This is a genomic window from Pseudomonas sp. Irchel 3A7 (genome assembly GCF_900187565.1).
Lineage (GTDB): Bacteria > Pseudomonadota > Gammaproteobacteria > Pseudomonadales > Pseudomonadaceae > Aquipseudomonas.
The window spans coordinates 112936-170243 of sequence record NZ_FYED01000019.1 but is presented as its reverse complement, the minus strand read 5'-3'; the positions used below and the strand labels follow the sequence as shown (position 1 = coordinate 170243).

At 56.2% G+C, this 57308-nt stretch carries 50 protein-coding genes and 1 pseudogene (1 of these 51 running past the window's edge); 25 read left to right on the top strand and 26 right to left on the bottom strand.

From position 1 onward, the window contains the following. Position 1: 1 nt before the first annotated feature. A pseudogene (locus tag CKW21_RS27550) lies at positions 2 to 885 on the top strand (Fic family protein). Positions 886 to 957: 72 nt separating this feature from the next. Here the strand turns inward: CKW21_RS27550 and CKW21_RS27545 are convergent. Continuing rightward, positions 958 to 2886: a transglycosylase SLT domain-containing protein gene (locus tag CKW21_RS27545; protein ID WP_095197011.1), complete on the bottom strand. Its 1929-nt coding sequence runs from the start codon at positions 2884 to 2886 to the stop codon at positions 958 to 960. A 214-nt stretch (positions 2887 to 3100) separates the two neighbouring features. Between CKW21_RS27545 and CKW21_RS27540 the strand changes: the two genes are divergently transcribed. After that, entirely contained in the window at positions 3101 to 5020 is a 1920-nt protein-coding gene (locus CKW21_RS27540; RefSeq protein ID WP_095197010.1) for an ATP-binding cassette domain-containing protein, read from the top strand. A gap of 185 nt (positions 5021 to 5205) precedes the next feature. Here CKW21_RS27540 and CKW21_RS27535 read toward each other — a convergent pair whose 3' ends face one another. After that, positions 5206 to 5646, bottom strand: a complete 441-nt coding sequence (locus CKW21_RS27535; protein WP_095197009.1) for a universal stress protein — start codon at positions 5644 to 5646, stop codon at positions 5206 to 5208. Between the two features lie 104 nt (positions 5647 to 5750). On the opposite strand from CKW21_RS27535, the gene CKW21_RS27530 reads away from it, so the two are divergent. From CKW21_RS27530 to CKW21_RS27500, 7 genes are all read left to right on the top strand, one after another. Then, a complete protein-coding gene (locus CKW21_RS27530; protein ID WP_095197008.1) occupies positions 5751 to 6188 on the top strand; it encodes a hypothetical protein in 438 nt (145 codons plus the stop codon). Positions 6189 to 6724: 536 nt separating this feature from the next. Continuing rightward, positions 6725 to 8872 (top strand): fatty acid oxidation complex subunit alpha FadB, encoded by a 2148-nt coding sequence (gene fadB, locus CKW21_RS27525; protein WP_095197007.1) that lies wholly within the window; start codon positions 6725 to 6727, stop codon positions 8870 to 8872. A 29-nt stretch (positions 8873 to 8901) separates the two neighbouring features. Continuing rightward, positions 8902 to 10077, top strand: coding sequence for an acetyl-CoA C-acyltransferase FadA (gene fadA / locus CKW21_RS27520; RefSeq protein ID WP_095197006.1), 1176 nt, complete (start codon positions 8902 to 8904; stop codon positions 10075 to 10077). Between the two features lie 100 nt (positions 10078 to 10177). After that, positions 10178 to 10414, top strand: coding sequence for a DUF1653 domain-containing protein (locus tag CKW21_RS27515; protein ID WP_007986363.1), 237 nt, complete (start codon positions 10178 to 10180; stop codon positions 10412 to 10414). A 114-nt stretch (positions 10415 to 10528) separates the two neighbouring features. Continuing rightward, complete coding sequence (topA, locus tag CKW21_RS27510) at positions 10529 to 13156, top strand: type I DNA topoisomerase (protein WP_095197005.1); 2628 nt, start codon at positions 10529 to 10531, stop codon at positions 13154 to 13156. A 189-nt stretch (positions 13157 to 13345) separates the two neighbouring features. After that, positions 13346 to 13870, top strand: coding sequence for a DUF6586 family protein (locus tag CKW21_RS27505; protein WP_095197004.1), 525 nt, complete (start codon positions 13346 to 13348; stop codon positions 13868 to 13870). Positions 13871 to 14024: 154 nt separating this feature from the next. Continuing rightward, positions 14025 to 14258: a hypothetical protein gene (locus tag CKW21_RS27500; protein ID WP_095197020.1), complete on the top strand. Its 234-nt coding sequence runs from the start codon at positions 14025 to 14027 to the stop codon at positions 14256 to 14258. A 94-nt stretch (positions 14259 to 14352) separates the two neighbouring features. Here the strand turns inward: CKW21_RS27500 and sulA are convergent, their stop codons facing one another. After that, positions 14353 to 14829: an SOS-induced cell division inhibitor SulA gene (sulA, locus tag CKW21_RS27495; RefSeq protein ID WP_095197003.1), complete on the bottom strand. Its 477-nt coding sequence runs from the start codon at positions 14827 to 14829 to the stop codon at positions 14353 to 14355. Positions 14830 to 14839: 10 nt separating this feature from the next. After that, complete coding sequence (gene lexA, locus CKW21_RS27490) at positions 14840 to 15448, bottom strand: transcriptional repressor LexA (RefSeq protein ID WP_047531364.1); 609 nt, start codon at positions 15446 to 15448, stop codon at positions 14840 to 14842. 229 nt (positions 15449 to 15677) lie between these two features. Between lexA and CKW21_RS27485 the strand changes: the two genes are divergently transcribed. The 3 genes from CKW21_RS27485 (at position 15678) to CKW21_RS27475 (ending at position 18304) form a co-directional block, all read left to right on the top strand. Beyond that, positions 15678 to 16385 (top strand): TetR/AcrR family transcriptional regulator, encoded by a 708-nt coding sequence (locus CKW21_RS27485; RefSeq protein ID WP_095197002.1) that lies wholly within the window; start codon positions 15678 to 15680, stop codon positions 16383 to 16385. Positions 16386 to 16543: 158 nt separating this feature from the next. Then, on the top strand, positions 16544 to 17554 hold the full coding sequence (gene nagZ / locus CKW21_RS27480; RefSeq protein WP_095197001.1) for a beta-N-acetylhexosaminidase: 1011 nt from the start codon (positions 16544 to 16546) through the stop codon (positions 17552 to 17554). A 12-nt stretch (positions 17555 to 17566) separates the two neighbouring features. After that, a complete protein-coding gene (locus tag CKW21_RS27475) occupies positions 17567 to 18304 on the top strand; it encodes an S-methyl-5'-thioinosine phosphorylase (protein WP_095197000.1) in 738 nt (245 codons plus the stop codon). A 114-nt stretch (positions 18305 to 18418) separates the two neighbouring features. Here the strand turns inward: CKW21_RS27475 and CKW21_RS27470 are convergent, their stop codons facing one another. The 3 genes from CKW21_RS27470 to mfd are packed head-to-tail and all read right to left on the bottom strand — an operon-like array spanning position 18419 to position 25149. After that, positions 18419 to 21112, bottom strand: a complete 2694-nt coding sequence (locus CKW21_RS27470) for a DEAD/DEAH box helicase (protein ID WP_095196999.1) — start codon at positions 21110 to 21112, stop codon at positions 18419 to 18421. 10 nt (positions 21113 to 21122) lie between these two features. Further along, positions 21123 to 21689 (bottom strand): CsiV family protein, encoded by a 567-nt coding sequence (locus tag CKW21_RS27465; RefSeq protein ID WP_095196998.1) that lies wholly within the window; start codon positions 21687 to 21689, stop codon positions 21123 to 21125. Between the two features lie 10 nt (positions 21690 to 21699). Next, positions 21700 to 25149: a transcription-repair coupling factor gene (gene mfd, locus CKW21_RS27460; protein ID WP_095196997.1), complete on the bottom strand. Its 3450-nt coding sequence runs from the start codon at positions 25147 to 25149 to the stop codon at positions 21700 to 21702. A 362-nt stretch (positions 25150 to 25511) separates the two neighbouring features. Between mfd and CKW21_RS27455 the strand changes: the two genes are divergently transcribed. The 3 genes from CKW21_RS27455 (at position 25512) to sthA (ending at position 29877) form a co-directional block, all read left to right on the top strand. Then, positions 25512 to 26975, top strand: a complete 1464-nt coding sequence (locus CKW21_RS27455; protein WP_095196996.1) for a glyceraldehyde-3-phosphate dehydrogenase — start codon at positions 25512 to 25514, stop codon at positions 26973 to 26975. Positions 26976 to 27247: 272 nt separating this feature from the next. After that, a complete protein-coding gene (locus CKW21_RS27450; RefSeq protein ID WP_095196995.1) occupies positions 27248 to 28276 on the top strand; it encodes an FAD:protein FMN transferase in 1029 nt (342 codons plus the stop codon). A gap of 206 nt (positions 28277 to 28482) precedes the next feature. After that, positions 28483 to 29877 carry a Si-specific NAD(P)(+) transhydrogenase gene (sthA, locus tag CKW21_RS27445; protein WP_095196994.1) on the top strand — a complete coding sequence of 465 codons (1395 nt, stop codon included), beginning with the start codon at positions 28483 to 28485 and terminating at the stop codon, positions 29875 to 29877. A gap of 42 nt (positions 29878 to 29919) precedes the next feature. Here sthA and CKW21_RS27440 read toward each other — a convergent pair whose 3' ends face one another. Further along, a complete protein-coding gene (locus CKW21_RS27440) occupies positions 29920 to 30642 on the bottom strand; it encodes a glycerophosphodiester phosphodiesterase (protein WP_095196993.1) in 723 nt (240 codons plus the stop codon). Between the two features lie 14 nt (positions 30643 to 30656). After that, positions 30657 to 31238: a PilZ domain-containing protein gene (locus tag CKW21_RS27435; protein WP_095196992.1), complete on the bottom strand. Its 582-nt coding sequence runs from the start codon at positions 31236 to 31238 to the stop codon at positions 30657 to 30659. A 94-nt stretch (positions 31239 to 31332) separates the two neighbouring features. Between CKW21_RS27435 and CKW21_RS27430 the strand changes: the two genes are divergently transcribed. The 3 genes from CKW21_RS27430 to CKW21_RS27420 all read left to right on the top strand — a co-directional run bounded on the left by CKW21_RS27430 (position 31333) and on the right by CKW21_RS27420 (position 34582). Continuing rightward, a complete protein-coding gene (locus CKW21_RS27430) occupies positions 31333 to 32583 on the top strand; it encodes a lipoprotein-releasing ABC transporter permease subunit (RefSeq protein ID WP_095196991.1) in 1251 nt (416 codons plus the stop codon). A gap of 7 nt (positions 32584 to 32590) precedes the next feature. Next, a complete protein-coding gene (gene lolD / locus CKW21_RS27425) occupies positions 32591 to 33274 on the top strand; it encodes a lipoprotein-releasing ABC transporter ATP-binding protein LolD (protein WP_170948751.1) in 684 nt (227 codons plus the stop codon). Positions 33275 to 33337: 63 nt separating this feature from the next. After that, a complete protein-coding gene (locus CKW21_RS27420; RefSeq protein WP_095196989.1) occupies positions 33338 to 34582 on the top strand; it encodes a lipoprotein-releasing ABC transporter permease subunit in 1245 nt (414 codons plus the stop codon). A gap of 97 nt (positions 34583 to 34679) precedes the next feature. Here the strand turns inward: CKW21_RS27420 and CKW21_RS27415 are convergent, their stop codons facing one another. Then, on the bottom strand, positions 34680 to 36029 hold the full coding sequence (locus tag CKW21_RS27415; protein ID WP_095196988.1) for a heavy metal sensor histidine kinase: 1350 nt from the start codon (positions 36027 to 36029) through the stop codon (positions 34680 to 34682). After that, a complete protein-coding gene (locus CKW21_RS27410; protein ID WP_095196987.1) occupies positions 36029 to 36709 on the bottom strand; it encodes a heavy metal response regulator transcription factor in 681 nt (226 codons plus the stop codon). The genes CKW21_RS27415 and CKW21_RS27410 overlap by 1 nt, the downstream gene beginning before the upstream one ends. 158 nt (positions 36710 to 36867) lie before the next feature. On the opposite strand from CKW21_RS27410, the gene CKW21_RS27405 reads away from it, so the two are divergent. Together CKW21_RS27405 and queF are read left to right on the top strand one after the other, a co-directional pair. Next, complete coding sequence (locus tag CKW21_RS27405; RefSeq protein ID WP_095196986.1) at positions 36868 to 37380, top strand: plastocyanin/azurin family copper-binding protein; 513 nt, start codon at positions 36868 to 36870, stop codon at positions 37378 to 37380. 61 nt (positions 37381 to 37441) lie between these two features. Next, positions 37442 to 38272 (top strand): NADPH-dependent 7-cyano-7-deazaguanine reductase QueF, encoded by an 831-nt coding sequence (gene queF, locus CKW21_RS27400; protein ID WP_095196985.1) that lies wholly within the window; start codon positions 37442 to 37444, stop codon positions 38270 to 38272. A 106-nt stretch (positions 38273 to 38378) separates the two neighbouring features. On the opposite strand, the gene CKW21_RS27395 is transcribed toward queF, so the two are convergent. Further along, positions 38379 to 38642 (bottom strand): DUF4404 family protein, encoded by a 264-nt coding sequence (locus CKW21_RS27395; protein ID WP_095196984.1) that lies wholly within the window; start codon positions 38640 to 38642, stop codon positions 38379 to 38381. Positions 38643 to 38766: 124 nt separating this feature from the next. Beyond that, positions 38767 to 39396 carry a phosphatase gene (locus CKW21_RS27390; RefSeq protein WP_095196983.1) on the bottom strand — a complete coding sequence of 210 codons (630 nt, stop codon included), beginning with the start codon at positions 39394 to 39396 and terminating at the stop codon, positions 38767 to 38769. 200 nt (positions 39397 to 39596) lie between these two features. Here CKW21_RS27390 and CKW21_RS27385 point away from each other — a divergent pair, with 200 nt between their 5' ends. Beyond that, positions 39597 to 40286, top strand: a complete 690-nt coding sequence (locus tag CKW21_RS27385) for a VacJ family lipoprotein (protein WP_095196982.1) — start codon at positions 39597 to 39599, stop codon at positions 40284 to 40286. Between the two features lie 59 nt (positions 40287 to 40345). Here CKW21_RS27385 and CKW21_RS27380 read toward each other — a convergent pair whose 3' ends face one another. After that, the gene (locus CKW21_RS27380) at positions 40346 to 40645 is read right to left on the bottom strand and encodes a PilZ domain-containing protein (RefSeq protein ID WP_095196981.1); all 300 of its coding nucleotides are present in this window, start codon (positions 40643 to 40645) and stop codon (positions 40346 to 40348) included. Between the two features lie 275 nt (positions 40646 to 40920). On the opposite strand from CKW21_RS27380, the gene rssB reads away from it, so the two are divergent. After that, positions 40921 to 42102 (top strand): two-component system response regulator RssB, encoded by a 1182-nt coding sequence (gene rssB / locus CKW21_RS27375; protein WP_095196980.1) that lies wholly within the window; start codon positions 40921 to 40923, stop codon positions 42100 to 42102. Further along, positions 42102 to 42584 carry an anti-sigma factor antagonist RssC gene (gene rssC / locus CKW21_RS27370; protein ID WP_095196979.1) on the top strand — a complete coding sequence of 161 codons (483 nt, stop codon included), beginning with the start codon at positions 42102 to 42104 and terminating at the stop codon, positions 42582 to 42584. Before rssB ends, rssC begins: the two co-directional genes overlap by 1 nt. A 246-nt stretch (positions 42585 to 42830) precedes the next feature. Here rssC and tal read toward each other — a convergent pair whose 3' ends face one another. Continuing rightward, entirely contained in the window at positions 42831 to 43757 is a 927-nt protein-coding gene (gene tal, locus CKW21_RS27365) for a transaldolase (protein WP_095196978.1), read from the bottom strand. 446 nt (positions 43758 to 44203) lie between these two features. Here tal and CKW21_RS27360 point away from each other — a divergent pair, with 446 nt between their 5' ends. Both CKW21_RS27360 and CKW21_RS27355 read left to right on the top strand, forming a co-directional pair. Continuing rightward, on the top strand, positions 44204 to 44569 hold the full coding sequence (locus CKW21_RS27360) for a hypothetical protein (RefSeq protein WP_095196977.1): 366 nt from the start codon (positions 44204 to 44206) through the stop codon (positions 44567 to 44569). A gap of 63 nt (positions 44570 to 44632) precedes the next feature. Then, positions 44633 to 45262 carry a hypothetical protein gene (locus tag CKW21_RS27355; RefSeq protein WP_256590338.1) on the top strand — a complete coding sequence of 210 codons (630 nt, stop codon included), beginning with the start codon at positions 44633 to 44635 and terminating at the stop codon, positions 45260 to 45262. Between the two features lie 34 nt (positions 45263 to 45296). On the opposite strand, the gene CKW21_RS27350 is transcribed toward CKW21_RS27355, so the two are convergent. The 11 genes from CKW21_RS27350 to CKW21_RS27300 form a co-directional block, all read right to left on the bottom strand. Further along, on the bottom strand, positions 45297 to 45764 hold the full coding sequence (locus CKW21_RS27350) for a mannose-1-phosphate guanylyltransferase (RefSeq protein WP_256590337.1): 468 nt from the start codon (positions 45762 to 45764) through the stop codon (positions 45297 to 45299). Between the two features lie 67 nt (positions 45765 to 45831). Beyond that, positions 45832 to 46665 (bottom strand): UTP--glucose-1-phosphate uridylyltransferase GalU, encoded by an 834-nt coding sequence (gene galU, locus CKW21_RS27345; RefSeq protein WP_095196976.1) that lies wholly within the window; start codon positions 46663 to 46665, stop codon positions 45832 to 45834. 232 nt (positions 46666 to 46897) lie between these two features. Next, entirely contained in the window at positions 46898 to 48148 is a 1251-nt protein-coding gene (locus tag CKW21_RS27340) for a DUF1501 domain-containing protein (protein WP_095196975.1), read from the bottom strand. 20 nt (positions 48149 to 48168) lie between these two features. Continuing rightward, positions 48169 to 49656 carry a DUF1800 family protein gene (locus CKW21_RS27335; RefSeq protein ID WP_095196974.1) on the bottom strand — a complete coding sequence of 496 codons (1488 nt, stop codon included), beginning with the start codon at positions 49654 to 49656 and terminating at the stop codon, positions 48169 to 48171. A 157-nt stretch (positions 49657 to 49813) separates the two neighbouring features. Continuing rightward, on the bottom strand, positions 49814 to 50950 hold the full coding sequence (locus CKW21_RS27330) for a glycosyltransferase family 4 protein (protein WP_095196973.1): 1137 nt from the start codon (positions 50948 to 50950) through the stop codon (positions 49814 to 49816). 38 nt (positions 50951 to 50988) lie between these two features. Continuing rightward, entirely contained in the window at positions 50989 to 52170 is a 1182-nt protein-coding gene (locus tag CKW21_RS27325; protein ID WP_095196972.1) for a glycosyltransferase, read from the bottom strand. Beyond that, positions 52167 to 53375, bottom strand: coding sequence for a polysaccharide pyruvyl transferase family protein (locus CKW21_RS27320; RefSeq protein WP_095196971.1), 1209 nt, complete (start codon positions 53373 to 53375; stop codon positions 52167 to 52169). The genes CKW21_RS27325 and CKW21_RS27320 overlap by 4 nt, the downstream gene beginning before the upstream one ends. Positions 53376 to 53496: 121 nt before the next feature. Next, entirely contained in the window at positions 53497 to 54897 is a 1401-nt protein-coding gene (locus CKW21_RS27315; RefSeq protein WP_141233038.1) for a hypothetical protein, read from the bottom strand. Positions 54898 to 54992: 95 nt separating this feature from the next. Next, complete coding sequence (locus tag CKW21_RS27310) at positions 54993 to 56249, bottom strand: lipopolysaccharide biosynthesis protein (RefSeq protein WP_095196969.1); 1257 nt, start codon at positions 56247 to 56249, stop codon at positions 54993 to 54995. 42 nt (positions 56250 to 56291) lie between these two features. Further along, complete coding sequence (locus tag CKW21_RS27305; RefSeq protein WP_095196968.1) at positions 56292 to 56753, bottom strand: serine O-acetyltransferase; 462 nt, start codon at positions 56751 to 56753, stop codon at positions 56292 to 56294. Beyond that, positions 56743 to 57308, bottom strand: partial view of an NAD-dependent epimerase gene (locus tag CKW21_RS27300; RefSeq protein ID WP_170948750.1) — the 3' portion only. It continues 469 nt past the right edge of the window; 566 of the gene's 1035 nt are visible here — the last part of the coding sequence; its start codon lies beyond the right edge, outside the window — the gene reads right to left on this strand; it ends in the stop codon at positions 56743 to 56745. The genes CKW21_RS27305 and CKW21_RS27300 overlap by 11 nt, the downstream gene beginning before the upstream one ends.

Here is a 57308-nt window from a genome sequence, read left to right as displayed (position 1 = left end):
TATGAGTCGCTATCAACCGCCGTTGACCCTGACCACGAAAATACTGGCGTTGATTGCCGAGATCAGCGAACAGATTGGTCAGCTTTCGGCTGGGGAAGACAGTCGGCAGACACCGCAATTGCGACGTGGCAATCGTAGTGGCGGCCGAACAGTCGAGCTGACCTGCTGCAGGCTCATAGGCTGCTGATGCACGGTTTGATTGATGACTTCGGGCAGTATCGTCAATCCGGCGTTGGTATCTACCGCGGTGAGCAACTGGTCCATATGGCGCCTCCCCCGAGTCGCGTTGGGCATCTGATGGATGATTTGTTGGCGTGGGTTGGCACTTCTGATTGGCACCCGCTGATTATCAGTTGTGTCTTCCATTACGAGTTCGAATTCATCCATCCCTTTGCCGACTGCAATGGACGTATGGGGCGGCTCTGGCAGACATTGATCCTGAGTCAATGGCGAGCAGTGTTGGCTTTTATGCCTGTCGAGGCAGTTGTTCGAGATCAGCAGGATGCGTATTACGCAGTATTGTCGGCGTCAGATCAGTTAGCTGAATCGACACCTTTTGTTGAGTTCATGCTTAAAGCGTTGAATCAGGCGCTGTCGGAAGCGATCGGTGGCAAATCAATGACCGACCAAGTAACCGATCAAGTAACCGACCAAGTAACGAAGCTGCTTTTGGTGTTTGGTGGCGGCAGCCCTCTCAAGGTCAGCGAGTTGATGGCTGAGGTCGGGCTGGCACACAAGGCGACGTTCCGGGCTAACTACCTCAAGCCGGCACTGGCGGCAGGTTTGATTGAGATGACTGATCCAGGGGCGCCCAACAGTCCTACGCAAAAATATCGCCTGACAACCCATGGCTATCAATTCGCTGCAGGGTTGAAGTCTCTGTAGACGTTTTGGGTACTCATGAAAATGCCCGCATCACACGATGCGGGCATTTTTAGTTAGCGCCTCATAACTGGATCACTGATCGTCAAAATACCGCTCATGCCAATCCACCAGCGGTTGTGGTGAGTTGAGTTTCTGGCCGTAGATCACCGAGTACGACAGTACGTTCTGCACGTACTGGCGGGTTTCGTCGAACGGGATGCTTTCCACCCACACGTCGAAACTCAAATGATCCGCGCCGCGCAGCCACTGGCGAACACGTCCGGGACCGGCATTGTAGGCGGCAGAGGCGAGGACACGGTTGCCGTTGAACTGGCTGTGGACCTGGCTCAGGTAGGCGGCACCGAGCTGGATGTTCTTGTCCGGTTCGAACAATTGCTGCGGCGACGCATAAGGAATGCTGAATTTGCGTGAGGTTTCCTTGGCAGTCGCAGGCATCAGTTGCATCAGGCCACTGGCGCCGACGCTGGAACGGGCGTCGTCCATGAAGGCACTTTCCTGACGGGTAATGGCGAACACCCAGCTCGAATGCAGGCCGCGATTTTTGGCTTCGCGCACCAGGGTATTGCGGTGAGCCATCGGGAAACGGATATCCAGATCGTCCCAGTACTGTGCCTGGCTGATGGTACGGATCGCCGGGAAATACCATTTCAGGTCATAGGCCAGTTTTGCCTGGGCGACCATCTCGTCGCGGCTGAAGTGCCGGCTGACGTGGTACCACTCGCGGCGACCGTCGACGATCTGCCCGCGTGCATGAAACTCCAGGGCGCGGCGTATGCCAGGGGTGTTGCGCACCTTGTTGATGGTCGCCGGGCTCAGCACCAGTGGTTTGTTGATCAGTGAATAGGGCGATTGCGAACGGTCGGCGGCGAGGAAGCCATAGAAGTCGCGCTCACGGGCAAGGTTCTTGTAGAGGGTTTGCGCTTCCGGATTCTGCGGCTGCGCCAGTTCCAGGCTGCGGGCCTGCCAGTAGCGCCAGCGGTTGGTAGTGGCGAGATCCTGGGGCAAGCGGCGGGTCAGCTGGTAGGCATCGTCCCAGCGGGCCAGGCGCAGGAGCAGGCGCAGGCGCCATTCGGACACGGTGTTGTCGCGCAGTTCCGGGTCGTACTTGGTCATCACGTCCAGCGCGCGGCTGTCGAAACGGCGGGCTAGGGTCAAGCCGATTTCCCGGGCGATCGCCACTTTTTCGTCGCGGGAAAAGTGCATGCTGCTGGCATAACCGTCGAGCAGCGCCATGGCCCTGTCCGGGTCCTGACGGGCCAGACGGCGCAGGCCAAGGCTGACCACATCCGACATCGGCTCGTCCGCCGGGGTAAAGCGCGAAGGGTTGTTGAGCAGTTCGGGTTTTTGCGCCACGTCGATCAACAGGCGACCACGGGGGGCGAGGGTGGTCAGGCCGTTGACCAGGCTGTTGGCCAGCGGGTAGTTGCGCGCCTGGGCGGCGAGTTTGGCGCGCTCCCAGCGTTTCTGCTCGGTCAATTGGCCTTCGGCGGCCCACATGCCGAACAAGGCGTCGCAGGCCTCGGGCTGGGATTTACCGGTCAGCCAGAGCTTGTTGGCGTTGGCGTAGCCTTCGGACTTGAGGTTGTGACTGATCTGGTACTGCGCGTTCAGGCAGTCCAGTTCAGTGAAATTCATTTTGGGGTCGTAATACCTGACGAAGGTCGCCCAGTCGCCGCGATCGGCCAGCCAGCGCAACCAGCGCAGCTTCATCCAGTTGGCCTGGGGCAGGTCGCCGTGTTCGGCGAGGAATTTTTCGATTTCGGCATTGCTCGCGGTTTTCAGTCGCGCGGTCAGCTCGTCATACGCCAGGTACGGCTCCAGCGGATAATCGGCCAGGGCCTGGCTGTATCGGAAATACGGGCCGGTATCGCCCTTGGCCAGGGCGCGCTTGGCTTCATCGTAATATTGGCGTTGGGTGGACAGGTCCACCGCCTGGGCGGAATGAACGGCAGCGGCAGATAGTAAAAAACAGGACAAAAGATTAAGAAGGCGACTGCGCATGAGACGTCCGGACAGAAAAACCATGACAAGTGCTGGCGATGCCCAACACTGAATTATCCGTAGCTTAGCCTTTTGCCAGCAGCGGGCGAAAGCTTTGCGGACCTGTCTGCATCAGTTCGCAACATTTGTAGTGCAGAGTGCTCCGACAGTGAAATTGCCGGCCTTCTGAAGCCTCGATTCAGGTAGAATGCGCGCCCGGTTTTTGGAGAAGCTCATGACCCTGCTCAAATTCAGCGATGTGTCCCTTGCTTTCGGCGCTATGCCGTTGTTGGACAAGGTGTCCTGGCAGATCGCCCGTGGAGAGCGGGTGTGCATCATCGGCCGCAACGGCACTGGCAAGTCCAGCATGATGAAGCTCGTCAAGGGCGACCAGAAGCCCGATGACGGCTCCGTTTGGCGCGCACCCGGGCTCAAGATCGGCGAATTGCCGCAAGAATTGCCGGTAGCCGACGAGCGGACAGTGTTCGACGTCGTGGCCGAAGGCCTGGACGGTGTCGGAGCGCTGCTCGCCGAGTACCACCATCTGAGCCAGAACATCGTCACCGACGCCGACCTGGACAAGCTGATGCACGTCCAGCACGACCTCGAAGCCCGCGATGGCTGGCGTTTGCAAACCCTGGTCGACAGCACCCTCAGCCGCCTGCAACTGCCGGCCGACAAGACCCTCGCCGAGTTGTCCGGTGGCTGGCGTCGTCGCGTCCTGCTGGCCCAGGCCCTGGTGTCCGAGCCGGATCTGCTGTTGCTCGACGAACCGACCAACCACCTGGACATCGGTGCGATCGCCTGGCTCGAAGAAGCGCTGAAGGATTTCCAGGGCGCCGTGCTGTTCATCACGCACGACCGTTCCTTCCTGCAAAACCTCGCGACCCGCATTCTCGAGCTGGATCGCGGCGGGCTGATCGACTGGAACGGCGACTACGCCAGTTTCCTCGTGCATAAAGAAGCCGAGCTGGCCGCTGAAGCCACCGCCAACGCGCTGTTCGACAAGCGTCTGGCTCAGGAAGAAGTGTGGATTCGCCAGGGCATCAAGGCCCGTCGTACCCGTAACGAAGGCCGTGTGCGTGCACTGAAAGCCTTGCGCGTGGAGCGTAGCGAGCGTCGTGAACGTACCGGCAAGGCCAACATTCAGCTGGAAACCGCCGACAAGTCCGGCAAGCAGGTGATGGTGCTCGAGAATGTGAGCTTCGCTCACCCGGGCGGACCGTTCCTGATCAAGGATTTCTCCATGGTCTTGCAGCGCGGTGACCGTATCGGTCTGCTCGGCGCCAACGGCACCGGCAAGACCACGCTGTTGAAGCTGATGCTCAGCGGCTTGCAGCCAACCAGCGGCAAAGTGGAAGAGGGGACAAAGATCGACGTCGCCTATTTCGACCAGTTGCGCCATCAGCTGGATCTGGAAAAAACCGTGATCGACAACGTCGCCGAAGGCCGCGACTTCATCGATATCGACGGCCAGAGCCGCCATGTGCTGAGCTACCTCGGCGACTTCCTGTTCAGCCCGCAGCGTGCCCGCACGCCGGTCAAGGCGCTATCTGGTGGTGAGCGTGCCCGTCTGTTGCTGGCCAAGCTGTTCAGCAAGCCGGCGAACCTGCTGGTACTCGACGAACCGACCAACGACCTCGACGTCGAAACCCTCGAACTGCTGGAAGAGGTCTTGCTGACCTTCAATGGCACTGTGCTGATGGTCAGCCACGACCGGGCATTCCTCGACAATGTGGTCACCAGCACCCTCGTCTTCGAAGGCGAAGGCCAGGTTCGCGAATATGTCGGCGGTTATCAGGACTGGCTGCGTCAGGGCGGTTCGCCGCGCCTGCTGGGCGTGACCGAAAGCAAATCCGGCAAGGCTGACCTGAACTCTGCTGTGGTCAAGGCCGAGCCTGCGCCGGTCGCGGCAGCTGTCGAAGCGCCGGTGGCGAAGAAGAAGCTCAGCTACAAGTTGCAACGCGAGTTGGAAGCGTTGCCAGGGCAGATCGAAGTCATGGAGCAGCAGATCGCTGCCGTGGAAGCGCAGATGGCGGATGCTGGTTTCTACCTGCGTCCGGCTACGGAAACCGCTGCGGTGATCGCTCAGCTGTCGCAGTTGCAGGCTGAACTGGATGTAATGGTCGAGCGCTGGGCCGAGCTGGATGCCTGATTGATCCGGTCATGAAAAAGCCCGGCGTTCAGTGATGGGCGCCGGGCTTTTCATATGCAATCTTCAGGCTGCTGTAGAGCCTGTGTGGGAGCGAGCCTGCTCGCGAATGCGGAGTGACAGTCAACAGACTCGTTGAATGTTGCACCGCATTCGCGAGCAGGCTCGCTCCCACAGGGGCAATGTTGTCAGCTTTTGTTTTGCAGGCGCACCGCCAGCACATCGCAAGGCGCGCCGTGCAGTACGTCATTGGCGGTTGAGCCAAGCAGCAGTGCCAGGCCATGCCGGCCGTGACTGCCGACCACTATCATGTCGCAACCTTGCTCCTTGGCCAGGTGGTGAATTTCCTGGCGTGGCTGGCCGTAGGTCAGGTGGCTGTATTCCTTGGAGAGCTCCGGGTATTTCATGATCAACCGGTCGAGGCGCTCCCTGGCCTGATCGAACTGCTGTTGTTGCAGTTGTGACAGGTCCATCGGCACGTCACCGCCAAAGGCCATGGCCATCGGCTCGACAATGTGCACCAGGGATAATTTCGCGCCATTGCTCACCGACAGTTCGCGAGCTCGGTGGATTACAGGGTCGCACTCTTCGGTTAGATCTACAGCGACCAGAATATGGTTGTAGGGCATGAGGTGCTCCTCCTGAGGATTGCAATATTGGTAAGTATGGCTGGTTTCAAGCGTATTGGTTTCAAAGTGACTGAATACGCCCATCAAGAATCGGGAGTACAGATATGACGGTCTGGATAGTGGTGTCAATCCTGCTGGTGGTGCTCAGCCCCCTGGCATGGTTGCGGCCGTCCCGCCACCAGAGTGGTCGGATGGCGCTGCGAATGGAGGCGCGGCGCATCGGTCTGGCCATGCAACTGGCGCCTCAGGAGTGGCCGCACTGGCTCGGCCAGGAACCGCCAAACCCGTGTGCGCAGTACCACCGGCCACGACGCGGCACCCAGCCTGCCTGCTGGAGTTACTGGCAAAAATCACCGGGTCTGTGGGTGAACCAGTGGCAGGAGCTTTGTGATGATCAAGTGCTGCTGAATCATTTCGAAAAATTGCCAGGTAATGTCTACAAGGTCGAAGCCGACAAACAAATGATCGCTTTGTATTGGGGCGAGAAGGGCGAAACCGCGGTGTTGCAGCACATCGACACCACCCTCAAAGCCCTCGCCTGAAACCGATTCCGACCCTCCCACGGAGACGCGCAATCGCTGTTTTCGCAGGCAATAAAAAGCCCGACAACATCATCGGGCGGGGGGTGGCCAGGCAGGCCGGTAATTCGGTTTGGGCTGATCTTACGCTTGGCGTTCGCCAAAAGCGTTCAAAATTTCCCTGAAGTTCCGCCAGCGTAGCCTGTTAAACGCAGGCTGCAGCTAATTAGGGCGACTTTTCTAAAGATTGATCCTATGAATGTGTCCACATGCAGCCGTGTGTTGCAGGCCTTCGTCTTACAGAAATGACCGCAAAGTCGCCTTTCAACCCGCATTTTGGGCGATTGACAATTGTCGGAAATTCCGTGAAGGTGGCGTACCCAAATCAAACGGGCGTATGAATTGAGCGTTTGTTTTCAGAGCGCTCCTACAGAATCCCGACTATCGCGTTGGCGGGTGTGCCGGGTGGATAGGCGTAGCATTGACGATTGACGTCCCTGCCAGCCATCCGCCTGCGTCCGACGTGTACTGTTCAGCTTCCATATCGTGGAGATCAGTTGATGATTTACGAAGGTAAAGCCATCACGGTTAAGGCTCTTGAAAGTGGCATCGTCGAACTGAAGTTCGACCTCAAGGGTGAGTCCGTCAACAAGTTCAACCGTCTAACCCTGAACGAACTGCGTCAGGCCGTAGACACCATCAAGGCAGATGCTTCGATCAAGGGTGTGATCGTCAGCAGTGGCAAGGACGTCTTCATCGTCGGCGCCGACATCACCGAATTTGTCGACAACTTCAAGCTGCCGGATGCAGAGCTTGTTGCTGGCAACCTCGAAGCCAACAAGATTTTCAGCGATTTCGAAGACCTCAACGTCCCGACTGTCGCCGCGATCAATGGCATCGCGTTGGGTGGCGGTCTGGAAATGTGCCTGGCGGCGGATTACCGCGTCATGTCCACCAAGGCCAAGATCGGTCTGCCGGAAGTCAAGCTGGGCATCTACCCGGGCTTCGGCGGTACTGTGCGTCTGCCGCGCCTGATCGGTGCCGATAACGCCATCGAGTGGATTGCCGCCGGCAAGGAAAACCGTCCTGAAGACGCGCTGAAAGTCGGCGCCGTCGATGCCGTGGTTGCGCCTGAGAAGCTGCAGGACGCCGCGCTGGAACTGATCAAGCGCGCCATTTCCGGTGAGTTCGATTACAAGGCCAAGCGCCAGCCGAAGCTGGAAAAGCTGAAGCTGAACGCCATCGAACAAATGATGGCTTTCGAAACCGCCAAAGGTTTCGTCGCAGGTCAAGCCGGCCCGAACTACCCGGCGCCGGTCGAGGCGATCAAGACCATCCAGAAAGCCGCGAACTTCGGTCGTGACAAGGCGCTGGAAGTTGAGGCCGCAGGTTTCGTCAAACTGGCCAAGACCTCTGCCGCGCAGAGCCTGATCGGCCTGTTCCTGAACGATCAGGAGCTGAAGAAAAAGGCCAAGGCCTACGACGAAATCGCCAAGGACGTGAAGCAGGCTGCCGTACTGGGCGCCGGCATCATGGGCGGCGGTATCGCTTATCAGTCGGCTTCCAAAGGTACGCCGATCCTGATGAAGGACATCAACGAACACGGTATCGAGCAGGGTCTGGCCGAAGCCGCCAAGCTGCTGGTTGGCCGCGTTGATAAAGGCCGCATGACCGCCGCGAAAATGGCTGAAGTGCTCAACGGCATTCGTCCGACCCTGTCCTACGGTGATTTCGGTCACGTAGACCTGGTGGTTGAAGCGGTCGTCGAGAACCCGAAGGTCAAGCAAGCCGTTCTGGCCGAAGTCGAAGACCAGGTCAAAGAGGACACCATCCTCGCCTCGAACACCTCGACCATTTCCATCAGCCTGCTGGCCAAGGCCCTCAAGCGTCCGGAAAACTTCGTCGGCATGCACTTCTTCAACCCGGTGCACATGATGCCGCTGGTGGAAGTGATCCGTGGCGAGAAGTCCAGCGAGCTGGCGGTTGCCACCACCGTTGCCTACGCCAAGAAAATGGGCAAGAACCCGATCGTAGTCAACGACTGCCCGGGCTTCCTGGTCAACCGCGTGCTGTTCCCTTACTTCGGCGGTTTCGCCAAGCTGGTCAGCGCCGGTGTGGACTTCGTGCGCATCGACAAGGTCATGGAAAAATTCGGCTGGCCGATGGGCCCGGCGTACCTGATGGACGTGGTCGGCATCGACACCGGCCACCACGGTCGTGACGTGATGGCTGAAGGCTTCCCGGACCGCATGAAAGACGACCGCCGTTCGGCCGTGGACGTGCTCTACGAAGCCAAGCGCCTGGGCCAGAAGAACGGCAAGGGCTTCTACGCCTACGAGACCGACAAGAAGGGCAAGCAGAAGAAAGTTGCCGATCCGTCGGTACTGGAAGTGCTCAAGCCGATCGTCTTTGAACAGCGCGAAGTCACTGACGAAGACATCATCAACTGGATGATGATCCCGTTATGCCTGGAAACCGTGCGTTGCCTGGAAGACGGCATTGTCGAAACCGCTGCCGAAGCCGACATGGGTCTGGTCTACGGTATTGGTTTCCCTCCATTCCGTGGTGGCGCGCTGCGCTACATCGATTCGATCGGTGTTGCCGAGTTCGTTGCCCTGGCTGACCAGTACGCTGATTTGGGCGCGCTGTACCACCCGACCGCGAAGCTGCGCGAAATGGCCAAGAACGGCCAGAGCTTCTTCGGTTAAGCGCCCCCAACTAGAGTGAGAGTGAACTTATGAGCTTGAATCCTAGAGACGTCGTGATTGTCGACTTCGGTCGTACTCCGATGGGCCGCTCCAAGGGCGGCATGCACCGCAACACCCGCGCCGAAGACATGTCGGCGCACCTGATCAGCAAACTGCTGGAACGCAACGTCAAGGTCGACCCGAACGAAGTCGAAGACGTGATCTGGGGCTGTGTGAACCAGACCCTGGAGCAGGGGTGGAACATCGCCCGCATGGCATCGCTGATGACCCAGATCCCGCACACTTCGGCCGGCCAGACCGTCAGCCGTCTGTGTGGCTCGTCCATGAGCGCGCTGCACACTGCCGCGCAAGCGATCATGACCGGCAACGGTGACGTATTCGTCGTTGGCGGCGTCGAGCATATGGGTCACGTGAGCATGATGCACGGTGTCGATCCGAACCCGCACATGTCCCTGTACGCGGCGAAAGCCTCGGGCATGATGGGCCTGACCGCTGAAATGCTGGGCAAGATGCACGGCATCACTCGCGAGCAACAGGACGCTTTCGGCGTGCGCTCCCACCAATTCGCCCACAAGGCGACCGTGGAAGGCAAGTTCAAAGACGAAATCATCCCGATGCAGGGCTATGACGAGAACGGTTTCCTGAAACTGTTCGACTACGACGAAACCATTCGTCCGGAAACCACCCTGGAAAGCCTGGCGGCCTTGAAGCCAGCGTTCAATCCGAAAGGCGGTACCGTGACTGCCGGTACTTCGTCGCAGATCACCGATGGTGCTTCGTGCATGATCGTGATGTCGGCGCAGCGTGCACAGGATTTGGGCATTGCGCCTCTGGCGGTGATTCGCTCGATGGCAGTGGCAGGTGTGGACCCGGCGATCATGGGCTATGGTCCAGTACCGGCTACACAAAAAGCACTGAAGCGCGCAGGCCTTGGCATCAACGATATCGACTTCTTCGAGCTCAACGAAGCTTTCGCCGCACAGGCCCTGCCGGTGCTGAAAGATCTGAAAGTACTCGACAAGATGAACGAGAAGGTTAACCTGCACGGCGGCGCGATCGCCCTGGGTCACCCGTTCGGTTGCTCCGGTGCGCGTATCTCGGGCACTTTGCTGAACGTGATGAAGCAGAATGGCGGCACCTTCGGGGTAGCCACCATGTGCATTGGTCTCGGCCAAGGCATCTCCACCGTCTTCGAACGCGTCTAAGCGTTTCCGTTGACGGAAGCCGGGGCCAAGTGCCCCGGTTTTTGTTTTTCCGGATTTATTTTTGTTTTTATTTTGAAAAAATTTGAGTGAGGGCCAAAGCATGCCGATACAACCTGGGCTCTACCAACATTACAAAGGTCCGCAGTACCGCGTATTCAGTGTCGCGCGGCATTCGGAAACCGAGGAAGAAGTGGTCTTCTACCAAGCCCTGTATGGCGATTACGGCTTTTGGGTGCGTCCCTTGAGCATGTTCCTGGAGTCCGTCGAAGTTGACGGCGAACAGGTGCCACGCTTTGCTTTGGTGCAAGCCGAAGAGAGCCTTTTTACCAAGCCATAAGCTGAGTGCGCGCAAAACCCTGCGCTTGACCTCACCTTGTAGCCACTATATATAGCGGTGCCGCGTCAGGCGCCAACCGCCTTTCACTTCTAGAATTCAGGAATTTTCTGATCCATGGGCAAATCGCTGGTCATTGTGGAATCCCCGGCTAAGGCCAAGACCATCAACAAGTATTTGGGCAACGAATACGTGGTGAAGTCGAGTATCGGCCATATCCGAGACCTGCCCACCAGCGGTTCGGCTAGCGCCAGCAAAGAGCCAGCCGCCAAGCGCGGCAAGGCTGCTGCGGGTGAAGCGCCGGCCTTGTCGCCAAAAGAAAAGGCGCGCAAGCAGCTGGTTGCTCGCATGGGGGTCGATCCCGATCATGGCTGGAAAGCCAAGTACGAGATCCTTCCGGGCAAGGAAAAGGTCATCGAAGAGCTGCGCCGGCTCGCCAAGGATGCTGACACCATCTATCTCGCAACCGACTTGGATCGCGAGGGGGAAGCCATTGCCTGGCACCTGCGCGAAGCCATCGGTGGTGACGACAGCCGCTATAAGCGCGTGGTGTTCAACGAAATCACCAAGAAGGCGATCCAGGAAGCCTTCTCCCAGCCAGGCGAGCTGGACATCGACCGGGTCAACGCCCAGCAGGCGCGTCGCTTTCTCGATCGCGTGGTGGGTTACATGGTTTCGCCACTGTTGTGGGCCAAGATCGCCCGGGGCCTGTCCGCCGGTCGCGTGCAATCGGTAGCGGTGAAGCTGGTGGTTGAGCGTGAGCGTGAAATTCGCGCGTTCATCCCGGAAGAGTACTGGGAAGTTCATGCCGATCTCGGCACCGCCAAAGGCGCGACCGTGCGTTTCGACGTCGCTCGCGAGAAGGGCGAAGCATTCAAGCCGCTCAACGAAGCCCAGGCCATGGCCGCGCTGGAGAAGCTCAAGGCTTCCAGCTACAGCATCGTCAAGCGTGAAGACAAACCGACCAGCAGCAAGCCATCGGCGCCGTTCATCACGTCCACCCTGCAACAGGCCGCGAGCAACCGCCTGGGCTTCGGTGTGAAAAAGACCATGATGATGGCCCAGCGTTTGTACGAAGCCGGCTACATCACTTATATGCGTACCGACTCCACCAACCTCTCGGCCGATGCCGTGGCGATGGCGCGTACCTATATTGAAGGCGAGTTCGGCAAGAAGTACCTGCCGGAAACCCCGAACGTCTACAGCAGCAAGGAAGGCGCACAAGAGGCTCACGAAGCGATTCGTCCGTCCGACGCCAACACCGAGCCAAGCAAGCTGTCGGGCATGGAGCGTGATGCAGAGCGGCTCTACGAGCTGATCTGGCGCCAGTTCCTCGCTTGCCAGATGCTGCCGGCGCAATACCTGTCGACCACGGTCACCGTCGGTGCCGGCGACTTCGAGCTGCGCGCCAAGGGCCGCATCCTCAAGTTCGACGGTTACACCCGCGTCATGCCGCAAATTGCCAAGCCAGGCGATGACGATGTACTGCCGGACATGGCCCAGGGCGACGCGATGAAGCTGATCAAGCTTGATCCGACCCAGCATTTCACCAAGCCGCCGGCGCGTTACTCGGAAGCCAGCCTGGTCAAAGAAATGGAAAAACGCGGCATCGGTCGTCCTTCGACCTACGCGGCGATCATTTCGACCATCCAGGATCGCGGCTACGTGGCGCTGCACAACCGTCGTTTCTACTCGGAAAAGATGGGCGACATCGTCACCGAACGTCTGGCCGAGAGCTTCTCCAACCTCATGGACTACGGCTTCACCGCCGGCATGGAAGAGCATCTCGATGACGTGGCCCAGGGCGAGCGCGACTGGAAAAACGTACTCGACGAGTTCTACGGTGACTTCAAGAAAAAACTCGAAGTGGCCGAAAGCCCGGACAACGGCATGCGTGCCAATCAGCCGGTAATGACCGACATTCCGTGCACGACCTGCGGCCGTCCGATGCAGATACGTACCGCGTCGACCGGCGTGTTCCTCGGTTGCTCGGGCTACAGCCTGCCGCCGAAAGAGCGCTGCAAGGCTACCGTCAACCTGGTGCCGGGCGATGAAATCGCTGCGGACGACGAAGGTGAATCGGAGTCGCTGGTATTGCGTGGCAAGCACCGCTGCCCGATCTGCAGCACGGCGATGGATGCCTACCTGCTCGACGAGAAGCGCAAGCTGCACATCTGTGGTAACAACCCGGATTGCGACGGCTACGAAATCGAAGAAGGCGTCTACCGCATCAAGGGTTATGAAGGTCCGAGCCTGGAATGCGACAAGTGCGGCAGCGAGATGCAGCTCAAGACGGGGCGTTTCGGCAAGTTCTTCGGTTGCACCAACGCAACCTGCAAGAACACCCGCAAACTGCTGAAAAGTGGTGATGCGGCGCCGCCGAAAATGGATCCGGTGAAGATGCCTGAGCTGAAATGCGAAAAGGTCAACGACACCTACATCCTGCGCGACGGTGCTTCCGGCCTGTTCCTGGCGGCCAGCCAGTTCCCTAAAAACCGCGAGACGCGTGCTCCGCTGGTCATGGAAATCATCCCGCACAAGGATGAGATCGATCCTAAGTACCACTTCCTGTGTGACGCGCCGAAGAAGGATCCGGACGGCCTCCCTGCAGTGATTCGCTACAGCCGCAAGACCAAAGAGCAATACGTGCAGACAGAAGTCGACGGCAAGCCGACGGGCTGGAAGGCGTATTTCGATGGTGGCAAGTGGACCGTTGAAGATAAGCGTCCGGCAGCCAAGGCTTAAGCGCGCAAATTTGTAGTGGGCCGACTCCGTCGGCCAACGGGAGCAAGCTCCTTCGCTGCTTAGAAAAGGCCGCATGAGACCCTCGGGTTTTCATGCGGCCTTTTTGTTTTGTGCTTGCGGTCGACTTGGATGATCCATGACACTGTCTGACCTGTGTGAAGCAATTATTTCGTTGTGGAGGCTGCCGTCATGGCCCACGAACTTTATACCCGTACCAACCAGAAGATTTATTTCGCCGGCTTGTCGCTGGAAGCGCTCGCCATGGCCGAAGAGGGGCGGGCGATGAATTCCCTGGCGCTGATTCAGGCTGGCCGCGAATCGGCGTTGTTTCACCTGTACGGGGCGCTGCTGGGGCTGTGTCATGAAATTGCCGGTTTCTATCGGTTGCCCCAGGCCAATGCATCCCGGGCCGAAGCGTTGCTGAACCGCGAAGTGCTGCAAAGCATCGCCATTCCGGAAATGGCCGAGATGGTCGAACTGGCCAACAACCCGGAAACCTGGCTGGCCAAGCTGCTGGCGGCCCATGCCGCGCTGTTTCAACCGCCAAGGGCGCCGCACAAACCCAAGGGCGATGCGACGCAGCCTCTGATCCTGGCGGTAAACCTGGATGAAGAAGAGGCGCCTGAAGAATTGAGTCGTGAAGAACTGGAGAGTTGGCGTCAGAACCTCAAAAGCCTGGCGATCCGCTTTCGCGAAGGTTTGAACGAGTGCTGAAGGACTGAATTTTTTGACGGACGACACGGAAGGCGGTCCGTACAGGGAAGAGTGTTGTCGGAAATTTCTCTTCGTGATGGCATCTGGTCAAGATCCCGAGCGAAGCCTTGCTGATGCCTATATAATCGCCGCCTTTCGTGGAGAACAAACCTTTATGCCAACGTCCTTTCTAGAAATTGTCGAGTTACCAGACGGCCGTATCGAGCTGCGCAGGGCTGAGGACGAGGGTTCTCTGGTTACTTTGGATTTCTCCGAGGACGCCAAAGCGTTCCTGCAAGGCCAGCACGTAGAAGTCGCCAAAGCGATGCTGAGCGTCGGCGTTCAGATGGCCGGACGCCTGGTTGAAGGTGAATTCGACAAGGATGAGGGCGCGCGGGTTCTTCATTGATCCCCGTCCGTCGAATTTTTTCGAGTACCGTTTCAAATCGGCTTCTCTATCCTTGGAGAAGCCCTGCGCTGTTCAGCGTGCACGTACTTGCCAGTTAACCCAATCGAATATTCAGGCTTTGCGCGTCCCCGGTCCGGGCAGCGCTGATCAACTGTTGCCGCGAACTTGTGCTCAACGGGTTGAGCCAACTGACGACTGTGTGACTGCGGCCGAGACGAAGGGCTTCGCAGGTCAGTTGCTGGGCGCTCTGAGTGCCGCGCGGTTGCAGCAGCAGGATGCGTTCGCGATTGAGGCCGGCGTCCCGCAACCAGGCCTGGGTCAGGCTGGCGGGTGGGGCGATCAATGTCAGCCAGCGCGCGTCTTGATCCTGGCTCAATTCCCGCAGGATCGGCGCCAGGAGGTTCAGGCAGTTCCCGGCGGCCCCACGCAGGGACAATTCACTGAAGACTTCGGGTTCGGCGCTCCATGGCGACTCGACCACTTCCTGCAGGATCAGAGCCAACGGCTGCGCCAGGAATGCTTCGAACAGCAGAGGCAGTTGGGCTTGCTGTGATGTGTGTGGGAACTGCATGGAGCCTCCTTTAGCGGCGAATGACGCCGACACTCAAGCCTTCGATCACCAGTTCCTGATCTTTAAGGTTCACTTCGATAGGGGCGAATTCAGGGTTCTCGGCAATCAGCCAAACCTTGCTGCCGTCACGCTTGAAGCGCTTGACGGTCACTTCGTCGCCGATACGTGCCACCACGATCTGGCCATTACGGGCCTCGCGGGTGGTATGGACGGCCAGCAAGTCGCCGTCGAAAATACCCACGTCCTTCATGCTCATGCCATGCACGCGTAGCAGATAGTCAGCCCGCGGATGGAAAAACGAAGGATTGATGTTGCAGGACTCTTCGACATGTTGCTGGGCGAGGATCGGTGCACCGGCCGCTACCCGGCCAATGATGGGCAGGCTGGAGTCATCGGCCTTGGCTTCGAAACCGGGTATGCGGATCCCGCGGGACGCACCCGGGGTCATTTCGATCGCGCCCTTGCGGGCCAGCGCCTTGAGGTGTTCTTCAGCGGCGTTGGGCGATTTGAAACCCAGTTCCTGAGCGATTTCCGCGCGGGTCGGCGGGTAGCCGTTATCTTCCAGGCAGCGTTTGATGAAGGCCAGGATCTCGGCTTGGCGTGGCGTCAGCTTTAGCATATTGATCGCTCTGTTTTTTTATACAGTGACTGGGATTATATACAGTGAAGCGATCTTGGCAATGCCCGTTTTTTCAGTCGCCGCCGGACGGTCGAACAGCCTATTGATTGAAGCTTTGCGGATGTATGGTTAAATGTCTGACCGACCATTCCCAAAACGAACTGCCAGACTTGACAAGGCACAGGTTGAAACGTATGTTTCAAACAAGTGTTTGTCAGGCGGAGTAGCCATGGCCCAGTCGGAAACCGTTGAACGCATTCTTGATGCTGCCGAGCAGTTGTTCGCGGAAAAAGGTTTCGCTGAAACCTCATTGCGTCTGATCACCAGCAAGGCCGGTGTCAATCTGGCAGCGGTGAACTATCACTTCGGTTCGAAAAAGGCGCTGATACAAGCGGTCTTTTCGCGTTTTCTCGGACCGTTCTGCATCAGCCTCGATAAAGAGCTGGAGCGACGCCAGGCCAAGCCTGAAATCAAACCCACGCTCGAAGAGCTGCTGGAGATCCTCGTCGAGCAGGCCCTGGTGGTCCAACCGCGCAGCGGCAACGACCTGTCTATCTTCATGCGCTTGCTGGGCCTGGCCTTCAGTCAGAGCCAGGGGCATTTGCGTCGTTATCTGGAAGACATGTACGGCAAGGTGTTCCGTCGCTACATGATGCTGGTTAACGAAGCTGCGCCGCGCATTCCACCGATCGAACTGTTCTGGCGCGTGCACTTCATGCTCGGCGCGGCGGCTTTCAGCATGTCCGGCATCAAGGCCCTGCGTGCAATTGCCGAGACCGACTTCGGGGTAAACACTTCCATCGAGCAGGTCATGCGGCTGATGGTGCCATTCCTCGCGGCCGGCATGCGTGCCGAATCCGGTGTCACCGATACGGCCATGGCCAGCGCGCAACTGCGTCCGCGCAGCAAATCGACACCGGTTGCCGCCAAGGTTTGACCGCACACGGGTGGGCGCGGCAGCTGACATCCGTTAAGCTAGCCGCCCATGCCGACTCTCGTTCTGAATCCGTTTCCCATTGATATCGCCGATCTGCCGGGCACTGTCCGCGGCGGCGAATTCGTGTGGGCGGGATTCATCGTTATCAAGGAATCTCTATGACTGCTGGCCTGCAAGGCTCGTTGATGGTGGACGTCGCCGGTACCTGGCTGACGGCTGAAGATCGCCAATTGTTGCGCCAACCCGAAGTGGGCGGTCTGATCATTTTTGCCCGCAACATTGAACACCCTCGCCAGGTTCGCGAATTGAGCGCTGCGATTCGCGGTATTCGCCCCGACCTGCTGTTGGCGGTGGATCAGGAGGGCGGGCGGGTGCAGCGCCTGCGTCAGGGCTTTATACGGCTGCCCGCCATGCGTGCGATTGCGGACAACCCGAATGCCGAGTACCTGGCCGAGCAATGCGGCTGGATCATGGCCACCGAAGTGTTGGCCGTTGGCCTGGATCTGAGTTTCGCCCCGGTGCTGGACCTCGATTACCAGCGCAGTGCCGTGGTCGGCACTCGCTCGTTCGAGGGCGATCCGGAGCGTGCGGCGCTGCTGGCCGGTGCATTCATTCGTGGCATGAACAGCGCCGGCATGGCCGCCACCGGCAAGCATTTCCCCGGGCACGGCTGGGCCGAGGCGGATTCCCACGTCGCGATCCCGAACGACGAGCGCAGCCTCGACGAAATCCGCGCCAACGACCTCGTGCCGTTCGCCAAATTGAGCAAACAGCTGGCTGCGGTCATGCCGGCCCATGTGATTTACCCGCAAGTCGATGCCCAGCCTGCCGGCTTCTCCCGTCGCTGGTTGCAGGACATCCTGCGCGGCGAGCTGCAATTCGACGGTGTCATCTTCAGTGATGATCTGTCCATGGCCGGCGCTCATGTAGTCGGTGATGCTGCCAGCCGCATCGAAGCGGCACTGACCGCCGGTTGCGACATGGGCCTGGTGTGTAACGATCGTGCGGCCGCCGAACTGGCCCTGAGTGCCGCGCAACGCATGAAGGTCAAGCCGTCTGCACGGATTGCGAAGATGCGCGGTCAGTCGTATGCGCGCACCGATTACCGTCAGGATCCGCGCTGGCTGGCAGCCGTCGGCGCGCTCAAAGAAGCTCAATTGATTGATTAAGGACTGTTCGTTATGACGGTTTACGCGATTATCGGTGGTACCGGCCTGACTCAGCTCGAAGGCCTGAGCATCCGTCAGTCATTGGCGGTCGATACCCCTTACGGCGCGCCTTCGGCCGACGTGCAGATCGGCGAATATGCCGGCAAGGAAGTGTTGTTCCTTGCCCGTCACGGCCATCCGCACCGGTTCCCGCCGCATCAGGTGAACTACCGCGCTAACCTCTGGGCGCTGAAGCAGGCCGGGGCCGAGGCGATTATCGCGGTCAACGCCGTGGGTGGGATACATGCGGCGATGGGTACCGGACATTTCTGCGTGCCGCATCAGTTGATCGACTATACCAGCGGTCGCCAGCACACCTATTTCGCCGATGACCTGGAACAGGTCACGCACATCGATTTCAGCTATCCGTACAGCGAGCCGCTGCGTCAGCAATTGATCGCGGCACTGGCGGTTGAAGGCGTTGGATACAGCAGTCATGGCGTGTATGCCTGCACCCAGGGTCCACGGCTGGAAACCGTCGCTGAAATCGCACGCCTGGAGCGTGATGGCTGCGACATCGTCGGCATGACAGGAATGCCGGAAGCGGCATTGGCCCGTGAGTTGGAGCTGGACTACGCCTGTCTGGCACTGGTGGTGAACCCGGCGGCGGGCAAGTCGACAGCGGTGATCACCATGGCCGAAATCGAGCAAGCTCTGCATGACGGGATGGGCAAGGTGAAATCGACGTTGGCGCGGGTGCTCAGGGGCTGAGTTCGCATCAGACCGAGTTGCTCCCTTCGCGAGCAGGCTCGCTCCCACAGGAACGCTGATCAGCCTGTGGGAGCGAGCCTGCTCGCGCAAGCGATCTATCAGGCGAAGCCAATTTCAGCGCTTCTCCAGCTTGTCCGGCAAAGGCGCAAACAACGCCTCGATATCATCGCTCTGCAGTTTCCAGTCCCCGGCCTGGCGCCCATCCAGCACACCGGCCGCGAGGTCGGATTTTTCTTTCTGCAGATGCTGAATCTTCTCTTCTACCGTACCTCGCGCGATCAGCTTGTAGACGAACACCGGTTTTTCCTGGCCAATGCGATAAGCGCGGTCGGTCGCCTGGTTCTCTGTCGCCGGGTTCCACCACGGGTCGTAGTGAATGACAGTGTCTGCTTCCGTCAGGTTCAAGCCGACGCCACCTGCCTTCAGGCTGATCAGAAAGATCTGACGTTTGCCGCTTTGGAAGTCCTTCACCGGCGTGCGCCGATCGCGGGTCTGTCCGGTCAACAAGGCGTAGGCAACACCGCGTTTGTTCAGCTCGTCTTCAATCAACGACAGCATTGAAGTGAATTGCGAGAACAGCAGGATTCGGCGGCCCTCTTCGAACAACTCTTCGAGCATTTCCATCAGGCTGTCGAGTTTGCCTGACGTGCTACCGCGAGTCGGCAGCGCAGCGTCGTTGACCAGGCGCAAATCGCAGCACACCTGACGCAGTTTCAGCAGCGCCTCAAGGATGATGATCTGGCTGCGCGCGACGCCCTTGCGGGTGATCTCGTCGCGGACTTTCTTGTCCATGGCCAGGCGCATGGTTTCGTATACATCGCGCTGGGCCTCGTTGAGTTCGACCCAGTGAATGATCTCGGTTTTCGGCGGCAGCTCGGTGGCCACCTGCTCTTTGGTCCGACGCAACAGAAAAGGTTTGATCCGACCGTTGAGGTGCTGAAGTCGTACCTCGCTGGTGCGCTTTTCAATCGGCACGCGGTAATCGCGGTTGAAGCTCTTCACATCGCCAAGCCAGCCTGGCAGGAGGAAGTGAAACAGCGACCACAGTTCGCCCAAGTGGTTTTCCAGCGGCGTGCCGCTCAGGCACAGACGCTGGCGGGCGTTCAGCTCGCGGGCGGCATGGGCGGCCTTGCTGTTCGGGTTCTTGATGTATTGCGCTTCATCCAGTACCAGGACATGCAGCGGCTGCGCCGCCAGGCGTTCGACATCCTTGGGCAGCAACGCGTAGGTGGTAAGGATCAGGTCGTAATCCGCCAGGTTCTCGAAATGCTTTTTGCGACTGGCGCCATACAACGCCAGCACTTTGAGCTGCGGCGTGAAGTGCGCTGCTTCATCGAGCCAGTTGGGGATCAGGCTGGTGGGCATCACGACCATGCACGGGCGGTCGAGACGTCCGGCGTTTTTCTCGCTGAGCACGTGCGCCAGGGTTTGCAGGGTTTTACCCAGGCCCATGTCGTCCGCGAGAATCCCGCCGACCTCCAGCTGCCGCAACGACTGCATCCAGCTCAGGCCTTCCAGCTGATAGGGGCGCAGCGTTGCGTTCAAGCCTTCCGGGACACTGGCGGTGTAATCCTTGATGTCGCGCAGGCGTTGGGCAAAGGTGCGGATCTGTTCGCCGCCCTCCCACAACAGTGGTAAGTCCTCAAGCGGATTCAGGCGCGTGGCGTCGGCCTTGCTCAGGCGCAGCGTGGTTTCGCCCGGCTCTTGCAGATAGAACTCGCCGAGGGTCGCCAGCACTGGTTTCAAGCGGCCGAAGGGCAGGGCGACTTGCAGGGGGCCGTACTCGGAATTCGGTCGATTGGGAATGTTCACCAGAATCAGCTCGTCGTCACGACGTCGGGCCAGGCGTTCCGGATTGAGGATTTCGGTGTGTGACCGCATCAGGTTCAGCAGGATCGGCAACAGGCTCAGGCGCTCACCGTTGACGATGATCCCCAGTTCCAGATCGAACCAGTCGCGCTCGGGCGCCTGTTCGACTGTGGCATACCAGTCATCCACTGCCGTCAGGTCGAAGCCGAAGTCCTCGTTGATCTGCAATTCCCAGCCCTGGGTGCGCAGCTTCGGCAGTTCATTGAGGGTGAAGGTCAGCCAGGCGCTGTCGTTGACCATCTCGAACAGTTCGCCAGCACTTTCCGGCAAGGCCTTGCTTTGGCGGGTGGCGATCTTGAAGCCGAGGATGCGTAACTGTTCCCTGTAGGACTGTTCCACTTCCGGGTGGCGTTTTATCCGCAGCGTCTGGGTCTCCTGACGAATCAGGATGTCGGCGTTTTTCTGTCCGGATACGTACTCATCCAGATAGCTGAAGGACAACGCCGCACGGTGCTGGATATAGCGCTGCATCCGGCCATTGCGCGGTTCGAAGGCGCTGAACTCGATGCTCGCCAGCCACAGGCGCGGAACCGGTTGCACGTTGTCCACCAGCACTTGTGGTGGAGCCTTGGGGCTACGGTTTTCCAGCACAGCCTGGAGTTTTTCCAGAAGCTCGGCGTCTTTGGCCGCCGCGGGGTAGTCGAGGGTTTCCTGCACTTGCAGCAAGACCGCCGCGCAATGTTTGCAGTTGCTGTGGACCGGGCACGTGCAGGTGGCGTCGATCATCAGCAAAGTGCCTTTGGCTGACTCCCGCAAGCGAATGGTCTGACGGTAAACGTTACCGCCAGAGCCTTCGCAGGCCGCAATGATCGTAGCGTCGCCGGCCTCGACGATCCTGACGCGGTTCTCCAGCGCGTAGCGGCGGCCACGCTCCAGGCTCTGTTCCTTGAATCGGCTGACCCAGGAAGGTGCCAGGGGTTTGCTCAGGGTCGCGGCCATAGGGAGTTAGTCAGTCCGGAATTTCTTCGGGAGCTGGCCGTGGCGCAGGGGCGGTCAACGAGGTGATCTTGATCAGCAGGCCAAGATGGCCGGCATCGAGGAAGTTCAACTGCCCGTTTTTGGTATGGCTTTCTGTTTTCAAGCGTTCACTGGCGGTGACCAGGCCGTCGGTGTTGATCTGGTTGACCCAGAAGTCGGCGTCGACATCGGTGAAACGCCCCAGCTTGATGCTCAGAGTGCCCTCGATAGGGAATTGGCCGAATTGTTCCTTGCCCTCGCTGATCGCGACTTTGGTGGCTTCCTCGCCAAGGTTCTGTTGCCAGGCCTTGTGCAGCAATACCGTGTATTCATTGCTGGTGGTCAGCTTTTCCACTTCATCGTTAAGGCTTGGGGTGCGCAGGCTGTCGGGATTGATGTGTTGGGCGCCGGCGTCCCAGTCTTCCGGTGCGGAACGGGTGACAATCGCCGGCACGGCATTCTGCCGCACCAGAATCATTTCAATCTGATACAGATCATCGGCAAACACCGAGGGGGCGACCAGCGTTAACAACAGGGTCAGTGAGCGAAACAGGCGCATGCGGCGTCCTTCAAGCAGTTTTCGGAATGAGGCGCTCGAACAGCGCCTCTACAGTATTAAAGCGCTCTTCCGGGCGCTCCATCGGGACCATGAATTTGAACATCGTGGCACCTTCGAATTTGTAGCGTTTTGGCTGGCTCTGGATCAGTTTGATCAGGGTCAGCGGGTCGACCGGTGTTTGCGCCGCGAACTCGACCCGACCGCCTTGTGGGCCGCCGTCGACTTTCTTGATGCCCAGCAACTCGGCCTGCAATTTCAGGGCGGTGATGCGTATCAGGTTCTTGGTCGGCTCCGGCAGCAGGCCGAAACGGTCGATCATCTCCACCTGCAGATCCTTGAGGCCATCCTCGTCGGTGGCCGAAGCGATGCGTTTGTAGAGAATCAGGCGTGCATGAACGTCCGGCAGGTAGTCTTCGGGAATCAACGCCGGTACGCGCAAGTTGACTTCCGGACCACCGCCCAACGGTTGATCGAGGTTCGGCTGTTCACCCTTGCGGATCGACTTCACCGCACGTTCGAGCATTTCCATGTACAGCGTGAAACCGACGGCCTGGATCTGCCCGCTTTGACCGTCGCCGAGCAGTTCCCCGGCGCCACGGATTTCCAGGTCGTTGGTGGCAAGGACGAAACCTGCGCCGAGGTCCTGGGTATTGGCGATCGCTTCCAGGCGCTTCTCTGCGTCCGGGGTGATTTGCTGGCGCGGCGGTGTCAGCAGATACGCGTAGGCCTGGTGGTGACTGCGTCCGACCCGACCGCGCAGCTGGTGCAACTGCGCCAGGCCGAACTTGTCGGCACGCTCGATGATAATGGTGTTGGCGCTTGGCACGTCGATGCCGGTCTCGATGATGGTCGAGGCGATCAGCACGTTGAAGCGCTTGTGGTAGAAGTCGCTCATCACTTGTTCGAGTTCGCGTTCGCGCATCTGACCGTGGCCGATGCCGATCCGCGCTTCCGGCACCAGTTCGGCGAGGTCGGCGGCGCATTTCTCGATGGTCTTCACATCGTTGTGAAGGTAGTACACCTGACCGCCGCGCAGCAGCTCGCGGAGCAGGGCTTCCTTGACCGTGCTTTTGTTCTGCTCCATGACGAAGGTCCGCACGGACAGGCGACGGGCCGGCGGCGTGGCAATGATCGACAGGTCACGCATGCCCGACACCGCCATGTTCAGCGTGCGCGGAATCGGCGTGGCGGTCAGGGTGAGAATGTCGACTTCGCTGCGCAATGCCTTGAGCTGTTCTTTCTGGCGCACGCCGAAACGGTGTTCTTCGTCGATGATCACCAGACCGAGGTTTTTGATCTTCACGTCGTCCTGCAGCAGCTTGTGCGTGCCGATGACGATGTCGATCTTGCCTTCGGCAAGATCCGCGACCGCGGCGTTCACTTCCTTGGCCGACTTGAAGCGGCTCATCACTTCCACGGTCACCGGCCAGTCGGCAAAGCGGTCGCGGAAGCTGTTGTAGTGTTGCTGGGCGAGCAGGGTGGTCGGCACCAGAATCGCCACTTGGCGACCGCCATGCACGGCGATGAACGCCGCGCGCATCGCCACTTCGGTCTTGCCGAAGCCCACGTCGCCGCACACCAGGCGATCCATCGGCTTCGGAGCGAGCATGTCTTCGCGCACGGCTTCGATGGTGGTTTGCTGGTCGGGGGTTTCTTCGAACGGGAAGCCGGCACTGAAGGTGGCGTAATCGGCTTTCGGATCGGCAAAGGCATAGCCTTCGCGGGCAGCACGGCGCGCATAGATGTCGAGCAGTTCCGCTGCCACGTCGCGCACCTGTTCGGCGGCCTTGCGCTTGGCTTTCTGCCAGGTCTCGGAGCCGAGGCGGTGCAGCGGTGCCAATGCGTCGTCGCTGCCGGTGTAGCGGGCGATCAAATGCAGGTTGGCCACCGGCACGTACAGTTTGGCGCCCTCGGCGTATTCCAGGGCGAGGAACTCGGCGGCCTGATTGTCGATTTCCAGTGTCGCGAGGCCAAGGTAGCGACCGACACCGTGATCGATATGCACCACCGGTGCGCCTTCGCGCAGCTCGGTGAGGTTCTTGATGACGGCGTCGTTGTTGGCATCGGCGCGTTTCTCGCGGCGACGGCGTTGCATCACGCGCTGACCGAACAATGGGCTTTCGGCAACCAGTGCCAAGGCTGGATCGTCCAGCAGCAAGCCTTCATCCAGTGGCGCAATGGTGATCGCCAGGCGCTCTTTGCCGGCGACAAAATCCGGCCAGCTATCGACGGTCTTCGGCCGCAGTTTCAGGCGTTCCAGCAGCTCCAGCAATACTTCGCGCCGGCCCGCGGATTCGGCGGTGAACAGCACGCGCCCGGGGAACTCGTCGAGGAAACCCGAGAGTGCCGCCAGTGGCTGGGTGGCCTTGGCTTCGATGGCCAGGTTCGGCAGTTCCCGCGCGGGGAAGCGCTCACGGCCGACGCCGGTTTCCACGTCCTGTTGGCTGGCCACCACGCGCGGCCAGTTTTTCAGGCGTGCGAAGCAGTCTTCCACCGGCAGGAACAGCTCGGCGGGCGGCAATAAAGGACGGGAGGGATCGACGCGACGTTCTTCGTAGCGATTGCGCACGTCGTTCCAGAAGTTTTCCGCAGCCTGTTCGATACCCGGCAGCGAGAACACTTGGGTGTCTTGAGGCAGGTAATCGAACAGCGTCGAGGTTTCCTCGAAGAACAAAGGCAGGTAGTACTCGATACCGGCCGGGGTAATCCCGCTGTTCAAGTCCTGGAAGATCGGGCAGCGACGGAAGTCGACATCGAAGCGCTCGCGAAACCGCGCCTTGAAGCGAGTGACGGCTTCTTTCTCCAGCGGGAATTCCTTGGCGGGCAGCAGCTTGACCGAATCGACCTTGTCGATGGAGCGCTGGTTTTCCGGATCGAAGGTGCGCAGGGTCTCGATTTCGTCGTCGAACAGGTCGATGCGATAAGGCAACTTGCTGCCCATCGGGAACAGATCGATCAGCGAACCACGTACGGTGAATTCGCCGTGCTCGTACACGGTGTCGACATAACGATAACCGGTGGCTTCCAGCCGGGTGCGCATCTGCTCGACATCGAGCTTCTGGCCGACATCCAGCACCAGGCTGCTGCCGAGCAGGAATTTGGTCGGCGCGAGGCGGTGCAGGGCGGTGGTGATGGGCACCACCAATACGCCATGACTCAGCTCCGGCAATCGATAAAGAGCCGAGATGCGCTGGGAAATGATGTCCTGGTGCGGCGAGAACAGATCATAGGGCAGGGTTTCCCAGTCGGGGAAATGCAGCACAGGCAAATCCGGGGCGAAGAAACTCAGCTCCTGTTCCAGCCGTTCGGCACTTTGGCTGTCGGCGGTCAGCAGCAGGGTAAAGCGCTTGGCAGCGCTGGCGGCCTCGGCGATGGCCAGGCTCAGGGAAGCACCGGGCAGGTTGCCCCAATGCTGTTTACCTGCCGCGGCAGGGAGATGCGGTAGACGCAGAACGGGCACGGAAGGTTGAGCTCCAAGCGTTGCGACAAAGTCGGTAATTGTAGCGGTCTCGGGTGCCGGCTGTCAGTTGCAGATGTGTCTATTACGCGGGTGGAGCGAAATGTAGTGGTAATGACAAAATCGGGCCGTTTATTCGTGAAAATAAGCGAGTATGTAGTGGCAAAACGAAGCGGTGTTACGGATGGTTACGGACAAGGTAGCGCTGCCCCCAAAAAATTGACGATGCTGGAGGCCCCGGTTTTATTGGGCTTCAGCGGAGCGTAATTTTTTTGAACAGGAATTTGTTACGGGCGGTGCGACAAGCGCGCATTGCTACGTGAAGCACGGGGCGGCATAATGTAGCCCCTTTTTTCTGCCCCTACATGTGGAAGGTTCCCGTGACTCAGAAGCCCGACCAGTGTCTTGGTGAATGGATCGACCGTGAAGCACTCGCAGAAGCGATGATTCCGCTTATCGGTCAGCTCTACCGCAATAACAACGTGGTGAGCTCGATCTATGGCCGCAGCCTGATCAATCGTTCAGTCATTGCGATTCTCAAAGCTCACCGCTTTGCTCGTCACCGTCAGTCCGACGACAGCGAGCTGTCCGTCCACGAAACATTCCCGCTGCTCAAGGCGATGAGCGAGCTCAAGCTCGGCGCCGCTTCGGTAGACCTGGGCAAGCTGGCGGCCAAATTCAAGGCTGAAGCCAATGGCCGTACTGCCGAGCAGTTCGTCCGTGAAGAACTGGCCGACGTGGTGGGTCAGCAGAACGCTTCCGGCCGCAAAGGCACCGACGTTGTCCTCTACGGCTTCGGTCGTATCGGCCGTCTGCTGGCGCGCATCCTGATCGAGAAAACCGGTGGTGGCGACGGCCTGCGTCTGCGCGCCATTGTCGTCCGCAAGGGCGCCGAGAACGATCTGGTCAAACGCGCCAGCCTGCTGCGTCGTGACTCGGTCCATGGTCCGTTCGATGGCACCATTACCATTGATGAAGCCAACAACACCATCACCGCCAACGGCAACCTGATCCAGGTTATCTACGCCAAGAGCCCGACCGAAGTCGACTACACCCAGTACGGCATCGAAAACGCTCTGATCGTCGACAACACCGGTGTATGGCGTGATGCTGATGGCCTGGGCCAGCACCTGGCCTGCCCGGGCGCTGCCCGCGTAATCCTCACCGCACCTGGCAAGGGCGCGCTGAAGAACATCGTTCACGGCATCAACCATGGCGAAATCACCCCGGACGACAAGATCATCTCGGCGGCTTCCTGCACCACCAACGCCATCGTGCCGGTGCTCAAGGCAGTCAACGACAAGTACGGCATCGTCAACGGCCACGTCGAAACCGTTCACTCGTTCACCAACGACCAGAACCTGATCGACAACTTCCACAAGGGCAGCCGTCGTGGCCGCGCCGCGCCGCTGAACATGGTAATCACCGAGACCGGTGCCGCCACCGCAGCCGCCAAGGCACTGCCAGTGCTCAAGGGCAAGCTGACCGGCAACGCGATTCGCGTACCTACGCCGAACGTGTCGATGGCCATCCTGAACCTGAACCTGGAAAAGGCCACCACCCGCGAAGAAATCAACGAGTACCTGCGCCAGATGGCCATGCACTCGGATCTGCACAAGCAGATCGACTATGTCAGCTCGCAGGAAGTGGTTTCCACCGACTTCGTTGGCTCGCGCCACGCTGGCGTTGTGGATGCCGAGGCGACCATCACTCAAGATAACCGCGTTGTTCTGTACGTCTGGTACGACAACGAATTCGGTTACAGCTGCCAGGTGGTTCGCGTGATGGAAGACATGGCCGGTGTAAACCCGCCAGCATTCCCGCGCTAAGCCTTAGCTGCACATGAAAACGCCCCGACTTTGGTCGGGGCGTTTTTGTTTGTGCGATGGAGCTACGAGTGTGTTGTCTGGTCCGGCCTCTTCGCGAGCAGGCTCGCTCCCGCAGGGGTATGTGTGCGCCGCAGGCTCCATGTGGGAGCGAGCCTGCTCGCGAAGGGGGAATCTCAGCCGGCGTGAGGGTGTCTGATACACCGCTTTCCCAGGCTCGCTCCCACCTTTCTATCGCATAATGGCCGGAATTGGCGTTGTGCCGGGGTTGTTCCATGGGAGGGGATTCGTTGAACTGGCGGCTGTTTGGAATAGTAGCGTTGGCTGGCATCCTCTCAGGCTGTGATAACAGCGACTCCCTGGGGGCTTTCGGCGGTCCGACCATGGGCAGCACGTACTCAATCAAGTACGTACGCCACGCCGGTCTTCCTGCTCCTGCACAAGTCCAGGTCGAAGTCGAAAAAATCCTGACTGAAATCGACCGGCAAATGTCGACTTACCGCAGCGACTCCGACATCGCCCGCTTTAACCAGTTACCCGCCAACCGTTGTCAGAAAATGCCCGCGTCGATCCTCGAATTGGTCCGCGTTGGCGAGCGGTTGTCGGAACAAAGCGAAGGGGCGTTCGATTTGACCGTGGAGCCGCTGCTCAATCTCTGGGGCTTCGGCCCTCAGGCTCGCGAGGAAAAAGTCCCGACTGCCGAAGCGCTTGCCGAAGTACGGCAGCGAGTGAGTCACTCACATTTGCGTATCGATGGCGATCAGCTGTGCAAGGATGCCGCCGTCGAAGTCGATTTCAACAGCGTTGCCGCCGGTTATGCGGTCGACAGGATCGCCGCCAGGCTCGAAGCATTGGGCATTCACAATTACCTCGCCGAAGCCACCGGTGAGCTCAAGGCGGCCGGCAAGAAGCTCGATGGCTCGCCGTGGCGCATTGCCCTGGAGGCGCCTCGCGACGATCAGCAAGTGGCCGAGCGCATCGTTGCCATCGACGGTTATGGCCTGTCCACCTCCGGCGACTACCGCAATTATTTCCAGCAGGGTGGGCAGCGTTATTCCCATACCTTCGATGCCCGGATCGGTGCACCGGTCTCACACACGCTGGCCTCGGTCACGGTGATTCATCCTTCTGCGTTAATGGCCGATGGCTTATCGACGCTGTTGCTGATTCTCGGCCCGGAGCGCGGTTGGGATTACGCAGAAAAACATGATATCGGCGCATTTTTTGTGATTCGTGCCGATACAGGTTTCGTCACACGCACCAGTCACGCTTTTGCACGCCTCAGCGGCGGGGAAACCGAGTGATTGCGGTGTTAAAGCATTGAAAACTGGTGTTCTGGTGCAGGCGAAAGTAGCCTACGACGCGACCAAGGGTTAATGTGCGCGGCGTTGACGCTTCTATAGACTGTGTCCGGGTTCTGCACTGGCCCCAAATTGTTCCTTCACGCCACAGATCGGCGTGATTTAGCCGCAGGTGCCGATGGCGCCACGGCCTGTTCTGAGGAGTACGCATGGCTGTCTACAACTACGACGTGGTGGTGCTGGGTTCCGGCCCGGCGGGAGAGGGCGCGGCAATGAACGCCGCCAAAGCAGGGCGCAAGGTGGCGATGGTCGATAGCCGTCGCCAGGTCGGCGGTAACTGCACCCACCTGGGTACCATCCCGTCCAAGGCACTGCGTCACTCGGTCCGGCAGATCATGCAGTTCAACACCAACCCGATGTTCCGGGCCATTGGTGAGCCGCGCTGGTTCTCGTTTCCGGACGTGCTGAAAAGCGCTGAAAAAGTCATCTCCAAACAAGTCGCTTCGCGCACCGGTTACTACGCCCGTAACCGCGTCGACGTGTTTTTCGGCACCGGCAGCTTTGCCGACGAGCAAACCGTCGAAGTGGTCTGTGCCAATGGCGTGGTCGAAAAACTGGTGGCCAAGCACATCATCATCGCCACCGGCTCGCGTCCGTATCGTCCAGCCGACATCGATTTCCACCACCCGCGTATCTACGATAGCGACACCATCCTCAGCCTCGGCCACACCCCGCGCAAACTCATCGTTTACGGCGCCGGCGTGATCGGTTGTGAATACGCCTCGATCTTCAGCGGCCTGGGTGTTCTGGTCGAGCTGGTGGATAACCGTGGTCAGTTGCTGAGCTTCCTCGACTCGGAAATTTCCCAGGCCCTGAGCTACCACTTCAGCAACAACAACATCACCGTTCGCCACAACGAAGACTACGACCGCGTCGAAGGCGTGGACAACGGTGTGATCCTGCATCTGAAGTCGGGCAAGAAGATCAAGGCCGACGCCCTGCTCTGGTGTAACGGCCGCACCGGCAACACTGATCAGTTGGGTCTGGAGAACATCGGCGTGAAGGTCAACAGCCGTGGCCAGATCGAAGTCGACGAGGCTTACCGCACCGGTATTCAGAATATCTACGGTGCAGGCGATGTGATCGGCTGGCCAAGTCTGGCCAGTGCCGCCCATGACCAGGGTCGTTCGGCCGCCGGCAGCATCGTCGATAACGGCAGCTGGCGCTTTGTGAATGACGTGCCGACCGGCATCTACACTATTCCGGAGATCAGCTCGATCGGCAAGAACGAGCAGGAGCTGACCCAGGCCAAAGTGCCTTATGAAGTGGGTAAGGCGTTCTTCAAGAGCATGGCGCGTGCGCAGATCGCCGGCGAGCCGCAAGGCATGCTGAAGATTCTGTTCCACCGCGAAACTCTGGAAGTACTGGGCGTGCACTGCTTCGGTTATCAGGCGTCGGAGATCGTGCACATCGGCCAGGCGATCATGAACCAGCCGGGCGAACTCAATACCCTGAAGTACTTCGTCAACACCACGTTCAACTACCCGACCATGGCCGAAGCCTATCGGGTCGCGGCATACGACGGCCTCAACCGGCTTTTTTGAGTGGCTCCGGCCGGTGGCCTGAGCCGGCCGGGGAGACCGATTTCAGCAATTCTCGAGCGTGGCAGTGGCCAAACCGGGAAAGTCTGTAATCAGGCTGTCAACGCCGAAGTCGGCGAGTCTGCGCATCAGCGCGGGCTCGTTGACTGTCCACACCGACACATGCAGCCCCTGTCGCTGTGCCTTCTGCAGGCGTTCCGGCGTGCACAGGGTCCAGTTCAGCGCCAGAATCTCGCAGCCGTAGCTTGCCGCGACCTTCAGCGGGTCGAGCCAGGCGTATTCGGCCACCAGTCCCCTGGACACATCCGGCACCAGGTCCACGGCGGCTTTCAGCACTTCGCGCGAGCTCGAGGTGATGGTCACCTTCTCCAGCAAGCCATGCCGTTGCACCATTTCACGGATGGCCAGTACGGTGGTCGCGGCGCGGGTGCGTGAAGCGCTTTTGACTTCCAGTTGCCAGTGATCGAAATCGCATTTTTCGAACAGTTCTTCCAGCGTTGGAATCGGGCAAGGCTTGATCCAGCCAGGCCCGCCCTTGCGCGCGTCGTAGGTCACCAGTTCGGCCGCGGTATGTTCCACCACCTTGCCGCGCCGGTCGGTGGTGCGCTTGAGCGTCGGGTCGTGAATGACCATCAGCTCGCCATCACTGGACAAGTGCAGGTCGAGTTCACAGCGGCGTACGCCGTGCTTGAGACATTCCTGAAAACCGGTCAGGGTATTTTCCGGTGCTTCGCCCTTGGCGCCGCGGTGGCCGTAGATGAGGGTCACGGTTCTTCCTTAAATTAATTGCCTGATTCGAGTAGTTCGCGGGCCTGGCGTCGATCCTGGGCCTGCTTCTGCAAAATATGACGGGCCAGCAATTGTCGCTGGGCATCGGTCAGGTGCTCGAACTCGGTGCCGACGTCGTAACCATCGCCCTTGCGGTCGCAATGGGTGACGCGGGCGCGCAGCAGCAGGCCCAGCGCTTGCGGCATCAGCACCAGCTTGACCGACAGGTGTGCGCCGGCGGCAATCGGGGTGGGGTGCTGAAACTCGATGCCACCCTCGGAGATGATCACCGGCTGCGGCTCGCCGATCTGCCCGAGCACGGTGAGGGCGATCACCTGGCTCAGCAAATCGATGCGCTTGTTCTGGGATTTCAGGAACGCCGAAAGGGTTCGGTCGCGCTCGCTGATCTGGCGCAACAGGTGTTGCGACTCGAATTCGCTCAGGTGCAATTCGCTGAGCACATTGAAGAGTGGGGAAGCATCCTGCAACACTTCCTGGCCTGCGGCTTCGAGAGCGGACAGGGGCCGAATTTCCAGTGCGATCGTGTCCTCGATACGGTAGTATTCGCGGCGATCTTCTTCATCTAATGTCGACATGGCGAACCCATGGTAGCGGCGGTGGTCTGAGTGTAAAGCTGGTTATCGACCCCCGCCACAAGGACGTTCCTTTTCCCTCCGAACAAGCCCCGACATGTTCAGACCTCTCTTCGTATTTATCGGCACGCGTTATACCCGTGCAAAGCGTCGCAATCATTTTGTGTCATTCATTTCCCTGACTTCGATGATCGGGCTCGCCCTTGGCGTGGTCGTGATGATCGTGGTGCTGTCGGTCATGAACGGCTTCGATCATGAGATGCGTACCCGCGTGCTGGGCATGGTGCCCCACGCGACCATCGAGGCCGGTGAGCCGATCAGCGATTGGCAGGGCCTGGCCACCAAGGTCAAGCTGAACCCGCAGGTGACGGCCGTGGCGCCGTTCACCCAGATGCAGGGGTTGCTGACCAACAACGGCAAAGTTTCCAAAGTCCTGCTCAATGCCATCGACCCGGCGCTGGAGCGCCAGGTCTCGATCATCGATCACTTCATGCAGCAGGGCCAACTCGACGACTTGAAGCCCGGCGAATTCGGCATCGTCATCGGCGACAAGGCGGCGGCCAAGCTCGGCGCGGCGGTCGGTGACAAGCTGACATTCGTGGCACCGGAAGTCACCGTGACCCCGGCCGGGATGTTCCCGCGCATGAAGCGCTTCACCGTGGTCGGCATCTTCCATGTCGGCGCTGGCGAGATCGACGGCTACCTGGGTATCACCAATCTTCAGGATCTGGCGCGCTTGCATCGCTGGAAACCGGATCAGGTCCAGGGCATTCGCCTGAAGTTCGATGATCTGTTCCAGGCGCCGCGCACTGCGTGGAGCATCGCCCGGGAGCTGGGTGAGGATCACTACTACGCCCGCGACTGGACCCGCACCCACGGCAACCTGTATCAGGCAATCCGTATGGAAAAGGCCATGATCGGCCTGCTGTTACTGCTGATCGTCGCCGTCGCCGCCTTCAACATCATCTCCACGCTGGTGATGGTGGTGAACGACAAGAAGGGCGACATCGCGATCCTGCGCACCCTCGGCGCCACGCCGGGCACCATCATGCGTACATTCATGGTGCAGGGTACGGTCATCGGCGTGGTCGGCACGGCCATCGGCGCAGTGGTGGGGATCTTCGCCGCGCTGAATGTCAGCGCCGCGATCTCGGCGCTGGAAGGTCTGATCGGGCACAAGTTCCTCAACGCCGACGTGTACTTCATTGATTACCTGCCGTCGCAGGTGCAGAGCCAGGACGTCGTGATGGTCTGCTCCGCGGCGTTGGTCCTGAGTTTCCTCGCCACCTTGTATCCAGCCTGGCGTGCCGCGCGCACCCAGCCTGCGGAGGCGCTACGTTATGAGTGAGTCGGGCATGAGTGATAAAGCAATCTTGAGCTGCCGCAACCTGGGCAAATCCTACGAGGAAGGCCCGGAGTCGGTGGAGGTACTGGCCGGTTTGCAGCTGGAGCTGCACCCGGGTGAGCGCGTGGCAATTGTCGGTAAATCGGGTTCGGGCAAAAGTACCTTGCTCAATTTGCTCGGCGGCCTCGATACGCCAACCAAGGGCAGCGTCTGGCTCGACGGCGAAGAACTTTCGGCACTGAGCGAAAAGAATCGCGGCCTGCTGCGTAACCGAGCCTTGGGGTTCGTGTATCAGTTCCACCACCTGTTGCCCGAGTTCACTGCACTGGAAAACGTCTGCATGCCGTTGTTGATCGGCAAGACCGCGATTCCGGAGGCTCGCAAGCGTGCTACCGCATTGCTGGAGCGAGTGGGGCTGGGGCATCGCCTGGAGCACAAGCCGGCGGAGCTGTCCGGTGGTGAACGCCAGCGCGTGGCCATCGCCCGCGCCCTGGTGAACAATCCGGGCCTGGTGATGCTCGATGAGCCGACCGGCAACCTCGACTCCCACACCGCCGAAGGCATTCAGGATTTGATGCTGGAACTGAGCACTTCGATGCGCACCGCGTTCCTGGTGGTGACCCATGACATGAACCTGGCCCGCCAGATGGATCGCGTCCTGCACCTGCAGGAAGGTTGCCTTACCCCTATCTGATTGGTCGAAACCCGATGCCTGAGAAGGTGTCGGGTCTTTTATTTTTATACGGTGCCCCAGCGAATGTTCAGACCGTTATCGATCTTTATCGGCACGCGCTATACCCGCGCCAAGCGCCGCAATCGCTTTGTTTCCTTCATCTCGATGACCTCGATGATCGGCCTCGCCCTGGGCGTACTGGCGATGATCGTGGTGCTGTCGGTGATGAACGGCTTCCAGCGCGAAATGAGTTCGCGCATCCTCGGCATGGTGCCGCACGCGACCATCGTCGGCGTCAATCCGATTGATGATTGGCAGCCGGTGGCCGCCGCCGCGATGAAGAATCCGGAAGTCACCGCGGCCGTGCCGTTCACCGAGATGGAAGGCATGCTGTCTTACAAAGGCACCATGCAGCCGATCCAGGTCAGTGGCGTCGATCCGGCGCTGGAAGGTCAGGTGTCGATCGTGGCCAAGCACATCGTCCAGGGGCGGCTGGATGCCTTGAAGCCGGGTGAGTTTGGTGTGGTGATCGGCGAAATCACGGCACGCCGCTTTCGTTTGAACGTCGGCGACAAGATCACCCTGATCGTGCCGGAAGTCAGCACGGCACCGGGCGGTATTACCCCGCGTATGCAGCGCCTGAACGTGGTCGGTGTGTTCAAGGTCGGTGCCGAACTGGACGGTTCGATGGCGTTGATCCACGTCGCCGACGCCGCGCAGATGCAGCACTGGGAACCGAATCAGGTGCAGAGCGTGCGTCTGGCGGTAAAGGACCTGTACGCCGCGCCACAGGTGTCGAGCACCATTGCCACCGGCCTGGGCGAGGCTTACAAGGCTGACGACTGGACCCACACCCAGGGCAGCCTGTTCAGTGCGATGAAGATGGAAAAAACCATGATCGGCCTGTTGTTGCTGATGATCGTTGCCGTTGCGGCGTTCAACATCATCGCAACCCTGATCATGGTGGTGAACGACAAGGGCGCGGACATCGCGATCCTGCGCACCATTGGCGCCACGCCGCGGCAGATCATGGCGATCTTCATGGTCCAGGGCACGGTGATCGGGATTGTCGGCACGCTGATCGGTGGTGTGCTTGGCGTGATCGCAGCGCTGAACGTGAGTGAACTGGTGGGCTGGGTGGAGCGGGTCAGTGGCCAGCACATCTTCAGTTCCGATGTGTATTTCGTCAGCAACTTGCCGTCTGAATTGCAGGGTGGGGATGTGCTGTTGATCTGCTCGGCGGGGTTCATCATGAGCTTTCTGGCCACCGTTTACCCTGCCTGGCGCGCGGCGAAGATCGAGCCGGCTACTGCGTTGCGCTATTCGTAAGCCGCAAGACCGCTTTCGCGAGCAGGCTCGCTCCCACAGGTGCTGCACGATCCTTGTGGGAGCGGGCTTGCCCGCGATGAGGCCGGACCTGCCGGCCTCAATCTCCCTTTGGTAACTCGATCACGAACCGCGTCCACCCCTGATCCGATTCACAACGAATCTGCCCACCATGTGCCCGGATGATCGATTGGGTAATCGCCAATCCCAACCCTGCATGCTCACTGCTACCTTCATGACGCGCCGGATCGGCCCGGTAAAAACGGTCAAACAGACGCGGCAGCAAGTCTTCGGAAATCCCGTCACCGCTATTTTCGACTATCAGGCTCAAGCCTTTGGGCTGATCCTCGATTCGAATCAGAATCTCGCCATCGACCGGGGTAAACCGCAACGCATTGTCCAGCAAATTGGACAGCGCCCGTCGCAGCATGCTGCGGTCGCCCTCGATGCGGGCCTTGCCGTCACTGCTCAATTTCACCCGGGCGTCTTCGGCCAGCGGCGCGAAAAACTCCAGCAAGACATCCACTTCCTCCGCCAGATCCAGCGGTTCGCGCTTGGGCATCAACAGGCCGTGATCCGCTTTCGCCAGATAAAGCATGTCGTTGACCAGTTGCGCCATCCATTGCAGCTCTTCCAGGTTGCTGTGCAGTGCTTCGCGATAGTCCTCGATGGGGCGCGGGCGGGTGAGGGTGACCTGGGTGTGGGTCAGCAGGTTCGACAGCGGGGTGCGCAACTCATGGGCGATGTCGGCGGAGAACGCCGACAGGCGCTGAAAGGAATCGTCGAGACGTCCGAGCATGGCGTTGAAGTGGTGGGCCATTTCCGCCAGTTCCGGCGGCATGTTTTCTGCCGGCAAGCGTGCGTTGAGCGATTGCGCCGAAACACCGCTGGCAACAGCGCTCATGCGCCGTAACGGCCGCAAGCCGCTGCGGGCTGCCCAGGCTCCGAGCAACGCGGTGGCCAGGGCCGACAAACCTACCGTCAACCAGATCAAATGCTGCATGCGTTGCAGGAAATGCTGGTGATGGGTGATGTCCAGCAGCAGGGTCAATTGCGGCGAATCGGGCTTGTCGGTAAACAAGGGGGCATTGAGGACGCGGTAATCGGTGCCGTCGTTGTTGAGCGTCGACAGCCCGGGTTTTTGCGGGAGTTTGTCGGGCAGATTCGCCGAACTGTCATACCAGTGCTTGCCATCGCTGCCGGTGATGCGCAGCGACAGATCGGCTTGGCGGCTCAACTCATCGGCCAGTCTGACGTCGCTGTCGCTCGATTGAATGTCATGAAGCGCACGCCGCAAACCAATCAACTTGCCATCCAGCAGTTGCTGGTCCAGCTCAATGAAGTGCACTTCGCTGGCGCGGCTGAACAGCACCCCGGCGAACAGCGACACCACCGCCGTGCACGCTGCAAACAGCAATGCCAACCGACTGCTCAGCGAAAGTCGACGCATCAGGCGAGGCGCTCTTCAAGTACGTAACCCATGCCGCGTACGGTGTGGATCAGTTTGTTGGGGAATTCATCGTCGATTTTCAGGCGCAAACGGCGAATGGCGACCTCGATGACATTGGTGTCGCTGTCGAAATTCATATCCCACACCTGGGACGCAATCAGCGATTTGGGCAGCACTTCGCCCTGACGGCGCAGGAGCATTTCCAGCAGGGAAAATTCCTTGGCGGTCAGGTCGATGCGCCGGCCGCTGCGTTCCACGCGACGGCGGATCAAGTCCAGACGCAAGTCGGCCAGTTGCAGGCTGGTTTCCTGGGGCGTAGCGCTGCCTCGGCGCAACAGGCTGCGCACCCGGGCCAGCAATTCGGAAAAGGCGAAGGGTTTGACCAGGTAATCGTCGGCGCCGAGTTCCAGGCCGTGGACCCTATCTTCCACGGCATCCCGTGCGGTCAGAAACAGGACCGGCGTGTCCAGGCCGGCCCCGCGCACCGCTTGCAGAATCTGCCAGCCGTCGCGACCGGGCAGCATCACATCGAGAATCAGCAGGGCGTATTCGCCGCTTAGCGCCAGTTGCTGGCCGGTGTTGCCATCGGCCACCAGCTCGGTATTGAAACCGGCCTCGGTCAGGCCCTGGCGCAGGTAGTGGCCGGTTTTCGGTTGGTCTTCGACAATCAGCAGTTTCATGGGCGACTCAGGCATCTTGATGGAACGAAAGCTTTATACCGTGGGCGGCGACGGTGCAGGCCAACCTGACAAAGTTGTAATCCGGCTGTCAGGTTGCGGGCAGCGGTGGCAGTTTAGAGTTTTCCACAGGCTGAACCTTATTTTGTTGGAGTAAGACGATGTTTTTGCGCAAAACCGCGGCGCTGACCGCCTGTATGTTGGCATTGAGTTCGCCGGTGTGGGCGTTAGAAGGGCATACCTATGACTTCGGCCAACCTGCGTCGGCGGCCAAGGCGAGCCGCAGTGTCGAGGTAGTGATGGGCGACATGTCGTTCACCCCCAAGACCATCGACATCAAGGCCGGAGAGACCGTGCGTTTCGTGCTGGTGAATAAAGGCCAGTTGTTGCACGAATTCAACCTCGGTGACGCGGCGATGCACGCCAGGCACCAGCAGCAAATGCTGCAAATGCAGCAAAGCGGTATGCTCACGCCTACAGGCGTGAAGGCAATGGACCACGGTGCCATGGGGCATGACATGAAGCATGATGACCCCAACAGCGTACTGGTGGAACCGGGTAAAACCGCCGAGCTGACCTGGACTTTCAACAAGGCCACCAACCTCGAATTTGCCTGCAACATCCCCGGTCATTACCAGGCTGGTATGGTCGGCAAACTGACAGTCAGTCAGTAAGCACTCAAAGGCGGGAGCAAAGGCTGTTAGAATCTGCTGATTCTTCAGTCAGGTTTCCGCCATGCATCCCGCAGCCGAACACTCGCCGCTGGGCAAATCCAGCGAATACATCGCCACTTACACACCGTCCTTGCTGTTTCCGATCCCGCGTACCGCAAAGTGGGCCGAGCTGGGCCTGACGGCTGAAACCCTGCCGTACAAGGGCGTGGACTTCTGGAACTGTTTCGAACTGTCGTGGCTGTTGCCGTCGGGCAAGCCAGTGGTGGCGATCGGCGAGTTCAGTATCCCGGCGGATTCACCGAACATCATCGAATCGAAGTCGTTCAAGCTGTACCTCAACTCCCTGAACCAGACGCCGTTTGCCGATACGGCGAGCCTTGAGGCGACGCTGGTCAAGGACCTGTCAGCAGCTGCCGGAAAACCGGTTGGCGTGCGTGTTCGCAGCCTGAAGGATGTCGAAGCCGAAGGTGTCGTGGCGCTGCCGGGCGTGTGCATCGATGAGCTGGATATCAGCGTCAGCAACTACGAGCATCCGCGTCCGGAGCTGCTGCGTTGCGACGAATCACGCATTGTCGAAGAGAGCGTGCACAGCCATTTGCTCAAATCCAATTGCCCGGTGACCAGTCAGCCGGACTGGGGTAGCGTGGTGGTTGAGTACCGCGGCTCGGCGCTGGATCACGCCAGTCTGCTGGAGTACATCGTCAGCTTCCGTCAACACTCGGACTTCCACGAACAGTGCGTGGAGCGGATCTTTCTTGATCTGCAGCGTTTGCTGAAACCGGAGAAATTGACGGTGTATGCGCGCTATGTGCGGCGTGGCGGGCTGGATATCAATCCGTATCGCAGTACTGAAGAGGTGCAACTGCCGAACCATCGCCTGGTCCGTCAGTAAAGGTTTTCTGTAGGAGCGAGCTTGCTCGCGATGGAGTGTCAGCGACCTTGGCGTCGACTGATACACCATCGCGAGCAAGCTCGCTCCTACATTGCATCCGTTGGATTCAGATCCCCATGCTGTGCAGGGCCTGGCCAATCTGGCGCAGGGTGCCGGCGAGGGTCGGGTGTTCGAGTTCGAAGCGTTCGACGGCCAGATTGACGTTATCGGCGAGGTTGACGTCCTTGGTCTTGGTTTCGATCTCAAGCTCAAGTTCGATCTGTTGCATCAGTGCGCGCAGGTCTTCGCGCTCGGCTTCTGTCAGCGGAGGATTCTGTTCCAATTGCTCGCGCAGGGCATTGAGCTGTTCTTGCAGTTCGCGGGCAGACATGGCGTTCTTCCTTTTATCGATAGGCACTGGCATAGACCGCAGCAGTACGCCAAAGATCTATGGCTTACCTAAGATTAATCCACTCCCGCCCAACCTGCATGCCTTCATCGGTATGAGGCGGCGATCAGGGCTTTTCGCCCTTGAGCCGACGCAGGCTGATATCGGCCAGGCAGGTGTCGAGTTCACCCAGATGGTCAATCACCGAATGCACGCCCAAACCGAAGAGTTGCATGGTGGCCTTGCCGCGCTTGATGTCCCGTTCCTGCGGGGACAATGCCTGCCATTGGGTGGGTGACAGCCCGCAGAGCGAGCCGCAGGACGCCAAACCGATTGTCCACAGGCCGGCGTTGAGTCCCGATTGCAGCAAGCGCGGTTCGCCGCTGACCAGCACGCAGCCATCCAGCCGCTCGACGTTCAGCGACATCAGCGCTTGCCAGCACGCATTCGGTGCCGGCCAAGGATTGATTGTTGCAAGTTGTTGCGATGGCGACGAGGGTTTGATCCATTCCGGCAGCGCTACGGCCAGGGAATGGCTGAGGGCGGGGGGCAATTCATCGAGCCAGGCGCAGGGGATCTGTTGGCGCTGCAAGCTGTGCAAGCTCTCGAGGGCCCCAGGGGTGGCTTCGGCGTGTTCGACCGAATAACCCTCGAGCAGACGAGTAAGCGCGCCGAAATCCACCAGGCAACCACTGAGACCGAAGAGCACGGCGGTCAGGTTTGGCGCGGTTTGAGGCGATGTTTCGGCGTGCGGCATGTCAACGTCCCTGAAATAGCCTCAAAGCTAGGGATCGTCGGTGACAGTTGAATGACATGGATGTGAATCGCTCACAATCGACAGGCATCATGCGCAGGCGCGCGGGTGCGATGCTGCCTTAAACGGCGTTTACGTCTTATACTAGCGGTCTTTGCGTCGAGCCAAGCGCCCGGCGACTGTACAAATCCAAGGAGTTTTCTATGCGCTGGAGCAATCATCTAGCTCAACTTTGTGTGTGCGCCAGCGCGATGCTGGTTCCGTTCGTTGCCCAGGCAGCGTCGGAAGATGATCCTTGGGAAAGCATCAACCGTCCGATCTACAAGTTCAACGATGTACTCGATACTTATGCACTGAAGCCATTGGCCCAGGGCTACCAGTTCGTGACGCCGCAGTTCCTTGAAGATGGCATCCACAACATGTTCCGCAACGTCGGCGATGTGACCAACCTCGCCAACGATATCCTGCAGGTCAAACCCGCGGCAGCAGGTGTCGACACCGCACGATTGATCTTCAACACCACTTTCGGCCTGCTGGGTTTCTTCGATGTCGGCACCCATATGGGCCTGCAACGCAACGACGAAGATTTCGGCCAGACCCTGGGTTATTGGGGTGTGGGCAGCGGTCCGTATGTGATGCTGCCGCTGCTTGGCCCTAGCACCTTGCGTGATGCGCCTTCGAAGCTCGTCGACAGTTACACCGGCCCGTATCGCTACATGGACGATGTGCCGGTGCGTAATTCGGTTTTCGCGCTGAACATTGTCGATACCCGGGCGAACTTGCTGTCCACCGAGAAATTGATCACTGGCGACAAGTACACCTTCATTCGTAATGCCTACCTGCAGAACCGCGAGTTCAAGGTGAAGGACGGCCAGGTCGAAGACGATTTCTGATCCTGACCGACATATCGAAAAAGGCAGCCTTCGGGCTGCCTTTTTTCGTCTGGAACGGGTTAGTTCATCTTCAGGATTGTAAGGCCAAGTTTCTGACCGCCCCCGTGCTGCTCCTTCACCCACACCACTTCGGTGTCGGCTTCGAGTCCTTTGAGCGCGGCATGCTCGGATTCGATACGCACGTTAAGCCGGTCACCCACCGTGAACAAACGCGGCGCCTGCAGCTGCATCCCGCTGCTGGAAAGGTCGATGCAGACGGCGGGTACCTCATCCCCCTCATGAATCAGCGACACATCGGCATCGACTCGCATGCGGATGAAATCGCGCTTTTCGCTATAGTCCCGACTGGTTTGACTCATGGCCTTGGTCCTTCCGTTGGGTTACGGTTTTGATGGTTCTTATAACTCCCGGTGCTTTGAAGAGTGTAGACGTCAAGCGACCATCGGCGTGAGCTTGAAACGCCTCGCGGATGGGAGTACCGTCTGCGCCTTAGAAGGGCACCTCTGGTGTACATGTGTGTAGGGCAAACGCTCGAAAACGGTGCGACAGAGAGGCTAGAAAGCGAATCCAGTAGTGTGAGCCGGACCAACACCCGAGCCGCTACGCCAACCTAATTCTGGCGCCGTTTGCCCACATGCCAAAAACCAGTGCCACGCTGCTGATAATCGATGATGACGAAGTAGTGCGCGCGAGCCTCGCCGCCTATTTGGAAGACAGTGGTTTCAGCGTCTTGCAGGCCAGCAATGGCCAGCAGGGTCTTCAGGTATTCGAGCAAGACAAGCCCGACTTGGTCATCTGCGATCTGCGCATGCCGCAGATGGGTGGACTCGAACTCATTCGCCAGGTTACCGAGCTGTCACCGCAAACGCCGGTGATCGTGGTGTCGGGTGCCGGCGTGATGAACGACGCGGTCGAGGCGCTGCGCCTGGGTGCGGCGGACTACCTGATCAAACCTCTCGAAGACCTGGCTGTGCTTGAGCATTCTGTGCGTCGGGCCCTGGATCGCGCGCGCCTGCTGCTGGAAAACCAGCGTTACCGCGAGAAGCTGGAAAAGGCCAACCGCGAGCTCGCCGCCAGCCTGAACCTGCTCCAGGAAGACCAGAACGCCGGTCGCCAGGTGCAGATGAACATGCTGCCGGTCAGTCCCTGGGCCATTGACGAGTTCAAGTTTGCTCACCAGATCATCCCGTCGCTGTACCTGTCAGGTGATTTCGTCGACTATTTCCGGGTCGACGAGCGTCGGGTTGCGTTCTACCTGGCGGACGTTTCCGGTCATGGCGCCTCTTCAGCCTTCGTCACTGTGCTGCTGAAGTTCATGACCACGCGCCTGCTGTTCGAATCCAAGCGCAGCGGCACTTTGCCGGAATTCAAGCCTTCAGAGGTTCTTGGTCATATCAACCGGGGCCTGATCAGTTGTAAGCTGGGTAAACACGTCACAATGGTCGGTGGAGTCATCGACGAGGAGACAGGTTTGTTGACCTATAGCATCGGTGGTCATTTGCCGTTGCCAGTGTTGTACACACCCGACAGTGTTCGTTATCTGGAAGGGCGTGGTCTGCCGGTGGGCCTCTTCAACGAAGCCACCTACGAAGACCACGTGCTGGAGTTGCCACCGACGTTCAGCCTGACGCTGATGTCTGATGGCATTCTGGACCTTTTGCCAGAACCCACACTCAAAGAAAAAGAAGCTGCGTTGCCCCAACGGGTCAAGGCAGCGGGCGGCAGCCTGGATGGTCTGCGGCAGGTTTTTGGATTGGCCACGCTAGGGGAGATGCCGGATGATATCGCCCTGTTGGTGTTGAGCAGGAATCTTTAATGAGTACCGGTAGAATCCAGTTCGCCGAGCAGGATGGCACTTTCGTCCTCAAGTTCGTCGGTGAAGTTCGCCTGACCCTGTGTTCGGCGTTGGATGCGACTATTGAGAAAATCTTCACCGCGATGAATTTCAACGCGATCGTGATTGATTTGACCGAAACCCGCAGCATCGACAGCACCACGCTTGGCTTGTTGGCCAAGCTGTCGATCCTGTCGCGGCAAAAGGTCGGCCTGCTGCCGACCGTCGTCACCACCCACGAAGACATCACCCGTCTGTTGCAGTCCATGGGCTTCGAGCAGGTGTTCAACATCGTCGACAAGCCTGTGCCTTGTCCTGAATGCCTGGACGACCTGCCGGATCAAGACCAGTCCGAAGAGGTAGTGCGGATCAAGGTGCTTGAAGCGCACAAGATTCTCATGGGCCTGAACGATTCCAATCGTGAAGCGTTCCATGACCTGGTGAATGCGCTGGAGCGGCATTGATTCTCTGAAGTGATGTGGGCCGGACTGGCCCCTTCGTCGGAACGCCGCCCGGAGCCGGCTCGCCTCCACAGGTTCTTCGTTTAACCATTTAACCCGACAGCACCACAAACCCCCTGTGGGAGCGAGCCTGCTCGCGAAGGCGTCCTTTCAAACACCACGCCTGTCAGCGGTCAGCGAGCAATCAATCGCGCAGAAAAAAGGGCGAACCTGTGAGGGTTCGCCCTTTTTGCATTCCCACGGCTCAGATCACAGCTTGGCCTGCAGCAACGCCTCAAGCTTCTCTTGGTCACGAGCAAACTGACGAATCCCTTCAGCCAGCTTCTCGGTCGCCATGGCGTCCTCGTTGGACAACCAGCGGAACTGCGCTTCATTGAGGTTCAAGCGCGCTTCACCGGTATGACCCGGGGCCAGTTTGCGTTCCAGCTTGCCGGTATCCGCCGCCAGCTTGTCGATCAAGTCCGGGCTGATGGTCAAACGGTCGCAACCGGCCAACTGCTCGATCTGGCTCAAGTTACGGAAGCTGGCGCCCATTACCACGGTTTTGTAATCGTTGGCCTTGTAGTAGTTGTAGATACGTGTCACCGACTGCACGCCTGGATCATCGGCGCCGGTGTACTCGTTGCCGGTGGCTTTCTTGTACCAGTCGTAGATACGGCCCACGAACGGCGAAATCAGGAACACCCCGGCGTCTGCGCAGGCTGCGGCCTGAGCGAAGGAGAACAACAGGGTCAGGTTGGTCTGAATCCCTTCCTTCTCCAGGATCTCCGCAGCGCGGATGCCTTCCCAGGTAGAGGCGATCTTGATCAGCACGCGGTCGCGACCGATACCCGCTTTTTCATACAGCTCGATCAGACGGTGCGCACGCTTCAATACGGCGTCAGTGTCGAACGACAGGCGTGCATCCACTTCGGTGGAAATACGGCCAGGAATGACCTTGAGGATTTCCTGCCCCACCGCGACGCCAAAACGGTCGCTTGCCAGCCCGACATCGCCCTTGCAGTCGCTCACACAAGCATTCAGCAATTCGCCATATGCGGGAATGGCCGCGGCCTTGAGCAGCAGGGAAGGGTTGGTGGTAGCGTCCACCGGTTTAACGCGAGCGATCGCTTCGAAGTCGCCGGTGTCGGCAACCACGGTAGTCATTTGTTTGAGTTGTTCCAGCTTGGAAGTCATGGGCGTGCTCTGTCCTATGGGTCTGATGACATTACCCGAGCGCTGACAGCTGCTCAAGGGTGCAAACGTGTATCGGTGGCCCCAGTGGCAACAACCTGAAAACAGGTGTTTGAAAGGTGGGGCGGTGTATCCGTGAATATGATGCCAAGCGGGATCACAGGTTCAACGCATCAGACGGTTAACACCCATGCATCGGGCTTCTCTGACACCTGTATTCCGTTAGTGCTAGTAGTCATTACGTATATCCCAGGCAGTATTTTAGTCTGGTTGTTATTTGTGACGTTATAAACGTCAATGCAACTTATATAAGCCAGTCCGGAGGGTGAATGTTATCTGGCGAAGGGGTGTTAGAATAAGTCAACTAACTACATAGAATAGCGTGTAGTGTGATAATAGCGAGTATGTATTGACTGGAAGTCACTTCACAAAGTGAAGAGGTAGATTTTTTGGATGCGCTTGATGACTTACTTCTGGGCCACGCATTAAAAAAGTTGACCGACGTATTTGAAGAAATCGTGGAAGGGTCGAAAACCTCTTCGGACAAGGCGACGGGCGTACTGGATATCAGGCGAACCAGGAGCGAAAAAAGACTTCCCGTCTGGCTGGGGCGCCTCAGAGTCAATACCCCTTATCAAGTGACTCATGTATTGATCGATCAGATGCACGCTGCTCGAAAGCTCAAACGCGAACAACGCTTCGCGGCACAAGTTGCCTTGCTTGAGGCGCTGGTGGAGGAGGGGCTGGCGATGCACATCGCGAGCTATTCTGTGGCTGTTGTAGAGAATCGCCTCAAGTGCTTTTTGGATCGTTGATTTTTACCTGTCGAGCATGTTGCTCATATCCAAAATAGTCTGCACGAGGCGAGAGGAAGTAGGTTGGAGTCAAAACTATACATTGCGCAATACGCTGGCATCACGGTGATGCTTCCGGCAGCGCTGGTTGTCGCCGGTTGGTTGTGGTGTACCGCATCAAGAAAACTCGCCCTCTTATGGCTAAGCGTGCTGTCCGTCGCCTATACCGTCGTTGGTCTCAGTAAAGTGCTTTTCAAGGGCTGGGGAATCGGCCTGGAAAGCCTGGATATCGCGGTCATCAGCGGCCATGCGATGAATGCTTGCCTGGTGTCGACCGTTGTACTGAGTTTGCTGTTGCGCCAACTGGATCAGCGCCTTCGATGGCTGGCTCTTGGTGGAGGGCTGCTGTCGACCTGGTGGTTCAGCGTCCAGTATGTAGGGCAGACGATCCATCCTCTGTCAGAAGCTATTGCCGGGGCGGTTGTGGGATCAGCAGCGGCCTGTGTATTTCTTTTCAGGCTGGAGAAAAGGCAAATCCGCAAAATGCCCCTGCCAGTTCTGGTGGTGGGGATTGCGGTCATCATGTTGAGTACGAGCATTCCCAAGTACACGGCTGAGGGGGTCTTGAACTCTGTTGCCGTGACTTTGTCGGGGGCCGAAAAAGCGTTTATGCAACCTCATTGGCGCACTTCAGGCGAGGCGACGAGGTTGTAAATCCGACTTCATTGCAAGACCTGGGGGGAGGGGGCTAAGACTCACTTCTGTTTTTCTCATCAATTCGAGCCAGCAGTTCTGCAGTTTTCAACTGCATCAGCACAACATCGCCACGGCTCTCAACATTCAGCAGGATTTCGAGCTGACTTTCCGAGAGACGAATCCTGAAGCGCCATTCAGCGAACGTCAGGTTTAAACCCGAGCCACCTTTCTCTTCAGCGTCCAGTGCCTTATCGGCATACAGCGACCAAAGATGCTCTAGGACGGCAATCGGGCTGCGGACCGCGCATCGAATCTCCCCCGAAGAAGGAAAGAGCCCGATGCGTTCCACCAACAACCTAGGTTGTGGTGAAGAAGAACTGGGACCACTTTCGTACGTCCGCAACCAGGTCATCAATCCACTATTGCCCTCGGTGAACTTCTGCCCCAAAACCATATTGCCGGAGGCAAAAGTATCCAGCGATGTATAGGCAGCGTCGATTGGTGATCTGGATGCGTTCATGGTGATTCGCCTTGCGAAGGGTTGCGGCCGCGAGGAAACGCGGCACCCAAGAGCTGAAAAGTAACGTTTAAAAGCCGTTCTTATACAAATTCTCGTAACAGAAATTGGTTGCGTCGATGTAGCCTTCCGCTCCGCCGCAGTCGAAACGATGACCTTCAAATTTATAAGCCAGTACACAACCATTCTGTGCCTGCTTCATCAACGCATCAGTGATCTGGATTTCACCGCCCTTGCCGGGTTCGGTATCGGCGATCAAGTCAAAGATATCGGCCGTCAGGATATAGCGGCCAATAATCGCCAGATTGGACGGCGCATCCTCCGGTTTAGGCTTTTCAATCATGCTGTTGACCCGATAAATGCCTTCGCGAATCTGCTCGCCAGCGATGATTCCGTACTTGTGCGTTTGATCGTTGGGCACTTCCTGAATCGCCACGATCGAGCAACGGAACTGCTTGTAGAGCGCGATCATCTGGGACAGCACACCATCACCTTCCAGGTTCAGACACAAGTCGTCAGCCAGAACCACGGCAAAGGGCTCGTCACCGATCAACGGACGACCAGAGAGAATGGCGTGCCCCAGCCCCTTCATCTCCACCTGACGGGTGTAAGAGAACGTGCACGTCTCCATCAGCTCGCGAGTACCCGACAAAAACTTCTCTTTATCACTGCCGCGAATCTGATGTTCCAGCTCGTAGCTGATATCGAAGTGATCTTCTAAAGCGCGTTTACCACGACCAGTAACGATAGCCATATGCTGGAGGCCCGCATCACGCGCTTCCTCTACGCCGTATTGGATCAGCGGCTTATTCACTACCGGCAGCATTTCCTTGGGCATGGCCTTTGTGGCGGGCAGAAAACGAGTGCCATAACCGGCGGCGGGGAATAGGCATTTACGGATCATGTAGGGTCCTGTTAACTATGCGATAGAAAAACAAATAACAACATTGCTTTATTGCGTTGCTATCAATGAGGGTGGCGAAACAAATACCATAACTTATGTTAGGGTGCATATAAAGAATGAGGAATGTTAGGTTTTGTCTAGGCAAAACTAAAGAGTGTTATTTTTCTGCATTTGTTTGATCGGCGCGCTCAATCTGGCTCATTCCGAACTTGGGATTCTCGACCTCTGATTTCTACCCGTTGATTAGACCTTTCAAAGAAGTGGCGGGGAAGTCAGGTAATCTAGGGAAAATAGCAGATAGCTGATTATCGGAAAGTTTTAAGCCGCCTTGGCAAATGTGCGAGAGTACGTGTCGGAAGTCAGTGGTAATGGCAACATCCCGTTGTTGAAAAAGTACATCATCTGAAAGGCCGGGCCATTCACCGTAAATTTTACCTCCTCCAACATTCCCTCCAAGAACCATCATCACATTTCCATGGCCATGATCTGTACCACCCGTGCTATTTTCTTTGGCTGTTCTACCGAACTCTGACATGACGACTACAGTAGTAGATCTCCAATTGTCACCAAGCAGTTTTGGAAGGAGCGAAAGTCCGTAACTTAGCTGAGAAAGGTTGGTCGCAAGAACCCCCTTGGCACCACCTTGGTTAACGTGCGTATCCCAGCCGCTTAGCTGCATAAAAGCAAACTGAAAATCTGGCTGAGTGTTGATTAAAGAGCTGAGTAAATGAACGTCTCTGGAGAAAAGCGTAGGAGGTGCTGCGCCATTGTTTGCCATCAATGCCTCCTTGTCTAGCTCAGGTGTATTGATGGACTTAATTATTTCTTCGCGAAATTTCAAGCCCTGGATATAGTCATGATGTAGTGAGGGATTCTGCGAATAAAGTGATGCCAAGGAGTTTCTAAAGTCTGTTCTGTCAACGGGTAAACGAGTTCCGTAATTGTCTTGAGAGTTAATGACGGCGATAGGCTTTTTTCCCGACAAAATCTGGGTGACCGTTGCACCAAAACTGACAGCATTCATTTCATCCAAATCAATACTGTTTTCTACAGCAAGGCGATTCATCCAACCGTCGACTGAGCGCTCGGCATCTGGAATGCCACACTCCATATTAAATTGTGCTGAAAAGTGCGAGCGGGTTTCGCTTGGGCACCCTGACGCAGGAATAAATGCGAGTTGCCCTGAATGCCAAAGAGGAACCAGCGATGAAAGCGCTGGGTGAAGGCCGAATGTACTATTTAATTTATGCATTCCGCCGTCCATTCCCGATAAAGCAATCGCTGTCTTTTCTCGTAGTCGGTAGTAGTTTATTTCAGCGTGAGGGATCAATATGCTTAATCCGTCTACAGCACCACGGAGCATTACGACAACCAGGCGTGCTTTTGAATCTGACGAACCGGATGGAAGAGCTGCAAACGACGAGTTGAATAAACTATAGGATCCGACGGCACCGAAAAGCTTACAAAAACCCCTGCGATTCATTATGCAATCCTCGGATTTTATTATCGATACATGAAATCAGGACTACTGAGAATCAAAGCGGAATGAACATCTTGGGGAGCCCGCTTGACGTTTGCTATTGTTCCCGGTGATATCCCTGAGCCGATAGTTGAAAGCAAGTTTTGGGCATTGGGTTGAGGATTGCCACCTTCTGGATTCCGCCCCCAGAGTGACATCCAGCCTGCTGCCAATTTGTAGGAAAAGTTTGCTCGATTCATCAAGACATCTGGAGATAACCACGCACTCTCCACATTTTTATAGCCATCCGGTGCCGGCCATGCAAAGAGCCCATTTCCCGATTGTTTAAGCCAACTCTGCAATAGCCTGGAGTCTTGAATTGGAGGTAGCCCTGCAACCCTCAAACTGGAGAGCAGATAGTTAAACGGTGTCTTGAATTTCGCCTTGTAATTCTCCGGAGACCAAAATTCATCGCTCTTAAAAATCACTATAAGGAGCTCTTTAATATCTCCGTCGCTTTCAATATACCGCTGAGCCACCTTGTTAACGAGTAACTGAGGTGGCGCGTCATTGACGAAAAGCTCAACGAGCTCATGAGCAATATGTTGTGCAGTTTTTGGGCTCTGGGCGAGTTTTAACAGAGCTTGTTCGCCTTCGCTATAACCACCGCCGGCAGGAAATGAAATACCCAAAAACTGCTTTTCGTTGGGATCGTGATGCTTTGAATCAAACAGAAAATTTCCTGCATTTGGAGCGTTGGGATCGGCGATGTAGGTCCAGCCAGACAATAATCTCGCTAATGCCTTGATGTCCGCTTGGCTATACCCACCATTAACCCCCAAGGTATGGAGTTCCATTACCTCTCTGGCGTAATTTTCATTGACACCTTTTCTGCCGGTGGGCGCGTACCTGTTTCGCCAATTATCCAAATAGTAAAGCATCGCCATTTGTTTGGCATTTGCAAGAAGTAAATCCTTAAATTTACCAAGCGCATAGGGCCGGATGGCATCGTTTTCGTAAGCACCAAGAATAGCGCCATTCGTGGGGGTTTTACTTTCCCAGATATTAAAGTGGTTATACCAAAAATCTACCATTACTTCTTGAAGTTGCGCAGGGCTGTAAAGAGCTCTGAGTATTCTTGCGTCTCGAACCTGATTCACGAAATTCGTTCTGTCTCGAATAAAGGCCTTGCGCGCATTAGTATCAGTTTGAATCGCTTTGAAAGCCTGGGAGCTGTACTTTCTGTATATTGTTGTCTGGTCCAAATTGATAGCGTCGATCCTGGATAGCCGCTCACTGAGCCAGTCAGGGTTTTTTATACCTTCGGGATTTAGTTGTTGAAGGATGTACTGCTCTAAACCAATGGCTGAAACATTCTGAATGTCTTCTGGTGATGGGCCGTAGCCCAATCTTTCTAATACGTGTACTGCTTTCTGATCCGACGACAAGCTCGGGGGCGCATTGGATGCGTGAGCTGAGTACTGGGAAACAATGAAAGTAACGATTACTCCGCATCTTGATAGTGAATTCATATATTCGGCGCTCCCGAAATTTATGTGGGCGATCGCAAGAAACTCTGTCAAGGATAAATAATATGGAGGCGTGCGTTACAGATCTTTGCTATCAGTGCGATCTTGGGTGTTCTGGGAGACGGTTGAGTCTGGTGTGCTCAATGAACTGGAAAATTGACTATATCTGTTCCACTGTCGGTGCAGTTGTTGGAGTTGGCTGGGTCATTTTTTGATTAATAAAGTTTCTTAGATCGTTACGAAAATTCTGGCTGGAAAATTTTTCTGCGTTTGCTCTGATTAGCGAGGGGGAGAAAATGAAGGATTTCTCAAAGTTTTCGACAGCCTGCTGAATTGCCTCCACGGTCTGGGTAGGAAAGAAGATGCCAGTCTCACCGTCAATTACAGTTTCCAGTGCTCCACCTTTTGAAAAGGCGATTACCGGCGTACCGCAGGCCTGCGCTTCTACGGGAATAATTCCAAAATCTTCCTCTGCGGCGAAAACAAAAGCGCGCGCACGCTCCATATAGCTTCTCAATACCGAGAATTCCTGATACCCCAATATTTCAATATTCGGCGCTGCGTTCTCCTTGATTTTATTAAATTGAGGTCCATCGCCAATGACGACAAGTTTTCGATCCGGCATTTGTTTGAACGCCTCTACGATCAAGTCGATTTTTTTGTAAGGTACCAGGCGCGAAGCGGTTAGATAGAAGTCTTCTTTTTTCTCGATCAAATCAAAGTTTTCAATTGCAACTGACGGATGAATGACAGTCGACTTGCGGCGATATATTTTCCATATCCTTCTGGAAATGAAATCGCTATTGCAAATAAAGTGGTCAACTCCATTTGAGGTGCGATGATCCCAAATACGGATGCGGTGTAACAGCGTACGAGTCAGCCAACCCTTTATGCCCGTTTTTAACCCGGCATCTCTTAGATACTGAGCTTGCATATCCCACGCATAACGGATTGGAGAATGGCAGTAACAAATATGCAGTTGATCCGGTCCCGTAATGACTCCTTTAGCGACCGCATGGCTACTACTGATGATAAGGTTGTAATCAGATAGATCAAATTGCTCGATCGCAAGAGGCATCAGAGGCAGGTAGGATCGATAGTTTTTCTTGGCAAACGGTAATTTTTGAATAAATGAAGTCGTAGTTTTTTTATTAAATATCTCTGTGCGTTGTTCTGTTGTCAAAAAATCAACCACAGTGTAGATGTCTGCGTCTGGGTAAACCGAAAGTATTTCTTTCAATACTTTTTCGGCGCCACCTAAAGTTACCAGCCAATCATGAATAATGGCTACTTTCATATGTAAGTCTCTTTGTGAAAATTAAATAATTCTGTTATTCAAGAAATTGCGCTTGATAGCTTCTTCATAGTGTTGAGAAAGTTATTTCTCGCGTTCTGAATTACAGTGGCATTGTAAGTTCTGGCAATTGCCAGATTTCTGGAAGACTGAGCATGCAGGAGTTCGGGAGAGGATAGGAACTCTACAATTCTACGAGCCAGAAGATCTTCATCATCCGGAGGCACAAGCGCAATTTCATCCAGCAATTCAGGCGTTCCTCCGACGCGCGTTGCAATCGCCGGCAAACCTCTGGCCATAGCCTCAAGCAACGCCCTGGGCAATCCTTCCTGGCGTGATGGCAAGACGAATAAATCCGCAGTGTCCAGTATGTTCCTGATAGGCTCCCCGGAAGACATTTTGCCTGTAAACGTAACATAGTCTTCCAAGTTCAGGTCTTTACACATCTTCCTATAGAGTGGCTCATTGTTGCCATATCCAATAATCGTGAGCTTTGCTTTTATGCCTTTCGTGTGAATAATCGCTAACGAGTTTAATAGCGTATCATGCCCTTTCATTTTTCCCTGCATGTTGCCTGTTAAGACAATGTGCGGGGCGGATGTTTTGAGAACATCCATTTTCTTGGCGTTTAAAGCGTAGGCTTCCTCGAAGAGGTCTATCGACGTGAATGAATACGATGTAGCGGATGTGGCGGGTGGGTACCTCAGTTGTAGAGCATTCCTTGTAACATAAGCCGTCGCCACAGCCTTTCGACATTGCCATTTAACCAAGCCAACAAAAAACTTTTGGAAGATACTACTAAGGGGATGATTGTTTAAGGCTTTGGCGCTATAGGAATCAAATGGGTCTGCGCAGACCTCGATGCAAAAAGGGATTCTTTTTAGCCAGAGCACAAAAGCGTAGATGCTGGGAACATTTGCAGGTACCCGCAATAGATAAGCACTACCTGGAGAAGTTGTGGAAAAGACAGTTTTCAAAATTGTAGGCAGGCTCTTGATTAACCCTATTGGTCCATGTCCTCCAGGAAGTTTTAAGAAGCTAACATTGGGGCCATCAACAGGCAGGGCGGTCGGGTCTTGCTTTTCAAAAAGTCGCCCAACAATAATAACTTCAGAAAAAACTGAAAGGTAACGTCGGCCGTAGGATTCATAATGTAGTAGATTGGAGGCCGGGCGACCATTAGTTGTTGTGAAAACCCCATCCCTGATGAGATAAATCTTCATGCCTCATACCTTTTTACAATTTCACTTATATTGTCGAATGAAATTTTTTTCAACTTGTTCAGATGTGTTTCATCTATACCTGATTGTAAAATGCTTTCGATTGCATCAAATGCTACGGATGCGGTGGGCAATTGTTCAAAACACCAGGACTCTCGCCCCATCATTTTTGCAAACGACTTCACTTTCGCATCCCAGCCCAACTGTACTGTCGGGATGAGTAAGGAGTTTGCAATGATGTTCGCATGAAGGCGGTGGGAGATTACTGCGTGAAATCTATTGATATTTTTGACAAGATCTACTGGCTTGAGTGGTGTAGCGCTCAACTCTACTTTTGAGGCATATCCCTTCTGTGCGAGGTTTGAGTAGACCTCTTGGCAGAATGAAACATCCTCCACAGAACCATTAGAAAATAAGATAGGGCTTTTGCCTGCTTCCACAAGTTTTATAGCTAAGTCAGTCCAGAATTTCAGTGTCAGGTCAGTAGGTATTTTTTTATTTTTTTCGATGTGAGCTGAAAGCTCTACTGGGTGCGCAATGCCCAAACCGATATTTTCAGAGTTGTCTCGTGCTCGTTCATTTTCAAGGCTGTAGCACTCTCTTGTCCATAATGCAGGATCGACAGTAAGGGCTACACTCTTAGAGTCGTTGACGAGCGTCTGCATCGCTTTTTGACTTTCCTGATCTCTAACACTCAGATGAATCCACTTGTCGGAGCTAAAAGATGAGTTATACAGGCGTCTTCCCAAGGAAGACATTTTGGAAGAAACACCAATTGCATTTGTCGCCAGTTTTGCGTTTATTGACTTGGTTTTACTAATAAGATGGTGAAATTTCAATGGGAAATTTAGCGCCAGGTCGCTAACAAGCTGTCCACCGCCAAAGAGCAATAGAAAACTCTCCTCAGGCGCGTTTTTAGACCATGCGGCATCCAGGCGTTTTTTCATAAACAGATGCCAGGCTACAAATGTCATGAGTGGTTGCAGGATGTGGGGGATGAAAAAGAAGATCTTTTTAGTGATTTTTATATCTTGCTTTGCGCTGGAGCGGTACTCGACTCGACCAGCGATATCTATATGGTTGATAGATGCTCCCGGACTGGCCCTTTTTACTAAGTACTCAGTGCAGTCCGATATTACTCCGTCTCCTAGATTGTCACTGAATTTTGCGGTGCATATAAGGAAATTTTTTGGGGGGGTATTGAGCATCGTTTGCGTCCATGTACGAATTTAAGCATAAAATGGCTTATGTAGGATCAGGCTCTTGTCCTGGGTATCCTAGCTGACGTGCGCGCTTAAAATTAATCAGCAGTCAAAGTGGTAGCGAGTTCTATCCAACATGGCCCAGAGGAGCAGGCAGGCTGATAGAGGAGGAAGCGTTATTGTTTTTCCTTATTTTCAGGCATAAAGTTATAAGGATTAACGGTATTGTCAAATAGCGAACAAGCTGCATTAAAAGCACATTCATGTCGGTGCCAATCATTAGCAGGGGTATCAAACATGTCACAGGGATTAACAGCAATCTAATATCGCGATCAGGTAAGTGCTTTATCAGGCTTCTGATTTTTCCGACAAACAGGCCTAGCGCTGCATAAAATATAAAAATGCCGGGAATGCCAAAGTTAACGAGTGACTCGCCAAACTGCCCAAGTACAAGCGTGGTCTGCCTGGCTTCACCGCGTTGATAACTGCCGCGACCGTGAATAAGTTCTGTTTTTTCTTTAGTTATTTGGTCTGGTATATAAGGCAAAATTGATTTTGGTATGCTTGAAATGATACTAACCAAATAGGTCCTGCCAAAGGACAGGGGTTGTTCGCCCGATACGATTTTTTTAAGAGCTAAGGTTTGCATATCCATTCGCCCTAGGTCTCTCACTACCAGGTATTGGTCGACGTTTTGACGACTGCTGTGGAAACTTTGACGGGCACTGGTGTCCACAATGGCACTCAGTCCATCCGCACCTGCGATTTTGTACCAATAATAGGAGGTTGCAAACGCTAGCGAAAAAGCAACACCCACCAATAACATTTTAACTGGTAGTTTCCTGATCCAGAAATGGTACATGCCTGCCGCAAATACCAAGGAAAATAGAGTGCTGCTCCTGCTGCCCCGTAACCCTCCAAATAGAATGAAGGTTATCAACAAGCCAGTCATAATCATTGCAAAGCAGTAGTTACTCTTTGCCCATTTTTTATCTTTTATGCAATATATTACAAACATGGCTATAAGAAATTTAAAGCTCTCGGCGACAAGCATAAGCATGCCCATGCCGGCGAAAGGATCTTCGTCCTCAATTCCCGCGGCTTGTCTTGCGGTAAACGTAGCAATAAATCCGAGAATGCCGCCAAAACTTGCATATATGTAGAGTTGACAAATAGCGCATATTGCTAGAAGCGCTAAAGATAAGAATATAAATCTTTTATGATTGAATGTAGCTGGTGTTACGTATGTCGGGCTGTTGCGTTTTATTTTTACTCGCGAGAAAAACTTATAAGTTAGAGCGCCGAACAGGTTTAACACAGACCAAAACGAAATCCAGCTCGAATCGTTAGTCAGGGCTGGTAAATATGGCCAGAAGTCCCACGAGACTTGGGAAACCGGGCTGATAAGGAAATACATCAGGCCTGCTAGACCAAGAATGGCGCCAGGGTCAAAACTATCCAGCCGCGCACGAGCCCAGTCGACGGTATCCTTGAGGAATACAGAGGATGTTAATACGCCCACAGCCAAGGGGATTCCGATGGCTGATTCGCCGAATATAATTATCAGTATGAAAGCGACACTTGCACAGCAAATGAACGATATGGTTGAGGAAGATATTCTGTTCATTTGGTTTGTTCGGAAAGTTGTTGTGAGGTTTTCGGGGATTCAGATTTAAGAGCGGTTATCAGCGTTATGATATATCCCGATAATGCTACGCTATTTGCAAATAATGTAGCGGCTACGACACCTTGCAACCCATACAGCGGAATCAAAATAAACGATGCAATCAACGCTGATAAAGATGCCAGTGCTTGTACGGTAACCAGAGATATATTACGTTTCGTAGAAGAGATGGCGTATCCCAGTAAGCTGGTAAGGTATTGAACTGGTGAGATAGCGAACATCAAGGTTAGTAAGTATGCATTGCTGGATACTTCGCTGCCGAAAGCCAAGTCTAAAAAATAGTCGGCGAAGAAAAATGACCCCAGCGTACCGAAAGCACTCAAGAGTAGTACAACAAGCGAAGCTTTGATTGTCAGGGTTAGGAATGCTTTAGTGTCTTTCTGGCTAAATTGTACTGCAAGCTTTGGAAGAATGGCCTGTCCGGTAGAGTTGATAACCAGACTTCCGGTTTGCACTATAAAGGCCATGATGGAGTATATGCCAATTGCATGCATGCCATCAGATTGGCCGATAAAAATTCGTGGGATTCCGATGCTCAGGTTTATAAGTAGTGCGGAGATACCTAGTGGCAGACCTGCATACACAAGTGGCATGAGATCTGCGTATCGAGTATGTTCAGTATTACCAGTGCTAGTGATGTTTCGGCTTGTCCATTTTTTATCATAAAATATGCAAACTACCCACCAGGTAATCGTGTAGCAAATAACGCCTGTGATTATACTTCCTGAATAATAGGTTCCCGCTGCAAGACTTGCAGCACCCAGGATGCCTCTGATGGCCAGCGAAATCGCAACGATGCGGTGCTTGTATTGCTTTTGCAGGACGCCATAAAACAGTTCGGATTGGTTTTCCGCGGATTTTGAGAAGGCTACCAGGATGACGACAATGATGAGTTCTGTTGTTGATGACATGACTGCAGCGATAGCAACGCAGAGACTGGCACCAACGGCACTACAGAGCCGACGAAGTTTTTGATACTGACTAAGCGAGTATGAGTTCTGCGTGTCGGTAATGATCTGAGTGCGCAGACCTATATTGGACAGTAGCATAATGGGAGCAGTTATCGCCAAAGCAAAGCTGAACATTCCAACCGCTTCGACATTAACCAGCCTTGCCAGAATAGCCAAGATCACGGCTTGGCTAATGGCATAGATACCATTTCCCATCATCATCCACGCTGCACTGTGCTTAATCATTGTTCCCTCAATTTTCGGTTTACCGCGCCTGACGTGCTTTTACTATCTATGAAAGACAGTGTTAGCAGTAAGGCTTTTGTCTAAAAAGGAACCAGCACCGATGACGCAATGCTCACCAACGTTAATCGGTCCGACAATGACGCTATTGGGGTAAATGATTGTGTTATTACCAATTTCGGGGTAGCCGTTTTTTGAGCCAATGGTGCTGTTCTGGTATATTGTAATGTTGCCATGCAAAACAGCATTGTCTCCAATTACTATTCCAACCGGGTGGGGAAGTCTCAAGGCAGGACCAATAATGGCGGTTGAACTGATATCGATTGAGTGCTTCGAGATCAGCAAGTTTCTGATAATGGCACTGAATACCTTGTTTTTGTTGCGTACTAATCGTGTTAGCACGCATGCGTGAATACTTGGATTGAAAAATGATTTAATAAGACTTTTTAAACTAATTGTACTATAGACTGCAATGATGTCGGATTTTATCAGGCTCCTAGTTTTCATTGTTGCTACTCTTTTCTCCGGTGCTATATTTCAAGTACCAATCAGCAAATTTTGCCATTCCAGTTTCTATTGTTGTTGAAGGTTTGAAACCTACATCCTTGATCAAGTCGTCTACATCAGCATAAGTGCGAGGTACATCTCCAGGTTGCATTGGAAGTTCTTTTTTTATCGCTTTTTTTCCCAGCGCGCTCTCAATAGAGGAAATGAACTTCTCCAAGGTAATCGGATTGTTATTTCCTATGTTGTATATTTTGTATCTGGCAGTGGATTGTGTTTTGGTATTAGGTTGCGCGGCCGGAATTTTATCCATGACCTTAACGATGCCGTTGACGATGTCATCTATATAGGTGAAATCACGCTCCATTTTACCTTTATTAAATACTTTAATTGGCTCGCCCAGGCAGATTGCTTTGCTGAAGGAGAAATATGCCATGTCTGGTCTACCCCATGGACCATATACGGTGAAGAAGCGTAAACCAGTTGTCGGTATATCGAAAAGGTGGCTATAGGAATGCGCCATTATTTCATTTGATTTCTTTGTGGCGGCATACAAAC

Bases quoted from the DNA above. Each gene is read 5' to 3' on its own strand.
- CKW21_RS27305 (WP_095196968.1), bottom strand. From the start codon at position 56,753: ATGAAAACTAGGAGCCTGATAAAATCCGACATCATTGCAGTCTATAGT.
- CKW21_RS27415 (WP_095196988.1), bottom strand. From the start codon at position 36,029: ATGCGTCGACTTTCGCTGAGCAGTCGGTTGGCATTGCTGTTTGCAGCG.
- rssB (WP_095196980.1), top strand. From the start codon at position 40,921: ATGCCAAAAACCAGTGCCACGCTGCTGATAATCGATGATGACGAAGTA.
- topA (WP_095197005.1), top strand. From the start codon at position 10,529: ATGGGCAAATCGCTGGTCATTGTGGAATCCCCGGCTAAGGCCAAGACC.
- CKW21_RS27385 (WP_095196982.1), top strand. From the start codon at position 39,597: ATGCGCTGGAGCAATCATCTAGCTCAACTTTGTGTGTGCGCCAGCGCG.
- CKW21_RS27535 (WP_095197009.1), bottom strand. From the start codon at position 5,646: ATGCCCTACAACCATATTCTGGTCGCTGTAGATCTAACCGAAGAGTGC.
- CKW21_RS27410 (WP_095196987.1), bottom strand. From the start codon at position 36,709: ATGAAACTGCTGATTGTCGAAGACCAACCGAAAACCGGCCACTACCTG.
- CKW21_RS27500 (WP_095197020.1), top strand. From the start codon at position 14,025: ATGCCAACGTCCTTTCTAGAAATTGTCGAGTTACCAGACGGCCGTATC.
- CKW21_RS27530 (WP_095197008.1), top strand. From the start codon at position 5,751: ATGACGGTCTGGATAGTGGTGTCAATCCTGCTGGTGGTGCTCAGCCCC.
- CKW21_RS27340 (WP_095196975.1), bottom strand. From the start codon at position 48,148: ATGAATCGCAGGGGTTTTTGTAAGCTTTTCGGTGCCGTCGGATCCTAT.
- lexA (WP_047531364.1), bottom strand. From the start codon at position 15,448: ATGCTAAAGCTGACGCCACGCCAAGCCGAGATCCTGGCCTTCATCAAA.
- CKW21_RS27390 (WP_095196983.1), bottom strand. From the start codon at position 39,396: ATGCCGCACGCCGAAACATCGCCTCAAACCGCGCCAAACCTGACCGCC.
- CKW21_RS27395 (WP_095196984.1), bottom strand. From the start codon at position 38,642: ATGTCTGCCCGCGAACTGCAAGAACAGCTCAATGCCCTGCGCGAGCAA.
- CKW21_RS27545 (WP_095197011.1), bottom strand. From the start codon at position 2,886: ATGCGCAGTCGCCTTCTTAATCTTTTGTCCTGTTTTTTACTATCTGCC.
- CKW21_RS27325 (WP_095196972.1), bottom strand. From the start codon at position 52,170: ATGAAGATTTATCTCATCAGGGATGGGGTTTTCACAACAACTAATGGT.
- CKW21_RS27405 (WP_095196986.1), top strand. From the start codon at position 36,868: ATGTTTTTGCGCAAAACCGCGGCGCTGACCGCCTGTATGTTGGCATTG.
- CKW21_RS27450 (WP_095196995.1), top strand. From the start codon at position 27,248: ATGGGAGGGGATTCGTTGAACTGGCGGCTGTTTGGAATAGTAGCGTTG.
- nagZ (WP_095197001.1), top strand. From the start codon at position 16,544: ATGACTGCTGGCCTGCAAGGCTCGTTGATGGTGGACGTCGCCGGTACC.
- CKW21_RS27475 (WP_095197000.1), top strand. From the start codon at position 17,567: ATGACGGTTTACGCGATTATCGGTGGTACCGGCCTGACTCAGCTCGAA.
- fadA (WP_095197006.1), top strand. From the start codon at position 8,902: ATGAGCTTGAATCCTAGAGACGTCGTGATTGTCGACTTCGGTCGTACT.
- CKW21_RS27465 (WP_095196998.1), bottom strand. From the start codon at position 21,689: ATGCGCCTGTTTCGCTCACTGACCCTGTTGTTAACGCTGGTCGCCCCC.
- CKW21_RS27470 (WP_095196999.1), bottom strand. From the start codon at position 21,112: ATGGCCGCGACCCTGAGCAAACCCCTGGCACCTTCCTGGGTCAGCCGA.
- sulA (WP_095197003.1), bottom strand. From the start codon at position 14,829: ATGCAGTTCCCACACACATCACAGCAAGCCCAACTGCCTCTGCTGTTC.
- fadB (WP_095197007.1), top strand. From the start codon at position 6,725: ATGATTTACGAAGGTAAAGCCATCACGGTTAAGGCTCTTGAAAGTGGC.
- rssC (WP_095196979.1), top strand. From the start codon at position 42,102: ATGAGTACCGGTAGAATCCAGTTCGCCGAGCAGGATGGCACTTTCGTC.
- CKW21_RS27435 (WP_095196992.1), bottom strand. From the start codon at position 31,238: ATGTCGACATTAGATGAAGAAGATCGCCGCGAATACTACCGTATCGAG.
- CKW21_RS27350 (WP_256590337.1), bottom strand. From the start codon at position 45,764: ATGAACGCATCCAGATCACCAATCGACGCTGCCTATACATCGCTGGAT.
- queF (WP_095196985.1), top strand. From the start codon at position 37,442: ATGCATCCCGCAGCCGAACACTCGCCGCTGGGCAAATCCAGCGAATAC.
- tal (WP_095196978.1), bottom strand. From the start codon at position 43,757: ATGACTTCCAAGCTGGAACAACTCAAACAAATGACTACCGTGGTTGCC.
- CKW21_RS27485 (WP_095197002.1), top strand. From the start codon at position 15,678: ATGGCCCAGTCGGAAACCGTTGAACGCATTCTTGATGCTGCCGAGCAG.
- CKW21_RS27455 (WP_095196996.1), top strand. From the start codon at position 25,512: ATGTGGAAGGTTCCCGTGACTCAGAAGCCCGACCAGTGTCTTGGTGAA.
- CKW21_RS27320 (WP_095196971.1), bottom strand. From the start codon at position 53,375: ATGCTCAATACCCCCCCAAAAAATTTCCTTATATGCACCGCAAAATTC.
- CKW21_RS27330 (WP_095196973.1), bottom strand. From the start codon at position 50,950: ATGAAAGTAGCCATTATTCATGATTGGCTGGTAACTTTAGGTGGCGCC.
- CKW21_RS27310 (WP_095196969.1), bottom strand. From the start codon at position 56,249: ATGATTAAGCACAGTGCAGCGTGGATGATGATGGGAAATGGTATCTAT.
- CKW21_RS27420 (WP_095196989.1), top strand. From the start codon at position 33,338: ATGTTCAGACCGTTATCGATCTTTATCGGCACGCGCTATACCCGCGCC.
- CKW21_RS27430 (WP_095196991.1), top strand. From the start codon at position 31,333: ATGTTCAGACCTCTCTTCGTATTTATCGGCACGCGTTATACCCGTGCA.
- lolD (WP_170948751.1), top strand. From the start codon at position 32,591: ATGAGTGATAAAGCAATCTTGAGCTGCCGCAACCTGGGCAAATCCTAC.
- CKW21_RS27505 (WP_095197004.1), top strand. From the start codon at position 13,346: ATGGCCCACGAACTTTATACCCGTACCAACCAGAAGATTTATTTCGCC.
- CKW21_RS27335 (WP_095196974.1), bottom strand. From the start codon at position 49,656: ATGAATTCACTATCAAGATGCGGAGTAATCGTTACTTTCATTGTTTCC.
- CKW21_RS27540 (WP_095197010.1), top strand. From the start codon at position 3,101: ATGACCCTGCTCAAATTCAGCGATGTGTCCCTTGCTTTCGGCGCTATG.
- CKW21_RS27380 (WP_095196981.1), bottom strand. From the start codon at position 40,645: ATGAGTCAAACCAGTCGGGACTATAGCGAAAAGCGCGATTTCATCCGC.
- CKW21_RS27515 (WP_007986363.1), top strand. From the start codon at position 10,178: ATGCCGATACAACCTGGGCTCTACCAACATTACAAAGGTCCGCAGTAC.
- galU (WP_095196976.1), bottom strand. From the start codon at position 46,665: ATGATCCGTAAATGCCTATTCCCCGCCGCCGGTTATGGCACTCGTTTT.
- sthA (WP_095196994.1), top strand. From the start codon at position 28,483: ATGGCTGTCTACAACTACGACGTGGTGGTGCTGGGTTCCGGCCCGGCG.